Below are 57,671 nucleotides of genomic sequence, written 5' to 3'. Positions count from 1 at the left end.
TGTCTGCGCAATGCGACTGCGAAGATCATCGAGCGGCGCTTGCGGCACATAGACTTTGAAGGGCCGGATCGAGCGATCCTCAACCGGGTTGGCGGAGGCGGGCGCGGAAAGGACGCAAAGCCCGAATGCCAGCACGGCCGCCAGTTGGTCGAGCCTCATGGCTGCACCGTCTTGTCCGGAGTGTGGAACGTCACCGTTTGTTTGGTGAAGACTTTGCCTTCTGGATCCACCACCTCGATCAGCACCATGTGCTGGCCGCTTGGCATTCCCACCAAGATGATGGTGTTGCTCTGACCGTAGTCCGCCCACGCCCAAGGCAGGTCGTCGACGGTGACGTGCAGATGCCCGATCCGCGGAGACACGTTGCGCGCGGCCGCCCCGCCCACAGGCAGGATGCGCAAGTTCTCCACCCGGTACGGGATGAACACGACGCCGCCGGCCAGCGGACCCGGAAGCGGCGGCTCCACGATCAGCTTGGGTGCGGGCTCGTTGTCGATGGGAACGACTGTACTCTGGGCAAACGCGCCCGTGGCGAGCACGGTGCAAGCCGCGAGTGCGGCGAGCGTCTTGATGAGAGGGTTCATTGCAGTCGCTCCCTTCGGAGGTTCGCTACGCAGCTATCGCTGGGCGGAAGATGACGCGCGTCCGGCGCGCCATCCCCCGCCAACACGTCATGTCTGCAACGTCTTGAATGTTGCGCGCACCTCATCGGTGAAACTCTTCGGCTGCTCCCAGGCGGCGAAATGGCAGCCCTTGTCCGTGCGGCCATAGTGCAGAAGCTTCGGGAACGCGCGTTCGGTCCAACTCTTCGGTGCGGTGTAGATTTCGCTGGGGTTCGCAGTCGCACCGACGCGAATTGTGATGCCCTTGGCGTCGAAGAAGCCGGCCTTCGCCGTTTGCGTATGTTCCCAATAGAGACGCGCCGACGAGATCGCCGTGTTCGTCAGCCAGTAGAACGTGATGTTGTCGAGGATGTCGTCGCGGGTAAGGCCCTCCGGCTCTCCATCGAAGGAACGGGCGATCAGCGCATAACTATCCGCATCGTGATCGAGGATCCACGCCGCCAGGCCGGCCGGTGAATCGACGATCCCGTAGAGAGTTTGCGGACGAAGAGCCATCTCGTTGGCGTAGCCCAGGCCGTTTTTGTAGAAGAACGCTACCTGCTCGTAGGCACGCTTCTCGTCGGGGCCAAGATCAGCGGGGGGCGGACCGCCGGAGGCTAGCGCCTTCACGATCTCCGGCGGAATGGTCCCCGGCATATTCGTGTGGATGGCGACCAGCTCGGGAGGTGCGATCAGGGCCATCTGTTCCGTGATGAGTGCTCCCCAATCGCCGCCCTGCGCGACGTAGCGGTCGTAGCCGAGGCGTCTCATCAGCACGATCCACGCCCGCGCGATGCGCCCCGGATCCCAACCGGTTTCGGTGGGCTTGCCGGAAAAGCCGTAGCCCGGCATCGACGGGATCACCACGTCGAACGCGTCGGCCGCGGTACCGCCGTGCGCAGTGGGATTGGTGAACGGATCGATGATCTTTAGGAGTTCGATGACCGAACCGGGCCAGCCATGCGTGATGATGACAGGCAGTGCGCCCCGATGTTTGGATTTCACGTGGATGAAGTGGATGTCCAGGCCGTCGATCTCGGTGACGAAATTCGGCAGCGCCTTCAACCGCGCCTCGCATTTGCTCCAATCATATTCCGTTCCCCAATACTGCATGAGCTTCTGCATCGTGGCGAGTTGCACGCCCTGCGTTGGCCCTACCGTCGCAGGGGTCGACCAGATCCGCCGGGAGGCCTCGTCGGATACGAGCTCGCGCTCGGGCCAGCGCGTAGCGACGATGCGCCGGCGAAGCTCGGTGAGCTCCTCCTGCGGGAAGCTAACGGTGAAGGGGCGGATGCCATCGCTGGTTGATGCGGCGGCCTTTTGTGACGGGAGCAGGCTCGCGGCGCCTGCGGCGGCGATGCCGACCGCGGCAGTGCCCAAGAGTCGCCGGCGATCCTGGTCGATTGTTTCGGAGGTTCTGGTCGTGTCCATGGGACTCTCCTGGGGTTGATGGATGCGATCTGCACTGCTTGACGTACCCCCGGGAGATGGGATTAGCCCGTTATGCGTCGTGAGCTCTTGTTAGTCGCTGCCCGCCAGCCGCTTTTTTGAGCAGATAGGAGGGGCCAGACAGTGGAGACTCCCTATGGTGCGGGAGCGTTCCTTGACTTAAACTGAGGCGCTGGGTGCAGGCGGCTCCCAAAAGAAGAGACGCCATGACGATAACGGCAAGTCAGGCCAAAGACAGATTGTCGTTTGGCCCTTTCTGCTTGGCTGCGGGTGAAAGGCTCCTGACAAGAGAGGGCGCTCCCGTAGAGCTGGGCTCGCGCGCCCTTGAAATTCTCATCGTCCTGACTTCCGCGCCGAATGAAGTCGTCAGCAAGAAGGATCTGATGTCGCGGGTCTGGCCCGATGTGGTTGTCGAGGAAGGCAGCCTGCGGTTCCATATGACCGGGCTGCGCAAGGCGCTGGGCGATGGAAAGGATGGCGCGCGTTACATCGCGACGCTTCCGGGGCGCGGCTATTGCTTCGTTGCACCGGTCTCGCGATCAAGCACACACGACGAAGCCCCATTGATCGCCGCTGGGTTTCCGCATGCGAATCTTCCAAACCGCTTGGGCAGAATGGTCGGGCGGGATGAGGACGTTCTCAAGCTTTCGGCGCAGCTGAATGCTTCGCGGTTCGTCACCATCGTTGGCGCCGGCGGTGTCGGTAAAACCACCGTCGCGATCGCAGTCGGGCATCATCTGATCGACGCATTTTATGGGGCAGTTCTGTTCGTCGATCTGGGAATGATCGGTGATCCCGGTCTGGTGACGACAGCCGTCGCCTCGATGCTTGGGCTGTCCGTTCAAACAGAAGATGCCACGCCAAACCTAATCGCTTACTTGCGCAACAAGCGGATTCTCTTGATCCTCGATACCTGTGAGCATCTCTTGGATGCGGTGGCGCCTTTGGCAGCAAGCATCGTCGATGCGACGTCACAGGTCCACATTCTGGCAACGAGCCGCGAGGTGCTTCGGGTTGAGGGCGAGCATATCTATCGATTGGATGCGCTTGCCTATCCGCCCGACGAACCTGGACTAACGGCGGCCATTGTCCAGACCTTCCCGGCCACCCAACTGTTCCTCGAACGAGCGGTGGCAGGCGGCGCTCGTTTGGACGTCAGCGATGCGGAAGCCCTGCTCATCGCAAGCATCTGTCGAAAGCTTGACGGCGTGGCGCTCTCCATCGAACTGGCGGCCAGGCGCGTCGAATCCTATGGGCTGCAACAGACCGCCGCGCTTCTTGATCAACGCCTGACACTGCTGTGGCTCGGTTCGCGGACCGCGCCGCCGCGTCAGCAAACCCTGCAGGCGACACTAGACTGGAGCTTGGGCCTCCTGACCGACCTTGAGCGCGTGGTGCTTCGCAGGCTCGCTGTATTCGTCGGTCATTTCACGCTCGATGCCGCACTGGAGGTGGTGACGAGCGCGACCCTCGACCGATCGACCGTCCTTGGCGCCATGGACAGTCTTGTCGCCAAATCGATCGTGGCGACGCGTCCGGTCGGAGCAATGATGCGCTACAGGCTCCTCGATACGACGCGCGCCTACGTTCTCGACATCCCGATCGATGACGCCGAGGCTGCCGATCTGGCAGTGCGCCACGCCGCCTACTATCGGAGATGGCTGGAGCAGACCGGGATCGAGTGGCCAAGCCTGGCGACCGGTGAGGAGCGGGCGCCTCACTTCGCCGCCATCAATAATGTCCGGGCTGCCTTGGAATGGTGCTTCGGCGACAGCGGAAACGCCGACATCGGCGTCGGACTCGCCACCGCTGTCGCGCCGGTTTTCCTGGCAATGTCCTTGTTGCCGGAGTGTCATCGCTGGTCTGAAAGAGCAATATTCGCTTTCGACGATGCCGCCCGCGGCGGACTTGACGAGATGCATCTTCAGGCAGCCCTCGGCGTGTCCTTCATGTTCATGCGGGGAGGACGCGACAGGGCGCGCGTAGCTCTGGAGAGGAGCCTGGCGATCGCCGAGGAGCGCGGCGATCCGCTGGACCGGGTGCGTCTGCTGGGTCCGCTCAACATGTTCCATCTGCGGACGGGCAATTTCGCAACCGCCCTTGAGTTTGCAAGGCGTTGTTCGGCCACAGCCGCGACCTTGGACGACTCGGTCGCCAGCGCGCTGGCACACTCGATCCTGGGCATCTCGCTCCACCTGCGAGGCGACCTTGCGCAGGCCCGCGCAGAGCTGGAGGCGGCGCTCGACCGTGGGCCGCGCTCCCAGCGGACCACGACGATCTATCTGGGCTTCGAAGGCAAAATCCTGGCCAGGGCCATCCTGGCGAGGAACCTTTGGCTACAAGGCCATCCGGATCAAGCCATGGCACACGCCCGACAGGCCGTCGAAGAGGCTGCCGCCATGGATCATTCTCTAACGTTGGCGATCGCGTTGATCTGGGCGATATCGGTCTTCCTTTGGACCGGCGACCTGAATAGCGCCGAGGCGTACATAGATATGCTCATCGCCCGCGCGGAATCCCATTCCATGACTCCTTACCTGCTGGTCGGTCGGGGTTTCAAAAGCGAAGTCGCGATCCGTCACGGCGATGCAAAAAGCGGCGTCGAGGGCCTGCAGACATCTCTTCAGAAGCTCCACGCGGCGCCTTATGAATTGCTCACGGACGCCGCTCAATCTCTCGCTAGTTAGGGGACTGTCCGCGATTGGTCAGGTTGATGAAGCCATTGCGTTGATCGACGAGTCGCTTGGTCAAGTCGAAAAGAACGGCGATCAATTGTACCTCCCGGAGTTGCTGCGGATGAAGGGAAGCCTCCTTCTCCAGTCGGAGCGCAACCGTGATGAAGCTGCCGCCTACCTCATGCAGGCACTGGAGTTGAGCCGAAGTCAGCGCGCACGGGCATGGGAGTTGCGAACCGCAATCGACATGGCGACGCTGATGGCCGGGCGAAGGGAGGCGGATAGCGCTCGCGAGCTCTTGCAACCAGTCGTGGAGCATTTCGTTGAGGGCCAGGAGACTGCGGATGTTATGGCTGCCGAGCACCTTCTGGCTACGCTGAGGTAGCAATCGTCAACGAAACTTCTTTCACTGATGATGACCTCTGCTTTGGGAGTAAAGTTGCTTGGCCTGTGAATTTCGTGATGGCCGCTTTTGGCGAAGGAACGGCGCTGTCGTAGTGACTGGTATTGGGCGCAAAGCGGCCGGTCATGCCAGCCTGAACTGCACTGCAGGCACACGCGATTTCCGACGCCGAACCTCACATACCGAAGGGCTACCCAGCCCCCCTACGCCCCAGCGTCGGCTCCGTATTCACCTCCAGCGCCTCTTCCGCCTCATCGTCCTCGCCGAGAACCTCGCCGTTCACCCCGGCGGCCGGCCCGATCCAGATCGGGTCGACCAGACGGTCGCGCTTGGGGTTGGTGGTGTTGAGGTGGATGAGAATGTTTCGGCCCGCTGCTTGTTCAAGTCACTCACAGCTATTCACCGCCTTCAGTGCTTCGGCACGGGACGGTTTGTCCGCGATGCGTCGAACAGACGCGTAGAACCTTGGATAGTCCCCGCCACACAGGTCGAACAAGTGGAGAAATGCCGGAACCTGTTCGCCGTAGACGGACGTCGCGGCGAGCTTTGCGTTGTTGATCGGCGTATCGAACCAGCGGTCGTATCCCCGGTATCCGGCCCAGCGCCTGTCGCGCATGTGCCGGTAGCGCGTCCGCAGCGTGTCGATCGCCGTTGCCTTGGCGGCCGCCATCTGCTGCGGCGTACGGGGACTTCCATAGATCTGGGCCAGCTCGTCGCGCGTTTTCGCCACCAGTTTGAGAAAATCGGCGTTGCGCTTGCGAGCGACTTCGTAGCGGCGCAATCCGGCCCGATCGCCGGCGGCGCGGAGCCATTTCCTTGTGCCGGTGGTTTCGACGGCAACCGCGAAAGCCTCGTTGAACGCGGAATCGCCCTCCACATAGAGGCGCTGATGGGCCAGTTCATGAAAGACAAGGCTTGCAAGATAGGTGTCATCCTGACGAAGCATGGTGCTGAGCAGCGGGTCGCTGGACCAGCCCAGCGTGGAATAGGCGGTGATGCCTGTGACGTAGACGTCCAGTCCCTGTCTCTGAAGCGCGACAGCGCTGTCCGTCGCGGATTTCCGGGAGAAGTAACCCCGGTAGGGAACGCAGCCGAAAACCGGAAAGCACCATGTTTTCGGCGCGAGCGAGAATTGCGGCGCTGCAAAAACGGCCCAGGTCACAGCGTCCCGGTGGATGTCGACGTAGCTGCGGTAGCTGCTGTTGTCAGGCAGGGCCAGTTCATCTGTCGCGAATTGTCTTATGGCGCTCGCCGACGTCAGCTTGCTGCGCAATGCCTCAGGTGTCGAAGGATCGCGGATCAGTCTTCCAACATTCTTGCGCGCCGCCATGATCCGAACATGACCCTCCAGCGACTGCGCGTAGTAGGAAATGCTTGTGCAGCCGGCCACCCCGAACGCCATGGTCAGCGCGGCCAGTATTCGAAGAACGCGCCTCACAATTTGCCCACCGCTTGCTTGTCTCCCCATGCAGCTCCCGTTCTCAAACAGAGCACCGATCTTCGTCAAGCAGACACCGGCCCAAAGTTACCGCACTCTTCGCCCGCCCCGACAACCGCATATGAGATTCTTGCGAGGAGGACCCCACCCTAACCCTCCCCACAAGGGGGAGGGAACGCTGCCGCGCACCTTTACGTCCTCCTTGGCATTGAAAGGGCATGCAATTTGCCGAGGTCAGCGCCAACAGAAGTTTCCCTCCCCCTTGTGGGGAGGGGTTAGGGGTGGGGGTACTCGTAGAGCGAAGACCTTGGTTGCCCTATGCGATTGCCCTGCTACACCCCCACCGTCGGCTGCGTATTCACCTCCAGCGCCTCCTCCGCCTCATCCTCCTCGCCAAGCACCTCGCCCTTCACCCCCAACGGCCGCCCTATCCAGATCGGGTCGACCAGATGGTCGCGCTTGGGGTTGGTGGTGTTGGGGTGGATGAGGATGCTCAAGCCGCCATGGTTCAGCATCAGCCATGGAACCAGCGTAGCGAAAATCCCGGTGGCGAAGGAGACCTGGTACATGGCCTGCTGATGCGGGCCGACCGGCTCGTCGCGCCAGTTGCCCAGGCGCACGCGGAAACGCTCGCCGATGCGCAGGCGCAGCCATTCGGCATGCTGCCGCTCGGCCTGCCCGTCATAGTAGATGTGCGCGTGATAGCTGACAATTTCCGAAAGCGGCCTTGGACTGACGGCGTCTTCGTTCACCTTGATGCTCTCCTTCGATGATAACCGGCAGACCCGAAGCATGGAAGGTCGACCTTGTCGAGGCTGCGTTGATGCCGCCTCTTACAGGGGGATAACCGGGACATCCGTCTCACTACCATCGATGACCAAGACTTGGCCTGTCACGTTCGCTACCCCTCGCCCGACAGATCGCGCCGCGCCTTGTCGAGTTCCTCGGCATAGCGCCGCATCAGATGGCCTTCGGTCAGCAGCCCGACCACCTTGCGGTCGGTGAAATCCTCGACCACCGCCAATTCCTCGGCGCCGGCGCGCTGAAAAGTCTCGGCGGCCGATTGCACGTTCATGCTCGGCACCAGCACCGCGTCCTTGAACTTGACGAAGGACAGCACCGGCATCTCGTCGTCCGACAAATGGCTGTGCAATTCGGCGACGATCAGCACACCGACATAATGCAGGTCGGCGTCGACCGCGATGACGCGCTGCGAGGCACCGAGCGGCACCTGCTTGCGGAATTCCGCAAGCGTCGTCGAGGCGTCGATGGTGCGGACATCCTTTCGCATCATCGAGCCGACAGTCAGGCTGCGCATCCAGCCGACATCATGCGCGCTGCGGATGGTTTCGCCGCGCAGATGAAAACGCCATGTCGAGAAGGAATAGCCGAAAGTTTCGCGCACCAGGATCGCCGCCATGAGCGAGGACGCCAGCACCACGCCGGTCAGCGTCAGGTCACGGGTCGATTCCAGCGCCAGGAAGGTCATCGTCAACGGGCCGCCGACGACGCCTACGGCGAGCGAGGTCATGCCGACGACGGCGGCGACGGCCGGGTCGATGCCGGTCGCCGGCGAGACGAATGCCATAGCGCCGGCAAACATCTTGCCGAGCAGCGCGCCGAGGAACAGCGAGGCAAAGAACAGGCCGCCGCGGAAGCCGGAGCCGAGCGAGATCGCCGACGCCGCCAGCTTCAGCACGAAGACGCTGGCCACCACGGCCAGCCCGTAATTCATCGCGAATTCGCGGTGCAGCGCGCCATGGCCGCTGGACAGGACCTGTGGCGTGACCAGCCCCAGCAGCCCGACCATCACGCCGCCGATGGCTGGGCGCAGCGAGGCGTCGATCGACAGCCGCGCAAAGACGCGCTCGATCATGCTCACCAGATGCATGATGGCGATGGAAGCGCCGCCGCCCAGAAGCCCGAGCAGCATGAACGGCAAATACTGGCTGACGGTGAGCGCCGGCAGACCGGCGAGTTCCAGCGGAAATGGCACGCCGCCGAACACCTCGGCGGTCAGCGAGGCTGAGATCGCGGCGGCCATTACCGGTGCGACATTGGCGACCGAGTAGATGCCGATGACCAGCTCGAACCCGTAGAAGGCGCCGGTCAGCGGCGCGTCGAAAGCGGCGGCGATCGCGCCGGCGGCACCGCAGCCGACCAGGATGCGAACATCGTTGCGGCGCAGCCTGAACAAGCGCGCCAGCCGCGACGCCAGGCCCGAACCCACCTGCGTATAGCCGGCCTCGAGCCCGACCGAAGCGCCGAAGCCGCTCGAGATCATCGTCTGCCCGGCGATGATGAAAGTGTCGGTCAGCGACATGCGGCCGCCGTAAATTGCATTGGCTTCGATCGGATCGACCGGCGTGCGGAACTTCCGCTTTCTCAGCCAGATCACCGTCAGCCCGAGCAGGATGCCGCCGATCGCCGGTATCAGCGCCTGCTCCGGCCTTTGCAGCGAAAACATCGCCGAAAGCCGACCGCCGGGCTGAACGCCGAACATGAGCCCATGCAGGACCTGCACCAGTCCGCTCATGCCGGTGACCAGCGCACCCGCCATCATCCCGACCAGGGCCGCCAGAATGACCACGGCAATGCCACGTGCCTCGAGCAGCGGGATAGATCTGATCAGCACCGCGCGCAACCGGCGGGCATAGACTTGCGGTTCGTTTCTGGGCGGTTCGTTTCTGGAAAGCACCGGGCGGCTCGCCGATATCCAAGGGGGAGTGGTGCCTGATACGCCCGGCGGCATCGCATGACAACATGAGCGCCCCCAAGGTGTCATGCCCGCGTGATGCTGCGGCGATAAACCCCATCTTCATCTCGGGGAGCCGCGTTGACGTAAACGTCAACCCGAAGCTATATGCGCCGGCGACCGTGATCGCGAAATGCGCAAGACGGCGACTTCGGCCAGATCGAAGTGTCCCGGATCGAAGTGCCAATGTGCGACAAACGCAACGAGACGAGGAGAACCGCCATGGGCGTTCAGGAGATTGCCGACAAGATCAGCGCGCGCGTGGCGAGCGCCGGGTTCGACCGTTCCGTGAAATTCGACACCGGCAGCGACGGCGTCATCGTCATCGACGGCGCCGATGTCTCGACCACCGATGCGCCGGCCGATTGCACGATAAAGCTGTCGCTCGACGATTTGGACTCGCTGATCTCAGGCGATCTCAACCCGACCATGGCTTTCATGTCCGGTAAGATAAAGGTCGAAGGCGACATGAGCGTCGCCATGGCGCTCAGCCAGCTGATCGGCTGATCCACTCCGGTCCGGAATGAAAACAAGCCGCCGTGCAATGGGCGGCTTGTTTCTGATCCGTCACGCAGCGAGCGGCAGCCGCTGTGCCTTCAGCTTGCGCCCGGCCGCCTTCAGCGTGCCTTGCGCGCCGTCGAGCGCGCCTTCCACCAGTTCCAGCGCCAGCAAGCGGTGCCGTTCGTAAGGTCCAGGCATGGCCAGCGAACCGGTCTTTTCGGCCGAGAACCCGAAGCGCTCGTAGTAGGGCGCGTCGCCGACCAACAGGATCGCCGCATGGCCAAGGCGCGCGGCCTCAGCGACCGCGTGGTGCATCAGCGCCGAGCCAATGCCGGCATTTTTCAGCGCCGGGTCGACCGCAAGCGGGCCGAGCAGCAACGCTGCCTTGCCGCCTTCGCCCAGCACCACGTCCCACAGCCGTACCGTGCCGGCAACAGTGCCCGACGCGTCGCGCGCGACAAAGGCCAGGCCCTCCGACGGCCGGCGGCCGCGCCGCAGCTTTTCCGACGACTTCTTCCGGCGCTTCGGCCCCATGGCGCGATCGAGCAAAGCCTCGCGCGATGCAATATCTGCCGCAGTTTCGGCGACGATCGCAAAAGCGCCGGTTATCTCCCCCCTTGAGGGGGAGATGTCGCCGCAAGCGACAGAGGGGGTCGGCACGTCCTGACGCGACACCCTATCGTGGACGAAGAACGTCGGCGCTTCACGCGCGGCGACCCCCTCTGGCCACTTCGTGGCCATCTCCCGCTCAAGGGGGGAGATTCCCGCGGCGCCTTCAACAATGAAATCTACAATGTCCATTTCCGCGATCCTTCACGAGCGGAGATCTGTTCCACAGGCGAACCCGGGGCGGGCGACAGGCGCCCACCTCGGGGTGATCTGAGGGCCGAAGCCTTCAGATCACGTAGGATCGGAGAGGCTCGAAGCCGTTGAAGGCGACCGAGGCGTAGGTCGTCGTGTAGGCGCCGGTGCCCTCGATCAGCACCTCGTCGCCGATGGTCAGCGACAAGGGCAGCGGATACGGCGTCTTTTCATACATCACGTCGGCCGAATCGCAGGTCGGGCCGGCGAGCACGCAAGGCGCGGTCTCGCTGCCGTCATGCGCGGTGACGATCGGATAGCGGATCGCCTCGTCCATCGTCTCGGCGAGACCGCCGAACTTGCCGATGTCGAGGAACACCCAGCGCACATTGTCGTTGTCGGCCTTCTTCGAGATCAGCACTACCTCCGATTTGATCACTCCGGCATTGCCGACCATGCCGCGGCCCGGCTCGATGATCGTCTCGGGGATGGCGTTGCCGAAATGCTTCCTGAGCGCCGAGAAGATCGCCTGGCCATAGGCCTGCGCCACCGGCACATCCCTGAGATAGCGGGTCGGGAAGCCGCCGCCCATATTGACCATCTTCAGCACGATGCCTTCGTCGGCCAGCGTCGCGAACACCTTCTTGGCATCGGCCAGCGCGCGATCCCAGGCAGTCAGGTCGGTCTGCTGCGAGCCGACATGGAACGACACGCCATGGGCGTCGAGGCCGAGCGCCTTGGCATGGCGCAGCACGTGGACCGCCATCGCCGGCACACAGCCGAACTTGCGCGACAGCGGCCATTCGGCGCCCTCGCCGTCGGTCAGGACGCGGCAGAACACACGGGCGCCGGGAGCAGCACGTGCGATCTTCTCGACTTCCTCGACGCAGTCCACCGCAAACAGCCGGATGCCGAGCTGGTAGGCGCGCTGGATATCGCGCTCCTTCTTGATGGTGTTGCCGAAGGAGATGCGGTCCGCCGGCGCACCGGCGTCCATCGCCATCTCGACTTCGGCAACGGAAGCGGTGTCGAAGGACGAGCCCATCGCAGCAAGCAGGCGCAGGATTTCCGGCGCCGGATTTGCTTTCACCGCATAGTAGATTTTGGAATCGGGAAGCGCCTTCTCGAAGGCGCGGAAATTGTCGCGCACGACATCGAGGTCGACGACGAGGCACGGGCCGTTCGGACGTCGGGTGGCGAGAAAGTCAAGGATGCGCTGGGTAGCCATCGGGTCTCTCCATCAGCGCCTTTCGGCGCGCACAAAGGCTTGCGGACGCGGGCCCTCGGCCTCGCGAACACGCGGTGGACAAAGGCGGGACGTCAAATCCATGGAACCAGCCGGTGGAGACCCCGGAACCATGAAGCGCCGTCTCGCGGCGGTGAACCTTGGCCTTGCCCGGCCTCGGTTCGCTTTGTCTGCCTTGGCTTGGATGGGAGACCCGTCCGCACTGCCGGCAATGAAGGTGTGCCTCTTCAGTAACCCCGGTCTTTGGACGACCGGCAGAACACCAGAAAGGCCCGCACCGTCGTTGCTTCAAGGTGTCCTCGGTTGGCGGTTGGCCGCTAAACCGACTGGAGGGGTTGGCTCCAGTTACCTTACCGATTGCCCTCACCATTCGAGGATCGGCGGACACCCACAGGCACGTGCGACTTTGGGCAAGCGCGATATAAGATCGAAAGATTTCACAATCAATAAAAATCGTATGGCAGGTTGTAAAATTTGTGGCATCGAACAATGCTGCGGCAACCAGAAGAAAAATGCTGCGGCAAGCACATTCCGGATATCGAACGCATGACAGGCACTCGCGGCCCGCTGAACGCTTTTCTCGACCTTGATCCAATCCCTGTAGCCAATGCGCAATCCGGCCCGCTTGCCGGCTTGCGGCTGGCCGTCAAGGACATCTTCGACGTCGCCGGCTACCGCACCGGCTGCGGCAACCCGCAGAAGTACCGGGACGCTTCACCGGCCATGGCGACCGCGCCGGCCGTCCAGGCGCTGCTTGATTCGGGCGCGCGCTTCGTCGGCAAGACGCAGACCGACGAACTCGCATTTTCCCTGCTTGGGCTGAACGCGCATTTCCCGTCGCCGGTCAACCCGGCAGCACCCGACCGCGTCACCGGCGGCTCGTCCTCCGGTTCTGCCGCGGCAGTTGCCGGCAGGCTTGCCGACATTGCAACCGGATCGGACACCGGCGGCTCGATCCGTGCGCCGGCAAGCTTCTGCGGCCTGATCGGCCTCAGGACGACGCATGGCCGCATCTCGCTCGACGGCGCCATGCCGCTGGCGCCTTCGCTGGACACGTTCGGCTGGTTCGCAAGCGACATCGTCATCTACGAAAAAGTCGGCACGCTGCTGCTCGGCGACGATCCGCATCGCCACGAACTGAGGCGCCCCATCGCTCTCGATGCACTAGACGGCCTCGTGCTCGGCACGCTGGAGGCCGCGGAATATCGCTCGATGATCCGCAGTGTCGCGTCCGTACTGGGCGCACCGCGCACCGTCGGCCCGCTGTCGCATTCCACCGACGATCTCTATTGGTGCTTCCGCAAGCTGCAAGGCTATGAAGCCTGGCAAAGTCACGGCGCCTGGATCGCCGGCGGCGACCGCATGCTGGGACCCGGTGTCAAGGAGCGTTTCGAGCACGGCGCGACCATCGACGCGGCAACCGCACAACGTGAAACGGAACGTCGCGTTTCGTTTCGCCTCACGCTTGCCGGCCTGCTTGGCGATGACGGCGTTCTTGTGCTGCCGACCGCGCCGGGTGCCGCGCCGCTCAAGGCCGCGTCATTCGACGATTTGCAGGCCTATCGCGAGCGCGCGCTGAGATTGCTGTGTCTTTCCGGCCTGTCCGGCTTTCCGCAGATCACGCTGCCGCTCGGCAAGGTCGGCGGGGCGCCGTTCGGGCTTTCGCTGCTCGGTCCGAAGAACAGCGACCGGCAGTTGATTGCGCTGGCCGCCCGCATCCTTTCAGCCCACCAAGGAGGCGCATGACATGGATACGCTGACCCGCATGCGCGCCTTCATCGACGTGGTCGAGGCCGAAGGCTTTTCGGCGGCGGCGCGCAAGATCGGCCGCTCGAAGGCGCTGCTGTCGAAATATGTGCGCGAACTGGAGGACGAACTCGGCGCGCTGCTGCTCAACCGGACCACCAGGCAGTTCTCCCTGACCGAGGCGGGCCACACCTATTACCGGCGCGCCTCGGAGATCGTGCGCGAGGTCGACAGCCTTGCCGATGCGGTGCGCGAATCCTCCGGCGACGTGCGCGGCAGGATCAAGCTATCGGCGCCGCGCACTTTCGCCGACGCGCCGATCGGCCAGTCGCTGATCGACTTCGCCAAGCAGCATCCCGATATCGTACTCGACGTTCAACTCGACGACCGTTTCGTCGATCTGGTCGAGGAGGGCTTCGATCTGGCGGTGCGCATTTCGCGGCTGGAAAATTCCTCGTTGATCGCCAGGCGCCTGGCGCCGTTTTCGGTGCGGCTTTGCGCGTCTCCCGAGCTGATCGCCAAGCACGGCATGCCGGTCAGGCCGCAGGATCTTGCGCGTGTGCCTTGCATTATCGACACCAATGGCCGCTGGCTGACCAACTGGCCTTTCAAGGGCGACAGTGGCGATACGGTGAGCGTTTCGGTCTCCGGCCCGATGGAGGTCAACAGCCCGATGACGGCAAGGGCGGCGGCCGTGGCGGGCTTGGGGTTTTCCATCCTGCCGGATTTCATCGCCGCGCCCGACATCGAAAGCGGCAAGCTGGTGACTGCGCTGGATGACCGCATCCTGCCTGGTGGCGGCATTTTCGCCGTCTATCCGCACCGGCGCTATCTGCCTGCGAAAGTTCGCGTTTTCGTCGACTTCCTGGTGCAGTGGTTCAAGGCGCTGGACAACGCATGAGCTTTCAGCCGCCTTGCGGTCCCATTTTCGCCCCCTTTCTGGTAACTGTCGGCAATTCACCGAAGCCGATTGAATCGCGACCGAGAATGCACCTGAAACAGCAAGCCATCATGCTGGCTTCGGCCTTGACCGCGACGTTTGCCGCCGTCGGACCGGCTGAGGTGCATCCCCACGTCTTCGCCGAAGCCCGCCTCGAAGTGGTCCTGGGCCCGGATCACCAAACTGTGAAGGCATTGCGCCATGTCTGGCGGTTCGACGATTTGTTTTCGAGCACGGTGATGATGGAGTTCGACAAGAATTCCGACCTGAAGCTCGACGACAAGGAGCTGAAGGATGTTGCCGACACCGTCCATGCCTCGCTTGCCGAATTCAACTACTTCCAGCTCGTCACCGTCGACGGCAAGGACGTGGCAATGACCCCGCCGCCGCATCTGATGGCCAATTTCGATAATGACCAGCTGATCATCCTGTTTGAATCCGAACCGAAGGTGCCGATCAAACTTAGCGGCAAGATCGATATCGGCGTCTACGATCCGACCTTCTACACCGCGATCGATTTCACCGAGGATGCCAATCTGCAGGTCGATGGCTTGCCGCCGGCCTGCACCAGCAAGGTTGTCCGCCCCAACCCGGACGAGGCGATCGCCGAAAACCAGAAGACCCTGACCGAGGCCTTCTTCAACGATCCGACAGGTACCGACATGAGCAAGATCTTTGCCACCAAGCTCGAACTGACCTGTCAGCCGGAAGGATAGATCCAGTGGCGAAACCGTCCCTGCGTTTGGCATTCGGTCTTCTGGCCGCCGCCTTTGTGATGACGCACTTTCTCGGCTCCGCCCACGCCCAGAGTTCGCTGGGCATCGGCACCAATGACGGCATGGCTCCAACCGCCACCGGCCCGTTCGCCCACATCCTGATGTGGATCAATCTGCGCCAGCAGGAATTCTATCATGCGCTTGCCGGCGCGATGAAGGCGATGCGCCAGGATGGCAGCAGGCTGTGGCTGCTCATCGGCCTGTCCTTTGCCTATGGCATTTTCCACGCCGCCGGCCCCGGTCACGGCAAGGCGGTGATCTCGTCCTACATGGTGGCCAATGAGGTGGCGCTCAAGCGCGGCATCATGCTGTCCTTCGTCTCGGCCCTGCTGCAGGCGCTGACCGCGATCGTGGTGATGCTGCTCGCCTATTTCGTGTTGCGCGGCACCGCGATATCGATGACCGACGCCGCATGGTTCCTCGAAATCATGAGCTATGTCTTCGTCACCCTGTTCGGCGCCTGGCTGCTTTGGCGCAAGGCCGGCCCGGCCATCCTTCGCCTGTTCGGCGCAAGCCCCGGCTACAGCCTCTCGGCTGCCCATGCCGGCCATTCACATGCCGGCCATTCACATTCCGCGCATGCCCATGCGGCACATTCCCACGCGCTTCATGCGCATGACGATCACGACCATGCGCACGACCATCATGACCACGGCGCACACGACCACGCCCATGCTGCGCACGATCACCACAGCCATGCGGCGGGCGAGGTCTGCGAGACCTGCGGCCACTCGCATGCGCCCGACCCGGCGCTGCTTTCCGGCGATCGCTTCGATTGGCGCACGGCCTGGTCGGCTGTCGCTGCCGTCGGCATCCGCCCCTGCTCCGGCGCGCTGATCGTGCTGAGCTTCGCCTTGCTGAACGGGCTATGGTTCGGCGGCATCCTGTCGGTGCTGGCCATGGCCCTCGGCACCGCAATCACCGTCTCGGCCCTGGCAACGCTTGCGGTGACCGCCAAGAACTGGGCGGTGTATTTCGCCGGCGACGGCCGCATGGGCAACCGCATCCATTCCTTCGTCGAGATCGGCGGCGCCGCCTTCGTCTTCCTGTTCGGCCTGCTGCTGCTCTCGGCCAGCCTGACCGGCGCCTGACCTCGTTGCGTCCGATCGGAGCGCTTTAACTAGGGATATTGCCGCCCAACTCGTCCTCGATATGGACGCGTATGATCTCGTCGAAGCTCGTCTCGGCGGCAAAGCCAAGGTCCCTCGAGCGCTGCGCCTCGAAGCGTGTCGGCCAGCCCTTGACGATAGCCCAGATCGTCTCGTCGGGCTCCTCGCGGATCAGTTTCACCGCCTTGGCGCCGGCGACACGCTCCAGCGCTTCGATCTGCTCGCCGACGCTGACGGCGACGCCCGGCATCGTCAGGTTGCGGCGCGGTCCGACGGCGGCACCGTCGATCTGAGCCGCATGGATCAGGAAATTCACCGCCGAACGCGGGCTGGCGTGTGTATGGATGACCGAGCGCGGCACCGGCAGGATCGCTTCATGGCCGCTCAGCGGCTCGCGGATGATGCCGGAGAAGAAGCCCGAGGCCGCCTTGTTCGGCTTTCCCGGCCTGACGCAGATGGTCGGCAGCCTGATGCCGATGCCGTCGAAGAAACCGCGGCGCGTATAGTCGGCAAGCAGCGCCTCGCCGATCAGCTTCTGCGTGCCGTAGGAGGTCAGCGGCGTCGGGTGGAACTCGTCCGGAATGACGTCGGGAAACGGTGCGCCGAACACGGCGATCGACGAGGTGAAGACGACGCGCGGCGCAAACCCCGCCAGCCTTATGGCATCGAACAGCGCCCTTGTGCCGTCGAGATTGACGCGGTAGCCGAGATCGAAATTGGCCTCCGCCTCGCCCGACACCACGCCGGCGAGATGAAAGATCACGTCGGGGCGCAGCGCGACCAGATTTGTCGTCGCGCCCGGCGCGGCAAGGTCGCCGGTGTGGGGGGTAATGCTGACACCTTCGAGCACCGGTGCTTGCGGCGGCACGATATCGTGAAGATCGAGCGCGGCGATCTTGCGGCCGCCGAGCGCCCCGTCCTTGGCCAACCTGGCGATGAGTTTGCGGCCGACCATGCCTGCCGCGCCGGTAATCAGAATGCGCATGTCACTTTCCCTTTTTGCGCTGGCTGCGGCTACGCAGCCAGAACACGACGAAGATTGCCACCATGAAGATCGCCGCGACGACGCCGGCAAGAACCGTCGAGATCTTGCCGACCGCCAGCATCACTGTTGGAAGATTATAGGCTGCGATGCCGAACAGCAGCAAAACCCAGGCGGCGCCGATCGCCGCATTGCGAGTGTCGCGGTCCATCACGCGGCACCAGGGCGGCGAGAGTTCATGTCGATCGTTGCCAATGCCCAGAACTCCCGAAGTCAGTGATAATGGCCGCGGTGCGCTGCCGTGTCATGCGCATGCTCGTGCTCGTCATCATACTCATGTCTGTCTGCACATTGACCGAATTCCGGTTCGACCGTGGCATGGGCTATGCCATGTTCCGCCGCAAGCCGCTTCTTGATCGCGCTTACCGCCATATGCGCGTCGACGCCGTCATTGAGGCAGGCATGCAACGTCGCCATGTTGCTGGAGCCGTCGAGCGACCAGACATGCATGTGATGTACCTCGCGCACGCCCTTGATCGAACCTTCGATGTCCCTCGCGATCAGGTCGCGGTCGAGGCTTGCAGGCACGCCTTCGAGCAGGACGTGGGCAGCCTCGCGCATCAGCGACCAGGCCGTGGACAGGATCAGCAGCGAGACCAGGACCGACAGGATCGGATCGATAGGTGTCCAGCCCGTCGCCAGGATCACCAGCGCCGCGACGATCGCCGCCGCCGAGCCGAGCAGATCGCCCAGCACATGCAAAATGGCGCCGCGCATATTCAGGCTGCCGCGGTCGCCGCCGTGCAGCACGTAGAACGAGCCGAGATTGACCAGCAGGCCGGCGATCGCGACGACCAGCATCGGCCCGCCGAGCACCGGAGCCGGCGCTAGCAAGCGGCCCCAAGCCTCGTAGACGATCCACAGCGCAATGGCGAAGATGGCGATGCCGTTGGTGTAGGCGACCAGCGTCTTGACCCGGCCGAAACCGTAGGTGAGGCGCACGGTCGCCGGCCGGCTCGCAAGATGAAAGGCATACCAGGCAAGGCCGAGCGCGACGCAATCGGCAAGCATATGGCCGGCATCCGCCAGCAGCGCCAATGAGCCGGTGAAGATGGCGCCCAGCGTCTCCGCAACCATGAAGCCGGCGGTCAAGCAAGCAGCGATCAGCACGCGCTTCTTGTCGGTCGAGCCGTGCACATGACCTGCGCCATGGCTGTGGTCGTGGCCCTGCGCAGCATGGTCGTGGGTATGGGCCATCTTTGAGCTCCCGCTAGAGCCTGATCCATCCCGGCAGACTCGGGAAGGCTCTGTCTTCATGTTTGACCATGATCTTATCCGAAAACCGGCGTCCACTTTTCGGGGTCATGGTCAGGCGCCGAACTCAGCGCGAAAATCCTCGAGCCGCCGCTTCTGCTGGCCGTCGCCCTCGAAATTGGCCGGATCGAGCCATGCCTCATAGGCTCTGCGCAATGCCGGCCACTCCTTGTCGATGATCGAGTACCACGCGGTATCGCGGTTTTCGCCCTTGACCACAAGATGCTGACGGAAAATGCCCTCGAACTTGAAGCCGAAACGTTCCGCCGCGCGCTTCGACGGCTCGTTGCGATTGTTGCATTTCCATTCGTAGCGGCGATAGCCAAGCTCGTCGAAGACATACTTCATGAACAGGAACTGCGCTTCCGTCGCCGCCGGCTTTCGCGAGATCAACGGGCCCCAATAGATGTTGCCGATCTCGATGACGCCGTAGGCGGCGTCGATGCGCATCAGCGTCTGGCGCCCGGCAACCTTGCCGCTGGCCTTGTCGATGACTGTGAAGAACAGCGGGTCCTCGCTGGCTTCGGCTTTGTCCAGCCAGGGCTGGAAGGCGGCACGGGTCTGCGGCGGGTAGTCGGGCAGCCAGGCGAAGCGGCCATCTATGTCGGGCACCGAAGATGCTTCAAACAAGCCGTCGCCGTGCTTTTCAGCGTTAAGCGGCTCAAGCCTGACAGTTCGTCCCTCCAGCACCTTGCGTTCCGGCCGCGGGCGCGGTTGCCAATTCTTGAGATTTTCCGACACGCGAAGCTCCGATCCGTTGACTTTTTCGGGCGGACGCTCACAAAAACGCACGCTCGCTGAAAGAACCACACGGACGGGAAAAATGCTCCACACGATTTCGGCCTTCGACCGCCTCGGCGAGGAAAATGCGTTCGCGGTGCTCGCGCGGGCGACATTATTGGCCCATCAAGGCCGCGACATCGTCAATCTCGGCATCGGCCAGCCCGACTTCAAGACGCCGCAGCATATCGTCGAGGCGGCGATCAAGGCGCTGCGCGACGGCCATCACGGCTATACGCCGGCCAACGGCCTGCTGGCGACGCGCGAAGCGGTGGTACGCCGCACACTGGCCACCACCGGCGTCGAAGTCTCGCCGGAAGCGGTGATGATCCTGCCCGGCGGCAAGCCGACCATGTTCGCGGCGATCCTGATGTTCGGCGAGCCGGGCGCCGAAATTCTCTATCCCGATCCCGGCTTTCCGATCTACCGCTCGATGATCGAGTTCACTGGCGCTGCCCCCATCCCGGTGCCGATGCGCGAGGAGAACGGCTTTGCCTTTTCGGCTGCGGAGACACTGGCGCTGATCACCCCGAAGACCAGGCTGCTGATCCTCAACTCGCCCGCCAACCCGACCGGCGGCGTCACCCCCCGAGCCGAGATCGAGAAGCTGGTCAGGGGCCTGGAAGCACACCCGGACGTCGCCATCCTCTCCGACGAGATCTACGACGTGATGACCTATGACCGCGAGACGCACTGTTCGCTGCTCACCTTCCCCGAAATCCGTAATCGGCTGATCGTCCTCAACGGCTGGTCGAAGACCTGGGCGATGACCGGCTGGCGCATGGGCTGGTCGATCTGGCCGAACGGCGACAAGGGCGCGCATCTCTATGACAAGGTGCGCAAGTTGGCGGTCAATTGCTGGTCCTGCGTCAACGCGCCGAGCCAGTATGCCGGCATAGCCGCCATCGACGGCCCGCAGGACGACGTCGACAAGATGATGCGCGCCTTCGACCGCCGCAGGAAGGTCGTGGTTGAGGGGTTGAATGCCTTGCCGGGCGTTTCATGCATCACGCCGAAAGGCGCCTTCTATGCCTTCCCCAATGTTTCCAAGACCGGCTGGAAGGCCAAGAAGCTCGCCTCGGCGCTGCTCGATGATGCCGGCGTGGCGCTGATCGGCGGCCCCGACTTCGGCATTCTCGGCGAAGGCTATGTCAGGCTGTCCTACGCGAATTCCGAAGAGAACATCCTGCGCGCGCTGGAGCGGATCGAGGCGTTCCTGGCGAAGTGAGGACGACGAAAGGAGACGCCAGATGTTCTATGCCATTCTTGCCTATCACGAGGAAGAAGCGATCACGGCGCTGACGGCTGAGCAGGATGCGGCGCTGATGACCGATCTTCTCCAGATCAACGATCGGCTCTACCGTCAAGGCACCCTTGGGCCTGCGGCCCGGCTCGGCGCGACACAAGACGCCTGCACCTTGCGCGGGCCAGGCCCCGGAATGGTTATCGACGGCCCCTTCGCCGAGACCAAGGAACAATTGCTGGGACTCTATGTTGTCGACTGTGCCAACCGTGACGCCGCTATCGACATTGCGCGCGACCTTCGCCGCGTCAATCCGACCGCCGTCTACGAAATCCGCCCGATTTCGCTATATTTACCCGGCGTGCCGCTTCCGGTCACCCGGCCCTGATTTAGGACCGGTTGAGACTAACTTAGCCTCGCCCGACAAATGGCATCTTCGTCGCCATCACGGTCATGAACAGCACGTTGGCGTCGAGCGGCAGGCTGGCCATATGGAGGACCGCATCGGCGACGCGCTCGACATCCATCACCGCTTCGGCGGCAATGGTGCCGTTGGCTTGCGGCACGCCGACCGTCATCGCTTGCGCCATGTCGGTCAGCGCGTTGCCGATGTCGATCTGACCGCAAGCAATGTCGAAGGGCCTGCCGTCCAGCGCCAGCGTCTTGGTCAGCCCGGTGATGGCGTGCTTGGTCGCCGTATAGGGCACCGAGCCCGGCCGTGGCGCATAGGCCGATACCGAGCCGTTGTTGATGATGCGGCCGCCCATCGGCTGCTGCCTGCGCATGGCGCCGAACGCGGCGCGAGCACACAGGAACGAGCCGGTGAGATTGACCCCGACGATGTCGTTCCACACTTCGACCGGGATGTCGTCGATCAATGTCGATTTGTAGCTCGTGCCGGCATTGTTGAAGAGCAGGTCGACGCGCCCGAAAGCCGCTGCCACCGTCTCGAACAGATCGTCGACCTGATCGGCCTTGCTGATGTCGCAGGCGAAGGCCAATGCCTTGGCCCGCGTCGGCCCGGCCGCGGCGATCGCATCCTCCAGCACCGGCTTGCGGCGACCGCAGAAGACCGTATTCCAGCCGGCCTTGAGCAGCGCTGTGGCGACGCTCTTGCCGATGCCCGTGCCGGCGCCGGTGACGATGGCGGTTTTATAGTCGGTCATGGCTGTACTCCCTGAAAGGGATGAGGCATCGCAAATGGCGAGAACCATGGCAAGCCGGCCCAAAGCCTGTGCTCACAAAAAGGGCGGCCGTTGGCGACCGCCCCTGATCCGAACCGGGCATGGGAGGAGGAAAGCCGATCCGACTGCCTGAAATCATGCGCTTCCGCGGTTAACGAGAAGCTAACGCCAACGGCGCCGAGTTCCCAGGCTTCCTCTTTCGAGCTACCAGCGCGAGCCTGCGACCGGCTTGGCTGTGCTGCCCGCTGCCGGCACCTTCGCCGCCGTCACCGTCGCCTCGACATGGTCGACCAGTGCATCCGGCAGGCCGAGACGGCCGGCAAGCAGGTCGAGATAGCCGCGTTCGGCCCGCGTGTCCGGATCGATGGCAAGACGCGAGGCGGTGTAGAGTTCCAGCTTTTGCGCATCGGTCTTGGCCCCTGCGATCAGCACATCCAGATCGAGCGGCGCCTCCAGTTCCGACATCAGGAATTTCTCCGCTTCGGCGCCGACGCCGGCGAGGCTGAGCTTGCCGGCGATCTTCTGCCGCTCTTCGTCATCGACGTGGCCGTCGGCCTTCGCCGCCGAGATCATCGCCCTGACCAGCGTCAGCGTGAATTCGTCTTCGCCCTGCGGCGCTTGCGACGGATGGAAGGCGGTATCGGCCGGCGGCGGCAGCAATTCCGGTTCGCCTGCAGCTTGCGTCTCGGCCGGCGCGTTGCCGTTCTTGTAGTTCTGGTAGGCCTTGTAGGCGAGGCCGCCGATCGCAGCCAACCCACCAAGCTTCACCGCCGCACCGGTGACCCGACGGCCTGGGCCGGTTCCGAGCAGCACCGCGGCCAGCGCACCGGCGGCAAGCGGATTGTCCTTGGCCATCTGCACCGCCTGCCCAGCCTTGTCGCGAACGGTCGATCCGGTGCCAGGAATTTGCGAGCCGAGCAGATCGTCGAGGAGCTTCTTGGGATCGAACATCTATGCCTCCAGAATTGGCCCGGCCGAAGGTGCGCGGGCAGGTTTGGACGTCGAAGACCTAGGTCCCGCAGTTTGACATTACAATGACGGGGTGCATCCTTTTGCCCGCTGCCACGCATGACCTCGCACCGACATCTGCTGGGATTACACGCAGAAATCAAAGAGCTGCAGCCTCCTTCCGCGCCCAAAAACACGTGGCGCTTTGGACATTGGACGTGTCGAAACCGCCCTCGACTTCGACTAATGTCGCGGCATGCCGCTTGAGAGGAGCCTGGCATGACCGATGAGACTGACCGCGAACCGGCACGCGACCCCCAGGAACTGGAGCGCCTGCTGATTTCACGGCAATGGATCGGGGATATTGACGGCATGGCCGCGCTTTTTGAGCCGCATGCAGTCATCGACAGCGGTGGCGGACAGCTGACGTTCGGCCGCGAAGCCATCCGGGCGCTGTTCGCGGAGATCACCGCAACCGGCCGAAAATTTCAATCCGGAGATCAGCGTCCCGGCTGTCGTCAATGGCGACCTGGCGCTCACCTCGACCCGGCTTCCCGACGGCACGATCACCACCGAGGTCGCGCGCCGGCAGAACGACGGGACATGGCTGTGGGTCATCGATCGATTCGCTGTTGCTTGACGTGAAGTTGCTTCACGTGAGCTAACTTCCGATGTGGCGGTCGCCGCGTGCTTGCGCCAACTCGACCTGGCGCTGGCGCTCGGCGTAACGGGCGCGATCTTCGTCCGAGCGGGCATCGAAGCAATGCGGGCATGAAACGCCGGTAGCATATCTCGGCGACAGCCGGTCTTCTGCGGCTAGCGGATGCCGACAGGCGCGGCAGAGTTCGGCCTCGCCTTCGACCAGCCCGTGCGATACCGAAACGCGCTCGTCGAAGACGAAGCATTCGCCTTGCCAGAGGCTCTGTTCGGCGGGCACGTCCTCGAGATATTTCAGAATGCCGCCCTTGAGGTGGAACACATGCTCCAAACCGAGCGACTTCACATAGGCCGTCGCCTTCTCGCAGCGTATGCCGCCGGTGCAGAACATGGCGACCTTGCGCCCGTCGAGCTCGTGCCGATGCTGCTCGACCCAGGCCGGGAATTCGCGGAAGCTGTTGGTGGCGGGATCGACGGCGCCCTTGAAGGTGCCGAGCGACACCTCGTAGGCGTTGCGCGTGTCGATGACGATGGTACCCGTATCCGAGATCAGTGCATTCCAGTCGGCCGGCGCGACATAGGTGCCTGCACCTGCCGCCGGATCGATTTTGTCCACGCCCATGGTGGCGATCTCGCGCTTCAACCGCACCTTCATGCGGTGGAACGGCATCGTTGCGGCGCTGCTGAATTTGATCTCGAGGCCGGCGAGACCGTCGATGGATTCGAGATGATCGATGAGCGCGGCGATTGCCGTTTCACTGCCGGCGACCGTGCCGTTGATGCCCTCACGCGCCAACAGCAGCGTGCCTTTGATGCCCCGCGCGCAGCAGAAGGCAGCAAGCGGCGCGCGCAGCGCCTCGAAGGTGTCGAGCCGGGCGAAGCGGTAAAGCGCGGCAACGCGGAAGGGTTGGCTGGGCAGTGTCATCACCAAGCCACTAAACGCTCACGACAGCCGGATCAAGGCAGAGCCTGGAGTGGTCTGACCGCGGAGGTTTCGAACACCACGCGTGACATCGCGACACGCCACGTTTCGTGGACAGAAAAATCGCCTTCTGCTAACCGGTCGACTTGATCAACAGAGGAGATGAAGACGAATGCCCAGCACGACCGAAAAGCTCCTGTCGCTCCTCAACGGCCAGCCGGTCATACCGGTGCTGAAGATCGCCAATCTTGCCGACGCGGTGCCGCTGGCCCGGGCGCTGGCCCGCGGCGGCCTGGCGGCGATCGAGATCACGCTGCGCACCGCCGACGCGCTGGAGGCGATCCGCCGGGTGGCGGGCGAGGTTGAAGACGCCGTCGTCGGCGCGGGCACCATCCTGGACGCCCGCCAGTTCGGCGAGGCGGCGGCCGCCGGTTCGAAATTCATCGTCAGCCCCGGCATCACCCGCGAGCTTCTCGCGGCAGCCAAGGACAGCGACGTGCCGTTGCTGCCCGGCGCCATCACGCCGGGAGAGGTCATGGCCGCGCGCGAAGCCGGCCTGCGCTTTCTGAAATTCTTCCCGGCCGAACAGTCGGGCGGCATTGCCTCGCTCAAGGCTTTCGCCTCGCCGCTTGCCGACGTGAAATTCTGCCCGACCGGCGGTATCACCGGCAAGAACGCCGCCGACTATCTCAGCCTGCCCAACGTCATCTGCGTCGGCGGTTCCTGGGTGGCGCCGGACGATCTGGTCAAGGCCGGCAAATGGGACGAGATCGAAGCCTTGGCACGCGCGGCAAGCAAGCTCGGGCGCTAGCATCTTCTGCATCAAAGTCGCCGCCGATCTCGTTCGCCGGCTGGTTCCCGCTCATGGACTCGAACCACGATTCACGCCTTCAAAGGGCGCTGTCCTACCATTAGACGAAGCGGGAGAATGCTGACCGCTGGTTAGCATCCCGGGATGAAGGAAGCCAGTGTCGGCGTGGAGGCAGCCGCGCGAGGTGCCGAGCGCGGCCTACTCGGTCTTGAAGCGTGCCACCGACATGAACTTGACGGCCTTGCCGGTGAACCGGTTGGCGTCGGCCATCTCGTTGCCCGGCTGGAAGCCCACCGTATAGACTTCGCTCGGCGCCGTACGGACAAAGTCGTAGGCGTAGCGCGGCGCCGTTGTCGCATCTGAAACGGTTGCTACATACTCACCGCTGTGCAGCGCCCATCGGGCGGCCTGCGGCGCGGCGGCGACCACCACCGGCTTGGGGCCGGGTTTCAGGTCGCGGGCGGTTGCCCTGGGTTCCTTGCGTGTGGTCTTCACGCCTGCACCGATGACGGCAGCCGGATCGGAGCCGGCCGGGCGGGCAACGATGGCCTCGCGCGGCGATGCCCCGTCGTTCGATGCCCGGTCGTTCGATGCCCGGTCGTCGCTAGCCGGTTCCTCGAACACCGATGCTTGCTCGGAAAGCGACGCGACCTTGTATTCGTCGGTCGCGCTGACCCTTTCCAGAACGGCCTTGACCTCGTCGGGCTGGGAAGTGTCGGGCCGCGCCGACGGCAATACCGAGAATGCGTCGGTGGCGGTGTTGCTCCGCTCTGTCGCACTCGCCAGCGCCAGCAACACTTGCTTGTCCTGCGGCGCAAGACCCGCCGGCGACAGGTCGGCCGGCAGCGAATGATCGGGCCGCCAGCTCGGCACGGGAATGTTGTTTGCCGCGACCTGCACCGGGCCGGCCGCAGCAGACGCGTCTGCCATGCCGAACGGAACATTTGCCGGCGCCACGCTTGCCGGCGTTTGCGCGGTCGCCACCGCCTGTTCAGTCGATCCAGCCGCATCCGCCACGCCGAACGGAACGTTTTCAGGCGGCTGAGCGCCGACGTCGGTCTTCGGACGCGGAGCAAAATCCGGCAGCGGAATGCTGCGCGCCGGCAATGCCGCGATGATCGTCTCCGGCGTGTCGTTCTCCGGTTCAGGCGCCGGAGCATCGGCGACTTCCGGAATCTCGGCGCGCTTGGCATCCTGAGGCGCCACGATGGCAATACCAGGCAGGTTGCTGCTCTTGGCGGACGGCGCCGGCTTCACGTTACGGGGCTTTGGCGCCGGCTCGGCCATCGCCACATCGGCGCTGTCGTCCGCCTCGTCCTCGCCACCGCCGAACAAGGCTGCCAGGAACCCGTGGGATTTTTTGCCGCCGCTTGCGCTGGCCAGTTCAATGGCCGGCGCGCCGGCGCCCTTGCGGGCTTTGTAGGAGGCGAGCGCCTGTTGATAACCAGGCAGCGGCTTGCCGTCGCTCGGCACATGCAGCGTCTTGCCGTTGGGGAACACGCGCGCCAGTTCCTGGCGACTGATGCCGGGCCAGTGGCGCACATTGCCGACATCCATATGCACGAAGGGCGAGCCGGAGCTGGGATAGTAGCCGACGCCGCCGCCCTGCATCCTGAGGCCGATATCACGCAGCTTCTTCAATGGGACGCCGGGAATGTAGAAATCCATCGCCCTGCCGAGCATGTGCTGGCTCTTCTCGGCGACGCCCCTGCTGCGGCTGCGCAGCATCGAATTCGTGGCCGGCGAACGATAGCCGCAGACGACCTGGATGTAATCGGTGGCGCCGCTCTCCCGGTACGCTTCCCAGACCAGGTCCAGCAGACGCGGATCCATCTTGGTCGGCTCGTTGCGACGCCAGTCGCGCAGGATGATGTTGATCTTTCGCAAGCCCGCCTGGTCGTAGCGGCCGTTGCGCTTGTAGACGATCTCCGCCTTTTCATGCGTGTGGAGATGATAGAGCTTCAGCGAACGTGTCTCGGCGCTGGCGCCGGTTGCCGCCGCTGCAAGGAACCCGACGGCAACAATCACCGCTGCCAGCCATCTCGGCCAGACGCTCATGTGATAATGCCGCCCGTTTTCGTGTCGTTCGATTCTGTTCAAATCAAAAGGCCTTGCAGGCTGCCGTTTTGTCCCCGGATTTGACCAAACGGATGCGTGGTGTGTGCATCCGAATATCGATCCTAATGGTTAATCATCGCTTATTGAAGCCGAAATGCGGTAACACGGTGGCGATATCCCGCCAAAAATATTGCGCCGGATATCTTGGTAAACCGCTGGTTTAGATCATGTTTTGGCGCCAGCTCGAAACACGATCTGTTACCGTTCGCCTTAATACGTGAACACTGCGGCGAACACATCATTTCGAGGCGCAGTTGCGTGGAATGATGTCCGGATGAGAACCGGCTTGGCTCGGCGACTCAGGAAGCGAGCCGTTCGACGCGGCCGGTTTCCGGGTCGATGCCGTATTCCTTGAGCTTGCGGTAGAGCGTCGACCGACCGATGCCGAGGCGGCGGGCGACTTCGCTCATCTGGCCGTTGTAGTGATCGATGGCGAGCTTGATCATTTCGAGTTCGACCTCGGCCAGTGCACGCACATTGCCGCGCTCGTCGAGCGCCCGCAGCGTGCCGAAACGAGGCTTGGCCGGCGCGTCGGGCTCGGCCGCGGCGGCGCCGACGGCGGCCGGGACGTTATCACGCGGCAGGCTGCCCGAAGCCGATCCGGAAGCTGGCCACCCTGGAGCTGGCCCCACTGAATTGGGCAAGGCGATCCCCGAATCGAGATTGACGGTGCCCTCGACCTGCGCCCGGATCTGCGGGAATTCTTCTTCGGTCAGCATGTCGCCGTCGGCCAGCACCGAAGCCCGGAAGACGGCATTTTCGAGCTGCCTTATGTTGCCCGGCCAGTCATAGGCCTGCAGCATGGCAAGCGCCGCCACCGAGATGCCTCGCAGGCGGTGGCGCGGATCGGCGGGCGCCACCTTCTCCATGAAGTGCTCGACCAGATAGGGGATGTCGTCGCGACGGTCGCGCAATGGCGGCACGAAGATCGGATAGACGTTCAGCCGGTAGAACAGGTCCTCGCGGAACTTTCCGTCCTTGACCTGCTGCAGCAGGTTGCGATGGGTTGCCGAGATCAGCCTGATGTCGACCCTGACGGTCGAGCGCCCGCCAACCGGATCGACCTCGCCGTCCTGCACGGCGCGCAACAGCTTGACCTGCACGTCGAGCGGCAGGTCGCCGATTTCGTCAAGGAACAGCGTGCCGGTGTGCGCTTCGACGAACTTGCCGGTATGTTTTTCGGTGGCGCCGGTGAACGAACCCTTCTCGTGCCCGAACAGAATCGATTCGACCAGATTGTCGGGGATGGCGCCGCAATTGACGGTGACGAAAGGTTTCGAGCGGCGGTCGCCGCTGCCCTGGATGGCGCGCGCCACCAGTTCCTTGCCGACGCCGGATTCACCTTCGATCAGGATCGGAATGTTGGACGCCGCCGCCTTGCGGCCGAGCCGAATCACCCGATCCATCGCCGGACTGTGGGTGATCATGTCCTTGAACGTCAGATGGCCGCCGCGCTGCCGTGACGAGCGCTTCACTTCGCCTTCGAGCGCTTCGACCTTGAGGGCGTTGCCGATCGACGCCTGCAGCCTGTCGGGAGAGGCCGGCTTGACGACGAAGTCGAAGGCGCCGTGACGCATTGCCGAAACGACGGTTTCGATGCCGCCCTGCGCGGTCTGCACGATGACGGGAATGTGGATGCCACGCTCGCGCATCGCCTTCAGCACGCCGATGCCATCGAGCCCGGGCATCATAAGGTCGAGGATGACCACCGACACGTCGCGCGCATTGGGTCCGTCGACAAACTCGAGACCCGCCTCGCCGCCATCGGCGACGATCGCGGTGTGGCCGAATTTCGTCACCGCCGCCTCGAGCAGCCTGCGCTGCACGGGATCGTCATCGACTATGAGTATGGAAGCTGCCATGACTGATCCGACCGTGCCCGCCCGAGAATGCGCCCTATGGATCATCTTGGCACAGGGTTCTAAATAAGCTTTCAAAAAACCCGGTGAATGAATTCCTTAGGATTTGACCGGCTTCTCGTTTCCTCGAATTTTTGTGTCTGGAAGGATCGGCAATGCGCATGGTTTTTGCTCGAAAGCTGGCGGCGGCGCCCGGTCAGGGCGTGGCGGAGCTTGGCGACCTGCCGGAATGGAATCTGGCCGATCTCTATTCGGGCATGGAAGCGCCCGAGTTGAAGCGCGACATCGCCAAGGCCGCCGCCGATGCCATCGCCTTCGAGAGCCGTTGGAAAGGCACGCTCGCCGCCGAGGCCGGGCGTGGCAGCGCCGGCAGGCTTGGCGAGGCGCTTCAGGCCTATGAAGCGCTGGAGGAGTTGATCGGCCGCATCGTCTCCTATGCCGGCTTGTCTATGCCGGCAACACGTCGGATCCGCAGCGCGCCAAGCTCTATGGCGACATCCAGGAAAAGATGACCGATGCCAGCGCGCACCTGCTGTTTTTCGCGCTCGAGCTGAACCTCATCGACGATGGCGCGATCGAAACCGCACTCGCGGCCGATCCGGCCTTCGCCCATTACCGGCCCTGGGTGCTCGATCTGCGCAAAGACAAGCCCTATCAGCTCGAAGACCGCATCGAGCAGCTCTTCCATGAAAAATCGATCACCGGGCGCGGGGCCTGGAACCGCCTGTTCGACGAGACGATGACCGATTTGCGCTTCGACGTCGACGGCGAGGAGCTGACGCTGGAGCCGGCGCTCAATTGCCTGCAGGATGCAGACAGCGAGGTGCGCCGCCGGGCGTCCGAGGCGCTGGCCACGACCTTCCGCAAGAATTTGCGCGTCTTTACGCTGGTCACCAACACGCTGGCCAAGGACAAGGAGATTTCCGACCGTTGGCGCGGCTTCGAGGACATTGCCGATTCCCGCCATCTCGCCAACCGCGTCGAACGCAGCGTGGTGGATGCACTCGCCGCCGCGGTTCGCGACGCCTATCCACGCCTGTCGCATCGCTATTACGCGATGAAGGCGCGCTGGCTCGGCATGGAGGTGATGAACCACTGGGACCGCAATGCGCCATTGCCCGAGACCCCACAGGCGGTCATCGGCTGGGACGAGGCCAAGAACACCGTGCTTTCCGCCTACCAGCGCTTTTCGCCCGACATGGCGGAGATCGCCAGAACTTTCTTCGACCGCAACTGGATCGATGCACCGGTGAGACCCGGCAAGTCGCCTGGCGCCTTCGCGCATCCGACCGTGCCTTCGGCGCATCCCTATGTGCTGCTCAACTACATGGGCAAGCCGCGCGACGTGATGACGCTGGCGCACGAGCTCGGCCACGGCGTGCACCAGGTGCTGGCCGGCGGTCAGGGCGCCCTGATGGCATCGACGCCGCTGACGCTGGCCGAAACCGCATCGGTGTTCGGCGAAATGCTGACCTTCCGCTCGCTGCTCGAGCAGACCACCGACAAGCGCGAACGCAAGGCCATGCTCGCCCAGAAGGTCGAGGACATGATCAACACGGTCGTGCGCCAGATCGCCTTCTACGAGTTCGAGCGCAAAGTGCATGCCGAGCGCAGGAGCGGCGAACTGACCTCCGACAAGCTCGGCCAGTTCTGGTTGGAAGTGCAGGCGGAAAGCCTCGGGCCGGCGATCAAGCTGCGCGAAGGGTACGAGATTTTCTGGACCTATATCCCGCATTTCATCCACTCGCCTTTCTACGTCTATGCCTATGCATTCGGCGATTGCCTGGTGAACTCGCTCTACGCGGTCTACCAGAACGCCGAGCGCGGCTTTCAGGAGAAATATTTTGCCATGCTGCGCGCCGGCGGCACCAAGCATCATTCCGAGCTTCTGGCACCGTTCGGCCTCGACGCGGCCGACCCTGCCTTCTGGCAAATCGGGCTTAGCGTGATCAGCGGACTGATCGACGAGCTGGAAGCACTGGACAATTGATGCGCAACACTGGGTGATGCGCAACACCGGGTGACTGGGTTTTCCAGAACAGTTTAGCTGCAATGCATATTGGCGATGGTTCTATTCTTGTCTTGGATATTTGTTCTTAAATAACTTTCCATGGAAGTTTTCCGTTAGATTCCCGTAAGCTGTATGATAGCGTCCGCCCTCAAGCTCAGCCGGGCATGAATGGGTCCGGTCGGAAAATCCCGACCGGTCATGCGTGTCGGCGGATGCGACAACGGCTGTTGGCCAGGGGCAAACCGGTCGCCGACGGCTCGATCGAAGCCGGCTGTTCTGCAAATTGCGGAACCACCATCGAATGGTCCTTCGCCGAAGTCATGGCTCTACAGGCCAGGGCGGACGGATCGGACTGGAGAGAGAAAGATAATGGGCACTTTTTTCTACATGCTCCTGGCGTTCCTGGTAGGTGTGTTGGTTGGCTGGTTCATTTGGGGACGCCTGCGTGGCGAACTCGACAGTTTGCGCGGCGATCTAGACCGCACGCGCAGCGAACGCGACAGATTGCGGGCCGATAGCGACCGTCTGACCGGTGAGTTGGATGCATGCGGCCGTGCCCGCGCCGATCTCGAACGCCGGCTGGGCGAGGCGAAAACCACCCAGGCGCCAACCGCGAAGGCGGCAACAGCCAAGGCGCCAGCCGCCAAGACCGGCGCGACCAAAGCCGCGATGCAGGCGCCGTCAACGCTGATTTCGACATCCGCACCAGCCAAACCGGCGCCGAAGAAATCTGCAACGGCGAAGGCCGCGACCGCGCCACGCGCAAGTGCCGCGAAAACGGCAACACCGAAACCGCCTGCATCGAAAGCGAGCGCCGCGCCGACGACCGCGCCAGCGGCAAGCAAGGCTGCGCCAGCGGCAAGCAAGGCCGCGCCAGCTGCAAAGAAAGCCGCGACCGGCAAGGCAACAGCCACCGCGGCAGGCAAAGCCAACGATCTGCGTCGCCTGATCGGCATCGGCCCGACCAACGAGCGGCTGCTCAAAGGGCTTGGGGTCACGACCTATGCCCAGATCGCCGCCTGGACGCCCGACGATGTCAAGCGGATCGAGGCGACGTTGAATTTCGACGGCCGCATCGAACGTGAACGCTGGATCGAGCAGGCGAAACTGCTTGCCGCTGGTGACGAGAAGGAATTTGCGCGCCGCTTCCCGACCGCGGGGGAAGCCAGCAACACCTGATCCATCGCAAGGTGGCATTTTGGAACAAGGCGGCGCCCACTGGCGCCGCATTTGTTTTTGCCGCCGCGCCTTTGCGTCTTGAGACGCCGCTCCCTCGATTGCACACGGTCGAGCCCCCATATAGATCGATCGCTGGTGACCGCAGCATTCGAGCCTTATGTCCCTGCCCCTGCCCTTTGCAATTTTCAGGAACGACGAGACCGCGCGGCAGCTCGTTTTCGACCGGCCGGCCGAGATAATCGCAGCGCATGGCGAGGCGGACTTTTTGCCTGCCCTGGAAGCCGCGCAGGTAGCACATGACGGCGGCAAATGGCTGGCCGGTTATTTCTCCTACGAGGCCGGTTACCTGCTCGAACCCAAGCTCGTTCCGCTGCTGCCGGCCGGCCGCCGCGCCCCGCTTTTTTGCCTCGGCGTGTTCGATGCGCCGGTCGAGGAGACGGTCGCGCCAGGCGATCTGCCGGCTAGCAACGGCCCAATCTTCGACGCCAAGGCAGCCTGGTCTTCGGACGACTACGCCAAACGCTTTGCCAGGCTGCATGACCACATCCGCAAGGGCGACTGCTACCAGGGCAATCTGACCTTTCCGGTCCATGCGCAATGGTCGGGCGATCCGCTGGCCGCCTTCAACGCGCTGACCGAACGCCAGCCGGTGAAGTATGGCGCGCTGGTCGCGTTCGGCGATCCGATCGTCTTGTCGCGTTCGCCCGAACTGTTCTTCGAGGTCGACGCGGAAGACATGATCGAGACGCATCCGATGAAAGGCACTGCGCCGCGCGGCGCCACCAAGGCCGAGGACGATCGCCTGAAAGCGTTCTTGCGCAACGACGAGAAGAACCAGGCCGAGAACCGGATGATCGTCGATCTCCTGCGCAACGACATCTCACTGATCAGCGAGGTTGGAACGCTCGATGTGCCGGAGCTTTTTCGCATCGAGAGCTACCCGACGGTCCACCAGATGGTGAGCCGCGTGCGGGCAAAACTTTTGCCCGGCCTCGCCATCCGCCAGATTTTCGCCGCGCTGTTCCCCTGCGGCTCGATTACCGGCGCACCGAAGATCCGCGCTATGGAGATTCTGCGCGAGCTGGAAAGTGGGCCGCGCGATGTCTATTGCGGCGCCATAGGCTGGATCGCGCCCGGCGGCCGGATGCGTTTTTCCGTGGCGATCCGCACCATCTCGCTCTTTGCCAATGGCGAGGCGGTCTACAATGTCGGCGGCGGCGTCGTCTTCGATTCGACAGCCGAAGAGGAGTACCAGGAGTGTCTGCTGAAAGCCCGTTTCGCGACGGGAACACTGCCGATTTCGAACTGATCGAAACAATGCGCTGGGAACCCGGCTCCGGTTTCCTCCGTTTCGACCGCCATCTCGCGCGGCTCTACGGCTCGGCAAGCGAACTCGGTTTCGCCTGCGATCCGCAAAGGGTCGGCGAAGCGCTGATGAATGCGGTCGGCCGCCAACAGATCGTGTTGCGCACCCGCCTCGTCCTGTCGCGCAATGGCGAAGCAGCGGTTTCGGTGCAGCCCTACGAGCCGCTCGCCGCAGACAAGGTCTGGACACTTCAACTGGCACGGGTGCGGCTTGATCCGAGCGACACGCTGCTGCGTCACAAGACCAGCCGCCGACAACCCTATACGCGCGCCCGCGCCGAATATCTCGCCAGCCGCGCCGACGAGGTGCTGCTCGCCAATGAGCGCGGCGAAATCTGCGAGGGCACGATCACCAACGTCTTTGCCGATTTCGGCGACGGCGTGCTGGCCACGCCGCGGCTCGATTGCGGCCTGCTGCCTGGCGTCCTGCGCGGCGAACTGCTGGATCAAGGCCGCGCCGGTGAAGCGGTCTACACGTGGAACGAACTGCAATCGGCCAAGGCGCTGTTCGTCGGCAACTCGCTGCGCGGATTGATCCCGGCGCGGCTGGGCTGAAGCATCTGGAGACAACAATGTTCGTGGTTTCGCTGAACTACAAGGTGCCGCTGACCGAGATCGACCGCCTGCAGCAAGCGCATGTCGAGTGGCTGAAGGCCTGCTATGCGCAAGGTATCTTTGTCGCCTCCGGGCCAAAGCGGCCAAGGACCGGCGGCATCATCATCGCGCGCGGTCCACGCGAGGAGCTCGATGCCAGACTGGCGGACGATCCCTTCGCCAAGGCAGGTGCCGCCGATTACGAAATCACCGAATTCACGCCGAGAATGGCCGCTGCCGCACTGGAAGCCTACAAAGAAGCATGAGTTTCCGCACACCGACCCACACACCCTATGACGGCTCGTCGAAACTGTTCACCATCGGGCTGAAGCCGCTCAATCTCGATAGCTGGATCGAGGTCGACGAATATCTGCTGCCCTATCTTGCCGAGAAACGCCGGCTTTATGCGGAAATTCCCGGCAAGGTTTTTGTCGAGGAGCAAACAACGCGCGACGCTCAGCGCGAAGTGCTCGATCTGCTCGGTGCGCATCTGGCGGCGAACTTTCCTGAGACCCACAGGCGTACCGACAATGCGATCGAGGTGATCGGCGGCATCGACAATCTCGAGGGCTCAGGCACCTCAGCTTCTTTCAGCGATGCGCCGCTTGTCGCGGCCTCGTTGCTCGTGCAGGAGGATTTGATCCTGATGCGCCGCGACGACAGCGGCTGGCGTCTGGCCGCCGGCTCGCTCTGCTTCCCGTCGTCATGGTCGCTGACCGAAAAATTCGGCAAGCCGCTGCAGCAGATCCACGCGCCGGTACCGGGTTTCGGCCCAGGCACACGCCCCGCCGATCTCATCAACCGCATGTTCGACGGCCTCCAGGGCCAAGCCGTCGAGCGCTACAACTGGTCGATCCAGGCGGGCGACGCGCTCTACCATCCGCTCTCCAACCTCGAGCGCATCGATCGCGCCAGCAATCGCCCGTCGCGATTCCCGGACGGCGACATCGACGCCCATGCCTTTATCCGCGTCGAGCGGCAGACGTTGAGAAAACTCCCCGTCTCGGGCGACATACTCTTCACCATCCGCATTCATCTCGACCCGCTCGCCGTGCTGGAGCGCCACCCCGACCACACGCCGCTCGCAGCATCCTTGGCCGAACAACTTCTGGCGCTGGACGAGGCACAGCTCGACTACAAGGGGATGACCGCCGACCGTGACCGGCTGGTCGCGTGGCTCAGGGCGCTGGCGCTGTCCTAGTACTACAGTTGCTAGAGCAGTTCGTCGTTTCACGGAAGCGCCGAACCGCTCTATCTCTTTGTCCTTGCTTGTTCTTGCGCAATTCCGGACGGAAAACTGTTTCACACTTTTCCTCGGATTCCCTAAATCGCAGCCACGCCCAGCAGCAGGATCGCGGACATCGCGGTAAAGACGGTGACGTTGACATCCCCCCGCCAGCCCGCCGGTCCAAACGGCGGCCGGAACGGCAGATAGCCGTTCTCATCATACAGCACGCCGCCATATATCGGCCGCGAGAGCATGGCCGCGAAGAACGCCCCATACATGGCCGCGGCCAATCCCCCGGCGAGATAGAGCCGCTCGGCTTCGAGTTGCCCCTTGATCCAGACAAGTCCGAGCGCAATCAGCGCCACTCCGGTGTAGCTCAACACCTGCCAGACGACGTGAAACCGGGCGTGGGGAGTCCAGAGCGGATTGGTGGCGTGGGTGGCGTTCAAGTCGGCTTTGATCGTCACCACACCGTAGCCCACGGTCGCGACGCTCAGCAGAATTCGAGCAAGCAGATGACTGTCGTAAGCGAGTTCCATCGCATTTTCCTCCCTTATGCAGGAACGACTTGAATGGCGCCCTGGGCACAGAAGAGCTGCCCATCGGCCAGCCGGCGCATAATTATGAACGATCCCCTCCTCGTGGTCCTGCAACTGCACAATGAAGTTGCCGCTCTGCTCCGTCCAGCTCGCGAGCACGAGATTCGGGCGCACGCTGATCAGGCCGACGTTGACCACCTCATCGATTTCGGTGGTCCCGATCGACGCCTGGATATGCAATTCCTGAGGCGAGAGAAACGTCAACCGCGGTACGAAGGGGCCGAAAACGCAGTCGAAAGTCTTGCCGACGAGCGAGGCTGGAAAAACATCGGTTTCTGCCATCATCCTCTCCTTGGGCATGGCCGCTGCGGCCACGCCATTTGACGATCTTCAATGTCTAGTCGCAAAAATCCTCAGAATAAATGTTCTTGGAGCGCTCCAAGAGACACGATCCGCCAATTTCGATCTTGAGTCAATAAAATTCTTGGAGCGCTCCAAAAAATGGTCTACCTCAGGGAAAACGAGTGAATCGCCAATGCCCACCCTAGCCGATGTCGGCAAGGCTGCCGGAGTTTCCCGGGGGACTGTCTCCAACGTCTTCAACCGGCCGGAGCTGGTCAGGCCTGAATTGCGCGAGCGCGTCGAAGCGGCCGCGCGAGCGCTCGGGTTTGGCGGCCCCGATCCGAAAGGACGATTGCTGCGGGACGGCAAGTTCAATGCCATCGGGTTCATGCCGCCTGGCGCCTATGCCATCTCCGAAGTGATGAGAAGCCCATACGGCCGCGAGCTGGTGCTCGGCGTTTCGCTCGCCTGCGACGAGGCTGGAACGACGCTCAGCCTTGTAAACGGCACCGACAACACGCGCTTCGCCAGCATCCGCGATGCCCTGGTTGACGGCTTTATCCTTGGTCACAGCGCCGACATTGGTCTCATAGTTTCGGTCCAGAGACGCCGTCTGCCCTTCGTCATTCTCGAAAGCGACGCAGGTCCCGACATCAATTCGATAAAGATCGACGGCCGGAGCGGCGCGGTTGCTGCAGTCCGGCATTTGACCGGGCTGGGGCACCGGCACTTTGCCATCCTTTCGGTGCGCCGGACTCCCGGCCCGCCGATTGTCCACATGCCCGGACACGCAACGCGCCCGCTTCTGGCCGGCTTCCCGCTGGATGACGAAAGGCTCGACGGTTTCAAACAGGGTTTGGCGGAGGCGAATTTATCGATCGACGATGTCCCGATCATCGAGACGATACCAGGCGAGCCGTCTGCCGGAGCAGTAGTGTTCGACAGGGCGCCTGAAGCAACCGCGATCCTGACCATGTCGGATTGGCAGGCAATCACGATATTGGACGAGGCGGTTCGCCGCGGCATAGACGTGCCGGGCCACGTATCGGTCGTCGGCTTCGATGGCACCGCTGAATCTGCACGCACCACGCCTCCGATGACCACTGTCGCGCAAGACGTGATCGGAAAAGGCAGGCTTGCCGCCCGAATGGTTCTTGACAATGAAGCCCCCCGCCAGGTCGTTCTGCCGGTAGAACTGGTGGTTCGAGCCTCCACAGCCGCGCCGAGGGCAAAAATCCGCTGAAACGGGCGGACGTGCCATCCGCACCAAGGGGCGGCGCTCGCAGCGTCTTTTCGCTGAGCAGCGTCTGGCACTGAACGAGGCACAACTTGACTATAAGTGCCTGACAGCCGACCGTGACTGCCGGCGGTAGACAACTGTAACTTGTGGCTTGGGGAACAATGATCCAGCATCTTGGCAGGCCGGTCACGTTCGTGGCCGCGATCCTGGTACTGTCGACAGCAGCCGAGGCGGAGCCGGTGACTTATGCCGGCAAGCTTGGAAAAAGCGATATCGTCGTCGAATTCACCGGCGACCCCGCGGCCGGCGACGGCCCGCTGGCCGGCCGCTACTTCTACCGCTCGAAGGGCGTCGACATCCCGCTGCAAGCCAGGTCGCAGAAGGGCAGCAAGTTCGAACTGGCCGAGGAGGAGGCATGCGGCGCCGACAATTGCGATGGCGGAAAGGCCGCGCCGATCGCCGCCGTGTGGCGCCTGGCCTCATCCAGTAACGGCAAGACACTTGAAGGCAGCTGGAACGGAAAGAGGGCGCTGCCGCTCAGATTGGAACGGGTCGCAAGTCGGCAGGTGACCGGGAACGAGCCCGGCAGCCCTCTCGATCTCTACGATTTCAGCTTCATGAAGTTCTTCGGCAATGACACGCCGATCACCATGGAAACGTCCCCCTATGACTATCTGCGGATGGACACTCGGCTCGATAACGGCAAGGCGACTGGCTGGCCGGACGCAACCTACCGCTATGTCGTCGACCCCCGCACCAAATTCGCCACGCCGCGCATCGTCGAACTGTCCGGCAACGTTTCGGTCGAGGCCGCGAATGCTCTGCTGCAAGACAGGCACTGGCGCGCAAACATCGGCGCACTGGGCTGCGTGGCGGCGCAATATGCCGGTTTCAACGAAGGCGGGCCGATTGACGGTGTGAACGACGGCACGCTCGGCGGCTATGCGGACAGCACATTCGAAGTGAGCTCGCTGACGCCGCGGCTGATAAGCTGGCGGGAATCCGGCAGCATCTTCTGCGGCGGAGCGCATCCGACCAACTATTCGGACGCCTACATCATGGATGTGCGGCGCGGCGTCCTGCTTGGCCTCCAGGACATTTTCTCGGATACGGTGGATGGCAAGCCAGGTCCTTCCCTCGCCTCCTTGGTCAAGCAGCGGCGCAAGAAACCGACCGATCAGACCGACATCGATCACGAAGCCGAATGCGGCATGGACGATCTCATCGGCGAATATCTGGCGGTCAGCCTCTGGCGTGAGGGCGACAAGCAGGTTCTGGTGTTCGGGCTCCAGACCCTACCGCATGCCATCCAGGCCTGCGCCGACGATCTGCTGGAACTGCCGGTCTCCGAGGCACGTGCCCTCTTCAAGCCTGAATTCGCAAGACTGGTCGAGCCGTAGCCGGGATGGCGCGGCGTAAAGCCGGTCGTCCGCTTTTCGCTTTATTGTGACAATGATCTATGGTTTGTCGCGCCGCGGCCAAGCCGCTGTTCCGAAGCGTTTTTTGAGGGAGTAATCGATAAATGGCGAATGAAAACTGGCCCGTTTACGGTGAGATCACCGGCCCTGTGGTGATGATCGGCTTCGGCTCGATCGGACGGGGAACGCTGCCGCTGATCGAGCGCCATTTCAAATTCGACAAGTCGCGCATGACGGTCATCGACCCGCGCGACGCCGACCGCAAATTGCTCGACGAGCGCGGCATCACTTTCATGCAGGATGCAGTGACCAAGAAGAACTACAAGAAGCTGCTGACGCCGCTTTTGACCAATGGCGGCGGCCAGGGCTTCTGTGTCAACCTGTCGGTCGACACTTCCTCGCTCGAGTTGATGAAGCTCTGCCGCAAGCTTGGCGTCCTCTATATCGACACGGTGGTCGAGCCCTGGCTCGGCTTTTATTTCGACGAAAAGGCCGACAACGCCTCACGCACCAATTATGCGCTGCGCGAAACGGTGCGTACCGAAATCGCGAAGAACCCGGGCGGGACCACGGCGATCTCATGCTGCGGCGCCAATCCCGGCATGGTCTCGTGGTTCGTCAAGCAGGCACTGGTCAACCTCGCCACAGATCTTGGCCTCGACTTCGCGGAACCCGCGCAGCACGATCGCGAAGGCTGGGCCAAGCTGATGAAGAAGGCCGGCGTCAAGGGCATCCATATCGCCGAGCGCGACACCCAGCGCACCAAGAAACCCAAGCCGATGAACGTGTTCTGGAACACCTGGTCGGTCGAAGGCTTCATTTCGGAAGGCCTGCAGCCGGCCGAGCTCGGTTGGGGCACGCACGAGGCGTGGATGCCGAAGAACGCCAATAAGCACAAGAACGGCTCGAAGGCCGCTATCTTTCTGGAGCAGCCCGGCGCCAACACGCGCGTGCGCACATGGTGCCCGACGGCCGGTCCGCAATACGGCTTCCTGGTGACGCATAATGAGGCGATTTCGATTGCCGATTTCTTCACCTTGCATGGCAAGAAGGGCAAGGTGCAGTACCGGCCGACCTGCCATTACGCCTATCATCCCTGCAACGACGCCGTGCTGTCGCTGCACGAGATGTTCGGTGCCGCCGGCAAGGCTCAGCCCGTGCATCACGTGCTCGACGAAAACGAATTGGTCGATGGCATCGACGAACTCGGCGTGCTGCTCTACGGCCACGCCAAGAACGCCTACTGGTACGGCTCGCAGCTGTCGCTGGCCGAGGCGCGCAAGCTGGCGCCCTATCAGAACGCCACCGGCATGCAGGTCACGTCGGCGGTGCTGGCGGGCATGGTCTGGGCGCTGGAAAATCCGGAGGCCGGCATCGTCGAAGCCGACGAGATGGATTACAAGCGCTGCCTCGACGTGCAGAACCCCTATCTGGGGCCGGTCAGGAGCTATTATACGGACTGGACACCGCTCGACAATCGGCCTGGTCTGTTTCCCGAGGACCTCGACACCAAAGACCCGTGGCAATTCCGCAACATCCTCGTTCGATAGCAGCGTTGCCTCGACACTCCGCCAGCTTGCAATCGCCCGGAAATCGGGCGATTGAAGAGGGGCGGCCTAGAGCGACGTGCGTCCATTTGGACGCACAAAGTACGCTCCAGCACTTTGAATGTGCGCATCGTGCTTTCCGAAAATCGGATCGATTTTCGAGCCGATGCGAGAGGAGAGGATCTTGATGATGACGATTGCGCAAAGACTGCTTTCGGCTGGCATTGCCGCGGCCGCTGCCGTCACGTTGGCGGCCTGCACCACCACCGGCCCGGGCGAGCCACCGGTGATCACCGCCAAAGGGGTCGAAGGCTCCTGGATCGACGCGCAGGGCACCGGCTTATCCACCTTCAAGGGCGGCAGCTTCGCGACCGTCGCCACCGATACCGGTCAGAAGCTTGCCGATGGCAGCTACACCATGACCGGCGGCACCTCGGTCGAGATCCATGGCACTTCGCTGATCCGCCAGACGCCGATCAGCTTCAACTGCTTGATGGTCTCGACCAGCCAGCTCAATTGCACCAGCGCGAGCGGACAGAATTTTGTGCTGACCAGGCGCACCTGAAGTTCGATTCCGAATTGACTTTGCACAAGGCGGCGGCTTCAAGCCGCCGTTTTCTTGCGCCGGCAAAGCTGATGCCGATTTCCGCTTGCATCGACTGAAACGCGATGTGAACATGGCCCGAGAGGCTGTTACATCCAGGTCAAACAAGAGCGTTAAACGCGTCTGCGCATGACCCCGAAAATCGGAGTCGATTTTCGGAAAGGATCATGCGCAAAATAAAAATGGTACAGCGTCCTTTGCGCGTCCCAAACGACGCGCGGCGCTGTACTCGAGTCATCCGGGAGACGAGAATGAAGAAGATCGCTGCCATCGCCGCGCTGTCGGCATCGGCGCTTGGCCTGTCGGCAGGGGCATCCTTTGCCGACTACACGCTGAACATCCTGCACATCAACGACTGGCACAGCCGCATCGAGAGCAACAACAAGTACGAATCGACCTGCTCGGCCGAGGAGGAGACCAAGGGTGAATGCGTCGGCGGCGCCGCCCGCCTCGTCACAGCGATCGCGCAGGAGCGCAAGAAGCTGGAAGGCCAGAACGTGCTGCTGCTCAGCGCCGGCGACAATTTCCAGGGCTCACTCTTCTACACGACCTACAAGGGCAAGACAGAAGGCGAATTCCTCAACCAGATGAAGTTCGATGCCGAGGCTCTCGGCAACCATGAGTTCGACGATGGCGAGTCGGCGCTGGCGCCGTTTCTCGACATGATCCAGTTTCCGGTGCTCGGCGCCAACGTGAAGGCCAATGCGCAATCCAAGCTCGGCGACCGCGTCAAGCCATCGATCGTGGTCGAGGTCGGCGGCCAGAAGATCGGCATCGTCGGTGCGGTCACCAACGACACGCCGGAGCTTGCCTCGCCTGGCCCGAACATCGCCATCGAAGACGACGTCAAGTCGATCACCGCCGAGGTCGAGAAACTGAAGGGAGAGGGCGTCAACAAAATCATCGCGGTCACCCATATCGGCTACAAGCGCGAGCGCGACGTGATCGCCAAGATCCCGGGCGTCGACGTGGTGGTCGGCGGCCACAGCCATTCGCTGCTTTCCAACACCGACCCCAAGGCGGAAGGCCCTTATCCGACGATGGTCGACAATCCGGACGGCTACAAAGTGCCGGTCGTCCAGGCGGCGTCCTATTCGAAATATCTCGGCGAGCTCAAGGTCGTGTTCGACGACAACGGCGTTGTCAAAGAGGCGAGCGGCGATCCCATCCATCTCGACAAATCGATCACGCCCGACCCCGCCGTGCTTGCCCGCATCAAGGAACTCGGCGCGCCGATCGAGGCTTTGAAGAACAAGGAAGTCGCCGAGACCACCAAGGCGATCGACGGCAGTCGGGAAAACTGCCGCGCCCGCGAATGCGAGATGGGCAATCTGGTCTCCGACGCCGTCCTCGACCGGGTCAGGGGCCAGGGTGTCGAGATCGTCATCTCGAATGGCGGCGGCTTGCGCGCCTCGATCGACCAGGGCACCGTCACTATGGGTGAGATTCTCACCGTTCTGCCGTTTCAGAACACGCTGGCGACCTTCCATATCTCCGGCAAGGATCTGGTTGCCGGCCTCGAAAGCGGCCTCAGCCAGGTCGAGGACGGCGCCGGGCGCTTCCCGCAGGTTGCCGGCCTGAAATATGCGTTCGACAGATCGGCACCGCCTAACGGACGCGTCAAATCGGTCGAGGTCATGGAAGGCGGCGTCTGGACGCCGATCAAGCCGGACAAGGATTACCTTGTCGCCACCAACAACTATGTCCGCCAGGGCGGCGACGGCTATAAGGTGTTCGCCGAGAAGGCCAAGAACGCCTATGATTACGGCCCCGGGCTGGAACAGGTCGTCGCCGACTACCTCGGCGCGCACCGGCCCTATACGCCCAAGCTCGACGGCCGCATCACCGAGATCGCCGCGACCGTGACCCCGGCCGCGGAACCGGCCAAGCCTGCCGAACCGCCAAAACCTGCTGAGGCTGCGCCGGTAAAGCCTGCTGAACCGGCAATGCCCGAAATGCCGGCCGGCTCAGGCGACATTTCCAAGACACCGCCGGCCGTCCCGGCGGAAACCGCGCCGGCGGCACCCGCACCCGCCGAGCCGGCCCAGCCGGCGGCACCTGCGGCTCCGGTCACACCGGCTCCGGCGACCCCTGCTCCGGCCGAGCCCGCCGAGACAGCGCCGGCCCCGAGTCAGCCGGCCCCAAGTGAACCGGCGCCAACCGAGCCGGCAAAACCTGCCGAGCCCGCCAAGCCGGCTGAGCCGGCACCGGCCGAAGGCAGCCATGTAATCGTCGCCGGCGATACCTACTGGGATCTCGCGGTGAAGGCCTATGGCGACGGCACCAAATGGAAAATGATTTCCGATGCCAACAAAGCCTACGAGCCACGCCGGCTGCCGGTCGGCGCAACTTTGACGATCCCGGCGGCGTCGAAGTAATCCGGCCGCAGGAACGCAATGCACCCGCCCGGCAGACCGGGCGGGTGTTGCATTTCTGGGATAAGGTGCGGCCAGACGCAGCATTTGAAAACCGGCGCGGCATCGCTAATTTCGCCGCGGCACCGTTGGTTCGCGGTGTTGGAGAACCTCATGACGCTTGCCAACCCTGCTGAAATCAAAGCCGAGAAGACCGCCGCCTCGCCGTCGGCAGGGCGCGCTCCGGTCAGGACCGGCACGGTCGGTGTCATGCTGATCAATCTCGGCACCCCCGACGGCACCGGCTTCAAGCCGATGTGGCGCTACCTCCGGGAGTTCCTGTCCGATCCACGCGTCATCGAGCTAAACAAGGCGATCTGGTATCCGATCCTCTACGGCCTGGTCCTCACCACCCGGCCGAGGAAGTCGGGCGCCAACTATGCCAGGATATGGAACCGGGAGCGCAACGAGTCGCCGCTGCGCACCTACACCCGCGCCCAGGCCGAGAAGCTCGGGCTCGCGCTCGGCGACCTCCCCAATGTCGTTGTCGACTGGGCGATGCGCTACGGCAACCCTTCGACCGCGAGCGTGGCCGAGAGACTGGTCGAGCAAGGCTGCGACCGCATCCTGTCTTTCCCGCTCTATCCGCAATATTCGGCGACGACGACTGCGACTGCCAACGACCAGCTGTTTCGCGCGCTGATGAAGATGCGCCGCGCCCCGGCCATTCGCAGCGTGCCGCCCTATTACAGCGAGCCGGCCTATATTGAGGCGCTCGCCCGTTCGATCGAAAAGCATCTGGCGAACCTCGACTTCGAACCGGAAATTGTCATCGCTTCCTATCACGGCATTCCGAAACCCTATTCCGACAAGGGCGATCCCTACCAAGCCCATTGCCTCGAGACGACGCGGCTGCTGCGCGAAAAGCTCGGCTGGGATGAAAACAAGCTGATCACCACCTTTCAGTCGCGCTTCGGCGCGCAGGAATGGCTGCAACCCTACACCGACAAGACGGTCGAAAGACTAGGGCGCGAAGGCGTGAAATCGATCGCCATCGTCAACCCCGGCTTTTCCGTCGACTGCATCGAGACGCTGGACGAGATCGGCAGGGAAGCGGCCGAGACCTTCCATCATGCCGGCGGCGAAAAGTTCGCACACATCCCTTGCCTCAACGACAGTACCGAGGGCATGGCGGTGATCGAGGCAATGGTGCGGCGCGAGCTGTCCGGCTGGGCCTGAACAGATCACCCGTCTATTCACCGGCAATCCATGATCACCTGATTGTAACGTTGCTGAAACACACTTAAGTGTTTGATCAAGCCGGCCGCGTGGAACTGTCCGGCGTGGCCGGCCTTTGAGGGGAGAGCCAAATGGGTTTCAGTGGTTTCGATATCGCGCTTCTTGTTCTTGTCGCCCTTGTCGTGCTGGTGCTTTTCAAAGGCATCCGGACAATTCCGCAAGGCTATAATTATACCGTCGAACGCTTCGGCCGTTACACCAGGACATTGAGCCCGGGCCTCAACCTCATCATGCCCTTCGTCGACCGTATCGGCGCCAAGATGAACATGATGGAGCAGGTGCTCGACGTCCCGACGCAGGAGATCATCACGCGCGACAACGCCACCGTTGCCGTCGACGGCGTCGCCTTCTATCAGGTGCTCAACGCGGCGCAGGCCGCCTACCAGGTCGCCGGCCTGCAGAACGCTATCCTCAATTTGACGATGACCAACATCCGCACCGTCATGGGCTCGATGGACCTCGACGAGCTGTTGTCGAACCGCGACGCCATCAACGAGCGCCTGCTGCGCGTCGTCGACGAGGCCGCGCATCCCTGGGGCATCAAGATCACCCGTGTCGAGATCAAGGACATCAACCCGCCGGCCAATCTCGTCGAATCGATGGGCCGCCAGATGATGGCCGAGCGCAATAAGCGCGCCCAGATCCTCGCCGCCGAGGGCCTCAAGCAGTCGCAGATTCTGGAGGCCGAGGGGCGCAAGGAAGCCGCCTTCCGCGACGCCGAGGCGCGCGAGCGATCGGCCGAGGCTGAAGCACGCGCCACGCAGGTGGTGTCGGAGGCGATTTCCAAGGGTGACGTGCAGGCGCTCAACTACTTCGTCGCGCTGAAATACACGGAAGCGCTGACCAGGATCGGCTCCGCGACAAACAGTAAACTCGTGCTGATGCCGATAGAGGCTTCCTCACTGATCGGCACGCTTGGCGGCATTGGCGAAATCGCCAGGGAAGTTTTCAAGGGCGAAGGCACCGCCGGTCCAGCACGACAGGCCCGCCCGCCCGTGGTTCGTCCCAGCGAGACCTGAGGCCATGTTCGACCGCATTGTTTCCGAACTCGGCCCGTGGAGCTGGATGGTCCTCGGCCTCATCCTGCTGGTGATGGAGGTCATCGCGCCCGGCATTTTCATGCTGTGGATCGGCATTGCCGCGCTGTTGATCGGCGTCGTCTCGCTGCTCATCTGGGACGCCGGTTTCTGGACCTGGCAGGTCCAGGTCGTCGCCTTCCTCGTGCTGTCGCTGGTCTCCGGCTTATGTCGGCAAGCGGCTGGTGGGCGGACGCCACGATGAGACCGACCAGCCTCTGCTCAACCGCCGCGGCGCACAGATGGTCGGCCGGACGGCGACCCTTGCCGAGCCGATCAAGAATGGGCGCGGCCGCATCAAGCTGGGCGACACGTTGTGGCGTGTCTCCGGCCCCGACCTCCCGGCCGGCACGCAGGTGCGCGTGACGGGTGCCGCTGATACCGATCTGGAACTGACGGTCGAGGCGGTCTAGAAAACTCGCCAGACTAGGCAGCACCGATACGCAGCAGGTCGTGCAGATGGACGAGCCCGATCGGCCGCCTGCCTTCGACCACCATCAGGCTGGTAATGGCCGAGTCGTTGATCGTCTGCAGCGCCGTCGCCACCAGCGTGTCGGGCGCGGCCATTTTTGGCTCTCTGGTCATCACCTGATCGACGCTCATGGCCAAGAGATCGCTGCCGATATGGCGCCTGATGTCGCCATCGGTGATGATGCCGATCAGCTTGCCGTCCGCCGCAGTCACCGCCACGCAGCCAAACCCCTTGCGCGACAATTCGAGGATTGCCTCGCGCATGCCGGTGCCGGACGACACCAGCGGCAGCCTGTCACCGACATGCATGATCTCGCGGATCTGAGTCAGGTTGGCTCCGAGCTGGCCGCCGGGATGGAACGTGCGGAAATGGTCCGGGGTGAAGCCGCGTGCCTCGAGCAGCGCGATGGCCAGCGCATCGCCCATCACCATTTGCAGCAGCGTCGAGGTCGTCGGCGCAAGGCCGTGCGGGCAGGCTTCCGGTGCTCGCGGCAGCAGAAGCACCACGTCGGCCGCACGCGCCAGCGCCGATTTTTCGCCCGCGGTGACCGCGACCAGCGGGATCGAGAAGCGCCTCGAATAGGCGATGATGCCCTTGAGCTCGAGGCTTTCCCCCGACCACGACAGGGCGATGATGGCGTCGTTCCTGGCGATCATGCCGAGGTCGCCGTGATTGGCTTCGGCAGGGTGAACGAAGAAGGCCGGCGTGCCGGTCGAGGCGAGCGTTGCGGCAATCTTCGAGCCGATATGGCCGCTTTTGCCGACCCCGGTGACGATGACGCGGCCATCGATCTGCGACACCATGTCGACGGCCCGTGCGAACGGCTCGGCCAGCCCGTTTTCGAGCGCGTCGGCCAATGCCGCGACGCCGGCCTGCTCTGTCGCCACCGTTCTCAGCGCCGAGGCAATCGCGGCCTGCCCGTCGTGCCGCTTCCTGTCTGGGGATTTCACGTCCATGGACGATGCGATTAGCGCTTCGGCACGCGCCTGTCCAACGGAATTGCCGCTCCGAACACCCTGACGGGCCATCCCTCAACGCTCCGTTAACCATCCCCATTTACGGTTTCGTAAGTATGGCGCGCGTGCGCCGCGCAAGCAGTGGTGCCGATGTCCGGGTTTCAGCCTCAAAACAAAATGGGACGAAAGGGCAAGGCGGTCTGCGCATTGCTGCTGGCAACCAATGTCTTTGCGTTGTCGCGCCCGACACTGCTTTGCGCCCAGGAAACCGAGCTGCGCGGCGAGGTTTCGGAATCGACAATCCTGGACGACCAGCAGTACAAGATCAGGCAAACGAGCATGGCTGGAACCCAAGCCGCCCAGGCTGCTGCAACCCCCAACGACAATACGCCGCTGCCTACCTATCGCCCGGCCAGCCAGGGGGCGTTGCCTGACGACGGCACGGGCGAAGCGGCCGCAACCGGCGGCACTTTCGATCCGCCGGCGGCCAGCGGCGACCCATTTCCCGACAACCCCGCTCCGCCGCCGCGACGGCGGCCAAGCGCAACGCGCGCCGCCAATGCGGCCAACGTCGAAGCCGAGACCGCGGACAGCCATACGAGCAAGAGAACAGCGACTGCAGCGACGACCAAGGACACCGATACCGCCGCCATAGACGAGCAGGATACGGCTAACCGCCGTGCGGTGACCATCGATTCCGCCGAAAGGCTCAGGCTCGACCCCGGCGCCGAGCGCACCGAAGCCATCGAAGGCCAGAACAAAAAGAACGAGGACGACCCGTTCGCCGCCACCGGCATCAAGCTCGGCTCGTTCGTGATCCGGCCGACGCTCGAGCAAGGCCTGACGTCTTCGACAAACGCCGATTCGAGCAGCCTCGGCAAGCCGGCCCTGCTGTCGGAAACGACGCTGCGCTTCAACGCCGTCTCCGATTGGCAGGAGAATTCAGCGACGGTTGAGGGCTATGGCATCTTCCGCGAAACCTTGTCCGGCTATGACATTCACGAGGCGCAAGGCCACGTCGACGGCACACTCAACATCGATCTCGACAATGATCTGCGCGCCATCGCCAAGCTGGGCTATGAGGCCGTGCCCGAATCGGCCTCGGCGCCGGACGCAGTCGTCGGCGCCGTTGGCCAGCCGGTGCGCCAGACAGTGAACGGCAGTCTCGCCGTCGAGAAGGATGCCGGCAAGATGCGCTTCGCGCTGACCGGCGCGGTCGAGCACGACATCTTTGGCGACGCTAAGCTTTCGTCGGGCGGATCACTGTCGCAGAAGGGCCGCGACTCGACGCTCTACACGGCCATTTTGCGCACTGGTTACGAGATCTCGCCTGCCATCACGCCGTTCACCGAAATCGAGATCGGCCGGCGCGCTTATGATTTGCGCGTCGATCCAAACGGCTTCCAGCGCTCCTCGACCAGGCTTGGCGCACGGGCCGGCGTCGAGCTCGATCTCCGCGAGAAGCTTACCGGCGAGTTCTCGGTCGGATGGCTGCGCGAAGCCATCGACGACGACGCCCTGCCGGCGATTTCGGGCGCGACGGTCAATGCCGATCTCAAATGGTCGCCGGAACGCGGCACCACGATCGGGCTCACCGCACAGACGACCGCCGAGAACACGACGAATGCGGGCGAAAGCGGCTCCATGCTCTATTCCGGCAGCCTCACGGGCGAGCGGCAGATCCGCGCCAACCTGACCGGAAATGCCGCTCTCGGCCTTGAATGGCGCGACTATACCGGCTCCGACGATCATGATTTGACGCTGAGCGCCGAGGCAGGGCTGACGTGGTGGCTGAACCGCTACACCGGGCTAACCACCCGCGCCAGGACTGAAAAACTGACCAGCAACCTGGTTGGGCGCGACTACACGGCCAATAGCATTTTCGTTGGCGTGAAGTTGCAGCGCTAAATGCATGTCGCGCAAAGGTGTGCAGCGGTTTTGCGATAACGACTGGCATAAAACAAGAGCCTAAGCGCGTCGCATGAGGCCGATCGAACGCGGCGCGCTTTCGCCGACCAGCGCGGCAACCGGTGCTGACACTATAAGGCTAGGCCGCGGCGCTCTGACGGCGCGAGTTCGTCGAGAAGTGTGCGAATGACACCGGCCATGCTTGCATTCATGTCGCTGCGCCACAGCGCGAAGGCAACGTTGGCCTCGACGAAGCCTTCGGGCGAGCCGCAGTCGAACGTGCGCCCGCGATAATGATAGCCGTAGAAGGGCTGTTGTTTCTGCAGTTTCAGCATTGCATCGGTGAGCTGGATCTCGTTGCCGGCGCCTTTTTCCTGGCCTTCGAGTATCTTGAATATCTCAGGCTGCAGGATGTAGCGTCCGTTGATGTAGAGGTTCGACGGCGCCGTGCCGGTCTTCGGCTTTTCCACCATGCCGGTGATGCGGAAACCGTGATGTGCGTCATCGCCGCGGCCGACAATGCCGTATTTGTGCGCCTCGGCCGGATCGCATTCCTGCACGGCGACGATGTTGTTGCCGGTCTCGGCGTAAAGCTCGACCATATCCTTCATGCAGCTTTTTTCCGACTGCATGATCATGTCGGGTAACAGCAGCGCAAAGGGCTCGTCGCCGACAAGCTCGCGCGCGCACCAGACGGCGTGACCAAGGCCGAGTGGTACCTGCTGGCGGGTGAAGCTGGTCTGCCCCGGCGCCGGCTGCAGCCGCTGCAGGCGGGCGAGCTGGTCGTCCTTGCCGCGCTGCGCAAGCGTGTCGTAGAGCTCGAACTGGACATCGAAGTGATCCTCGATGACCGCCTTGTTGCGGCCGGTCACGAAGATGAAATGCTCGATCCCGGCATCGCGCGCCTCATCGACCACATACTGGATGACCGGCCTGTCGACGACCGTCAGCATTTCCTTGGGAATGGCCTTGGTAGCAGGGAGAAAGCGCGTGCCGAGACCGGCAACCGGGAACACTGCCTTGCGAACTCTCTTCATGTGCCAATTATCCATTTGCATGCCTGTTCGGCAATCCCGATTCGAGACATTTTCATGCCGAAATCGAGGATTACTGAACGGTGGGTCATAAATCTCAGCTGGTAAAGCATTGACGCATCTTTTCACCCCGCACGGCACCTATGGTAAACCAAATGCTAACCGGGTTCGGCGATGAATAGTCTTCCTGAGATGAAGAAGGAGGAAAAGATGTCCGTTCGCAACGCCGCAAGGCGCTTCACCAGCGTCCTGACGGCCGCCAGCCTCTCGCTTGCTTTGCTCATGCCCAGCGGGCCGGCTTTTGCCGATGCCGGCTTCCGCCAATGGGTCGCCAGCTTCCGTGCTACCGCCGTGGCGAGCGGCGTTTCCGGCTCCGTCTACGACCAGGCATTCAAGGGCATCAACGATGCTGACCCGGTGGTGCTGGAAAAGGCTCGTACTCAGCCCGAATTCACCGCACCCGCCTGGGATTATTTCGACAACCGCGTCCATGACCAGTCGGTCGCCGTCGGCCAGCAAATGGCAAGGAAATGGAAGCCTTGGCTGGACAGGATCGAGGCAAGATACGGCGTCGACCGCTACATCCTGCTGGCCATCTGGTCGATGGAATCGAACTACGGCGAAACCCTCAAGCGCGATGATATCATGCGCAATGTCGTGCGCTCGCTGGCGACGCTTGGTTATGCGGACCCCAAGCGAGCGAAATTTGCCCGCACCCAGCTGATCGCGGCGCTGAAGATCCTGCAAACCGGCGACATCGACGAAAGCCATCTCAGCGGCTCATGGGCCGGCGCGATGGGCCATACCCAGTTCATCCCTACCAGCTACCTGTCCTATGCGGTCGATATGGACGGCAACGGCAAGCGCGACATCTGGAATTCTATTCCCGACGCACTGGCGACAGCCGCCAATTTGCTGCGGAAGAACGGCTGGCAGGCAGGCAAGACCTGGGGCTATGAAGTCAGCCTTCCGGACGGCAAGAAGCTGCCCGGAGGCTCGAAGTCGCTGTCGCAATGGCAGGCGCTGGGCGTCACCCGTGCCAACGGCAAGCCGTTCAAGAACGGTGCCGACAAGGCGACGTTGAAGCTGCCCGGCGGCCGCGGCGGGCCGGCTTTCCTGATGATCACGAATTTCTCGGTCATCAAGCGTTACAACAATGCTGACAAATATGCGCTCGCCGTGGGCCTTCTTGCCGACGAAATCGCCGGCTATGGCGGGCTTGTGCAGGACTGGAAGCGACCGTTTACCAAGCTCTCCTTCGAGGAAAGGCAGGAGCTTCAGAAGCGACTTTCCGAGCACGGCTTTTACGACGGCAAGTTCGACGGCAAGATCGGTGACGGATCGAAAACCGCCATCATGGCCTTCCAGGCAAAGGCCGGCTTGACCCAGGACGGGTATCCTAGCAAGGAAGTGCTCAAATGGCTCAGGCAGAACTAGAGCCGGTTACGGGATGGAGAGGGTGATTGGTTTCGGCTGCGCGCATCCGGTTAATTGTTCGTCGCGTGCCGATTCTGGTTCTGGCGATCGCCGTTCTGGCAGTCGGCGCCGCCAGTGCCTTTCATACCTCGGCCATGGCGCAGGAGCCGGAAAGTCGTGGCTGGTCGCTGCGCGACCTGTTGTTTCCGCGCAGAAGCGAGCGGTTTGAGCAGCCGCCGCCCGAATTCCAGAGAGAATTCCAGAGAACAAAGCCTAGGCCCAAGCTGAGAAAGCCCCGGTCAGTTCGCCGGCCGCCGCCGGCCGAGCCGACAACCCCAGTGGCCGAGAAGGCGCCGGATGCACGCGTCGTTCTGGTGGTCGGCGATTTCATGGCGTCTGGGCTGGCTGAGGGGCTCGACGCCGCCTTTGCCGAAAACACCGGCGTCAGGATCGTCGTCCGTGCCAACGGATCGTCCGGCTTCGTGCGTGACGATGTCTACAACTGGCCAGAACAGGTCAAGTCGCTGATCGCTGCCGAAAAACCGGCAGCCGTCGTCGTCATGCTCGGATCCAACGACCGGCAGCAGATGCGCGTCGGCGATGTGCGCGAGCAGCCGCGATCCGAGAACTGGACCAAGGAATACGAGCGCCGGACCGATGCGTTCGGCAAGGCCATCGCCGCAACCAAGGTGCCGTATTTGTGGGTTGGCATGCCGGCCTTCCGGGTCTCGAAAATGACCTCCGACATGCTGGCCTTCAACGATATCTTCCGCTCGTCCGCCGAAAGCCACGGCGGCGAATTCGTCGACGTCTGGGACGGGTTTGTCGACGAGAACGGCGCCTTCATCACCAGCGGACCGGACATCAACGGCCAATCGGTGCGCCTGCGCTCCGACGACGGCATCAACATGTCGAAGGCCGGCAAGCGCAAGCTCGCCTTCTATACCGAAAAGCCGCTGATGAAGATCCTGGGGCTGGCCGCGCCGGGAAGCGTGGTGACGGCTTCTGCCCCGGCCGGCGCTCCCGTCGAGGCGCCGGCACCTGCTGCCGCGCCGATAGCTGTCGATCGCACCGTGCCGATGCTGCTCAGCGATCCGGCGCTGGACGGCGGTTCGGAACTTCTCGGCGCCGCCCCGCCGGCAAAAGCTGACAAGAATTTGCCGGGGGAAAGGCTGATCGTCGAGGGCAAGGCGCCCGACGCCTCACCGGGCCGCGCTGACGATTTCTCCTGGCCGCCCAAGACACAGCCTGCGACGGCGGCCGCATCCGATACGACGACGGCGATCCGGCAGTAAAGCTGGCGCCTCTTTCTGTAGAGTTTCGGAACGGGCTCAGCGCGGCAGCACGCTCGATCCCATCAGCGCCTCGTCGATTGCACGCGCCGCCTGGCGGCCCTCGCGGATCGCCCAGACGACCAGCGACTGGCCGCGCCGCACGTCGCCCGCCGCATAGAGCTTTTCGACGCTGGTCCTGTAGTCCCGGTCATTGGCCTCGACATTCTTCGAGCGGCGGCTGTCGGTGACGATCTTCATCTGCCCGTCGAGTTCCGAGACCGGCCCGCGAGCGGCTGGCCCGGCAAAGCCGATGGCGATGAAAGCGAGATCGGCGCGGATGACGAATTCCGTGCCCGCGATCGGCTTGCGCTTTTCGTCGACTTCGCAGCATTTTACCCCGGTCAGCTGGCCGTCTTCGCCAATGAATTCAAGCGTCGCCACCTGGAATTCGCGCTCGGCGCCTTCGGCCTGCGAGGACGACGTGCGCATCTTGGTCGCCCAGTAGGGCCAGACCGACAGCTTGTCCTCCTTTTCCGGCGGCTGCGGCCGGATGTCGAGCTGGGTGACGCGCACCGCGCCCTGGCGGAAGGCGGTACCGACGCAGTCGGAGGCAGTGTCGCCGCCGCCGACGACGACGACGTGCTGGCCGCCGGCGACGATCGGGCGCGACGGCCATGCCACCGACTGGATCGGCTCGCCGCCGATACGCTTGTTCTGCTGAACCAGATACGGCATCGCGTCGTGCACGCCGTCGAGATCGTCGCCAGGGATGTTGGCCGGACGCGGTGTTTCGGAACCGCCGCAATAGAGGACCGCGTCATATTCGGCGAGCAGTTCGGCTACCGGCTTGTCGACGCCGACATTGACGCCACAATGGAAGCTGACACCTTCGCCCTGCATCTGCTCGATGCGCCGGTCGATATAATGCTTCTCGATCTTGAAGTCGGGGATACCGTAGCGCATCAGCCCGCCCGGCCGGCTCTCGCGCTCATAGACGTGAACGTCATGGCCGGCGCGGCCGAGTTGCTGGGCAGCCGCCATTCCCGCCGGCCCCGAGCCGATGATCGCGACGCGCTTGCCGGTCTTCCGTTCCGGCGGATAGGGCCGGATATGGCCGGTTTCATAGGCTTTGTCGGCAATCGCCTGCTCGATCGTCTTTATGGCGACCGGAATATCCTCGAGGTTCAGCGTGCAGGCTTCCTCGCAAGGTGCGGGGCAGATGCGGCCGGTAAACTCCGGAAAATTGTTGGTCGAATGCAGGTTGCGGATCGCGTTTTCCCAGTCGCCATTGTAGACGAGGTCGTTCCAGTCGGGGATCTGGTTGTGGATCGGGCAGCCGGTCGGTCCATGGCAATACGGAATGCCGCAATCCATGCAGCGCGCAGCCTGTTTCTCGACCTCCTTGTCCGACATCGGCAGCGTGAACTCACGGAAATGCCGGATGCGGTCGGAAGCCGGCTGGTACTTGTGCACCTGCCGGTCGATCTCGAGAAACCCTGTTACCTTGCCCATAGTCCAGTCCCTGCTGTCCGGAAGGTACGCCTGGCGACGCACCCGTTAACCTCATAAGGCAGCCGTGGCAACCTTCAGTCCGAGGTCAGGATTGTTGATGAAGATGGTTGCCAGGACGCATGGGCCCCCGGCAATTTCCAAATCTATTCCGCCGCCACGTTCATGCGCATCCGCTCCATCTCGATCAGCGCGCGGCGGTATTCGACCGGCATGATCTTCCGGAATTTCGGCCGGAAAGTCGCCCAATCGTCGAGGATTTCGCGACCTCGTACCGAGCCCGTGTAGTGGACGTGGTTGGAGATCAGCTGGTAGAGCCGCTCCTCGTCGTGGCTGGTCATATCGCCCGATACGTCGACACGGCCCTTATGGTCGAGATCGCCGCCATGGTGGAGCAGCTTTTCCATCAGGTCGTCCTCTTCCGGAACCGGCTCCAGCTCGACCATCGCCATGTTGCAGCGTTCGGCGAAATCGCCCGCCTCGTCGAGCACATAGGCGACGCCGCCCGACATGCCGGCGGCGAAGTTGCGGCCGGTCTGGCCGATGACGACGACGATACCGCCGGTCATGTATTCGCAACCGTGGTCGCCGACGCCTTCAACGACCGCGGCGACACCCGAATTGCGCACAGCAAAACGCTCTCCGGCAACGCCGCAGAAATAGGCCTGGCCCTCGGTTGCGCCGTAGAGCACGGTATTGCCGACAATAATGGACTCGGCAGCAACGATTTTCGTGTTCTCCGGCGGGCGGATGACGATGCGGCCGCCCGACAGACCCTTGCCGACATAGTCATTGGCAGCGCCCACCAGTTCGAACGAAATCCCGCGCGCCAGAAAGGCCCCAAAGGATTGGCCGGCCGTGCCGGTGAGCTTCACCGAGATCGTGTCCTCGCGCAGGCCCTTGTGCTTGAAGCGCTTTGCCACCTCGCCCGACAGCATGGCGCCGGTCGAACGGTCGACGTTGCGGATCGGCAGTTCGATGCCGACCGGCTGCCTGGCTTCAAGCGCCGGCTTTGCCAGTTCGATCAGCTTGCGATCGAGCACGTCGTCGATCGGATGCTTCTGCCGCTCGGTCCAGTGCACCGCCTCGTGTGGCGCATCGGGCTTGTAGAACATCTTGCTGAAGTCGAGTCCGCGCGCCTTCCAGTGCTGGATCAGCTCGCGCTTTTCCAGAAGGTCGGTGTCGCCGATGATCTGGTCGAGATGGGTGTAGCCCATCTCGGCAAGCAGCGCCCGCACCTCTTCCGCCACATAGAAGAAGAAGTTGATGACGTGCTCGGGCGTGCCCTTGAAGCGCTTGCGCAGCACCGGGTCCTGCGTCGCGACGCCGACCGGGCAGGTGTTGAGATGGCACTTGCGCATCATGATGCAGCCGGCCGCGATCAGTGGCGCGGTCGAGAAGCCGAACTCGTCGGCGCCGAGCAGCGCGCCGATGATGACGTCACGCCCTGTGCGCAGGCCGCCATCGACCTGCAGCGCGACGCGCGACCTGAGGCCGTTGAGCACCAGCGTCTGGTGCGTCTCGGCAAGGCCCATCTCCCACGGGCTGCCGGCATGCTTGAGCGAGGTCAGCGGCGAAGCGCCGGTGCCGCCGTCATAGCCTGATATGGTGATGTGGTCGGCACGCGCCTTGGCGACGCCGGCCGCAACCGTGCCGACGCCGACTTCCGAGACCAGCTTGACCGATACGTCGGCCGCCGGATTGACGTTCTTCAGGTCGTAGATGAGCTGCGCCAGATCCTCGATCGAATAGATGTCATGATGCGGCGGCGGCGAGATCAGGCCGACGCCCGGCGTCGAATGCCTGACCTTGGCTATGGTTGCGTCGACCTTGTGGCCCGGCAGCTGGCCGCCCTCGCCGGGCTTTGCCCCTTGCGCGACCTTGATCTGCATCATGTCGGAATTGACCAGATATTCGGCAGTGACGCCAAAGCGTCCCGAAGCGACCTGCTTGATCGCCGAGCGTTCGGGGTTCTTGCCGCCGCCCGGCAGTGGCAGATAGCGGTCGGCCTCTTCGCCGCCCTCGCCGGTATTCGACTTGCCGCCGATGGCGTTCATGGCGCGCGCCAGCGTCGTGTGCGCTTCCCTGGAGATCGAGCCGAAGGACATCGCCCCGGTCGAGAAGCGCTTGACGATATCGGCCGCCGGCATCACCTCGTCGAGTTCGACCTTCTTGCGCCCGGTCTCTTGCGCAAGCTTGATCTTGAACATGCCGCGAATGGTCTGCGCCTGCGCCGTCTCGCTGTCGATCTGGGCGGAATAGTCCTTGAACGTCTCCCACGAGCCCTGGCGCACAGCGTGCTGCAAGGTCGCCACTGCGTCGGGCGACCAGATATGGGCCTCGCCGCGCATGCGGAACATGTATTCGCCGCCGACCTCGAGGCTGTTGCGCAGCACCGGGTCGTTGCCGAAGCCGTCGGTGTGACGGCTGACCGTTTCGGCGGCGATCTCGTCCAGCCCGACGCCTTCGATCAGCGTCGCCGTACCGGTGAAGTACTTGTGCACGAACTCCGACTTCAGCCCAATGGCATCGAAGATCTGCGCGCCGCAATAGGACTGATAAGTCGAGATGCCCATCTTGGACATCACCTTCAGGATGCCCTTGCCGATCGACTTGATGTAGCGGGAGACGACCTCGTAGGCATCGACCTCCGCTGGCAATTCGCCACGCTTGTGCATGTCGAGCAGCGTGTCGAAAGCGAGATAGGGATTGATCGCCTCGGCGCCGTAGCCGGCGAGACAGCAGAAATGATGCACCTCGCGCGGCTCGCCGGATTCCACGACGAGCCCGACCGAGGTGCGCAATCCCTTGCGGATCAAATGATGATGCACGGCCGCCGTTGCCAGCAGCGCCGGAATGGCGATGCGGTCCGGGCCGAGCTGACGGTCCGACAGTATGATGATGTTGTAGCCGCCGGCGACCGCCGCCTCGGCGCGCTCGCATAGCCGGTCTATAGCGCCCTGCATGCCGGCCGCGCCTTCATTCGAAGCATAGGTGATGTCGATCGTCTTGGTGTCGAAACGGTCCTCGGTGTGACCGATGGAGCG

The 57,671-nt window shown here is 63.2% G+C and carries 46 protein-coding genes, 1 tRNA gene and 3 pseudogenes (2 of these 50 running past the window's edge); 27 read left to right on the top strand and 23 right to left on the bottom strand.

What is annotated here, in order from left to right; translation table 11 throughout:
• From NKJ12_RS11990 to NKJ12_RS11980, 3 genes are all read right to left on the bottom strand, one after another.
• Positions 1–159 carry the 5' end (the start) of an epoxide hydrolase family protein gene (locus NKJ12_RS11990; RefSeq protein WP_352702830.1) on the bottom strand. It extends 1,176 nt beyond the left edge of the window, so only the first 159 of its 1,335 coding nucleotides appear in the window; it begins with the start codon at positions 157–159; its stop codon lies beyond the left edge, outside the window.
• Entirely contained in the window at positions 156–584 is a 429-nt protein-coding gene (locus NKJ12_RS11985) for a DUF6130 family protein (RefSeq protein WP_352702828.1), read from the bottom strand. The genes NKJ12_RS11990 and NKJ12_RS11985 overlap by 4 nt, the downstream gene beginning before the upstream one ends.
• 87 nt (positions 585–671) lie before the next feature.
• The gene (locus NKJ12_RS11980) at positions 672–2,033 is read right to left on the bottom strand and encodes an epoxide hydrolase family protein (protein WP_352702826.1); all 1,362 of its coding nucleotides are present in this window, start codon (positions 2,031–2,033) and stop codon (positions 672–674) included.
• A gap of 224 nt (positions 2,034–2,257) precedes the next feature.
• Between NKJ12_RS11980 and NKJ12_RS11975 the strand changes: the two are divergent.
• Positions 2,258–5,111 (top strand): annotated as a pseudogene (locus NKJ12_RS11975) (ATP-binding protein).
• Between the two features lie 403 nt (positions 5,112–5,514).
• Here NKJ12_RS11975 and NKJ12_RS11970 read toward each other — a convergent pair.
• The 3 genes from NKJ12_RS11970 to NKJ12_RS11960 all read right to left on the bottom strand — a co-directional run bounded on the left by NKJ12_RS11970 (position 5,515) and on the right by NKJ12_RS11960 (position 9,352).
• Positions 5,515–6,531, bottom strand: a complete 1,017-nt coding sequence (locus NKJ12_RS11970; protein WP_352702963.1) for an aminopeptidase — start codon at positions 6,529–6,531, stop codon at positions 5,515–5,517.
• A gap of 368 nt (positions 6,532–6,899) precedes the next feature.
• Positions 6,900–7,319, bottom strand: coding sequence for a DOPA 4,5-dioxygenase family protein (locus tag NKJ12_RS11965; protein WP_352702823.1), 420 nt, complete (start codon positions 7,317–7,319; stop codon positions 6,900–6,902).
• A 149-nt stretch (positions 7,320–7,468) separates the two neighbouring features.
• On the bottom strand, positions 7,469–9,352 hold the full coding sequence (locus NKJ12_RS11960) for a chloride channel protein (protein ID WP_502905706.1): 1,884 nt from the start codon (positions 9,350–9,352) through the stop codon (positions 7,469–7,471).
• Between the two features lie 192 nt (positions 9,353–9,544).
• Between NKJ12_RS11960 and NKJ12_RS11955 the strand changes: the two genes are divergently transcribed.
• Positions 9,545–9,829 carry an SCP2 sterol-binding domain-containing protein gene (locus NKJ12_RS11955; protein ID WP_352478267.1) on the top strand — a complete coding sequence of 95 codons (285 nt, stop codon included), beginning with the start codon at positions 9,545–9,547 and terminating at the stop codon, positions 9,827–9,829.
• 60 nt (positions 9,830–9,889) lie between these two features.
• Here the strand turns inward: NKJ12_RS11955 and NKJ12_RS11950 are convergent, their stop codons facing one another.
• Positions 9,890–10,453: a GNAT family N-acetyltransferase gene (locus tag NKJ12_RS11950; RefSeq protein ID WP_352702960.1), complete on the bottom strand. Its 564-nt coding sequence runs from the start codon at positions 10,451–10,453 to the stop codon at positions 9,890–9,892.
• 265 nt (positions 10,454–10,718) lie between these two features.
• Positions 10,719–11,852 carry an ornithine/lysine decarboxylase gene (gene odc2, locus NKJ12_RS11945; RefSeq protein WP_352702819.1) on the bottom strand — a complete coding sequence of 378 codons (1,134 nt, stop codon included), beginning with the start codon at positions 11,850–11,852 and terminating at the stop codon, positions 10,719–10,721.
• Positions 11,853–12,416: 564 nt separating this feature from the next.
• On the opposite strand from odc2, the gene NKJ12_RS11940 reads away from it, so the two are divergent.
• The 4 genes from NKJ12_RS11940 (at position 12,417) to NKJ12_RS11925 (ending at position 16,423) form a co-directional block, all read left to right on the top strand.
• Positions 12,417–13,616, top strand: coding sequence for an amidase (locus tag NKJ12_RS11940; RefSeq protein ID WP_352702817.1), 1,200 nt, complete (start codon positions 12,417–12,419; stop codon positions 13,614–13,616).
• A 1-nt stretch (position 13,617) separates the two neighbouring features.
• Complete coding sequence (locus tag NKJ12_RS11935; RefSeq protein WP_352688077.1) at positions 13,618–14,517, top strand: LysR family transcriptional regulator; 900 nt, start codon at positions 13,618–13,620, stop codon at positions 14,515–14,517.
• Between the two features lie 86 nt (positions 14,518–14,603).
• On the top strand, positions 14,604–15,272 hold the full coding sequence (locus tag NKJ12_RS11930) for a DUF1007 family protein (protein ID WP_254816980.1): 669 nt from the start codon (positions 14,604–14,606) through the stop codon (positions 15,270–15,272).
• Entirely contained in the window at positions 15,269–16,423 is a 1,155-nt protein-coding gene (locus NKJ12_RS11925) for a nickel/cobalt transporter (protein WP_352506400.1), read from the top strand. The genes NKJ12_RS11930 and NKJ12_RS11925 overlap by 4 nt, the downstream gene beginning before the upstream one ends.
• 25 nt (positions 16,424–16,448) lie before the next feature.
• On the opposite strand, the gene denD is transcribed toward NKJ12_RS11925, so the two are convergent.
• The 4 genes from denD to NKJ12_RS11905 all read right to left on the bottom strand — a co-directional run bounded on the left by denD (position 16,449) and on the right by NKJ12_RS11905 (position 19,478).
• A complete protein-coding gene (gene denD, locus NKJ12_RS11920) occupies positions 16,449–17,426 on the bottom strand; it encodes a D-erythronate dehydrogenase (protein WP_352702815.1) in 978 nt (325 codons plus the stop codon).
• Position 17,427: 1 nt separating this feature from the next.
• Positions 17,428–17,634, bottom strand: coding sequence for a hypothetical protein (locus NKJ12_RS11915; protein WP_254816978.1), 207 nt, complete (start codon positions 17,632–17,634; stop codon positions 17,428–17,430).
• Between the two features lie 62 nt (positions 17,635–17,696).
• The gene (locus tag NKJ12_RS11910) at positions 17,697–18,680 is read right to left on the bottom strand and encodes a cation diffusion facilitator family transporter (protein WP_352702813.1); all 984 of its coding nucleotides are present in this window, start codon (positions 18,678–18,680) and stop codon (positions 17,697–17,699) included.
• A gap of 111 nt (positions 18,681–18,791) precedes the next feature.
• Positions 18,792–19,478, bottom strand: coding sequence for a GNAT family N-acetyltransferase (locus tag NKJ12_RS11905; RefSeq protein ID WP_352702812.1), 687 nt, complete (start codon positions 19,476–19,478; stop codon positions 18,792–18,794).
• Positions 19,479–19,560: 82 nt separating this feature from the next.
• Between NKJ12_RS11905 and NKJ12_RS11900 the strand changes: the two genes are divergently transcribed.
• Positions 19,561–20,745 (top strand): pyridoxal phosphate-dependent aminotransferase, encoded by a 1,185-nt coding sequence (locus NKJ12_RS11900; protein WP_352702810.1) that lies wholly within the window; start codon positions 19,561–19,563, stop codon positions 20,743–20,745.
• A gap of 22 nt (positions 20,746–20,767) precedes the next feature.
• Positions 20,768–21,148 (top strand): YciI family protein, encoded by a 381-nt coding sequence (locus NKJ12_RS11895; RefSeq protein ID WP_352702808.1) that lies wholly within the window; start codon positions 20,768–20,770, stop codon positions 21,146–21,148.
• 22 nt (positions 21,149–21,170) lie between these two features.
• Here NKJ12_RS11895 and NKJ12_RS11890 read toward each other — a convergent pair whose 3' ends face one another.
• Both NKJ12_RS11890 and NKJ12_RS11885 read right to left on the bottom strand, forming a co-directional pair.
• The gene (locus tag NKJ12_RS11890; RefSeq protein WP_352688061.1) at positions 21,171–21,926 is read right to left on the bottom strand and encodes an SDR family oxidoreductase; all 756 of its coding nucleotides are present in this window, start codon (positions 21,924–21,926) and stop codon (positions 21,171–21,173) included.
• A 222-nt stretch (positions 21,927–22,148) separates the two neighbouring features.
• Positions 22,149–22,895, bottom strand: a complete 747-nt coding sequence (locus NKJ12_RS11885; protein WP_352702806.1) for a tellurite resistance TerB family protein — start codon at positions 22,893–22,895, stop codon at positions 22,149–22,151.
• Positions 22,896–23,171: 276 nt separating this feature from the next.
• Between NKJ12_RS11885 and NKJ12_RS11880 the strand changes: the two genes are divergently transcribed.
• A complete protein-coding gene (locus tag NKJ12_RS11880) occupies positions 23,172–23,537 on the top strand; it encodes a Cif family virulence factor (protein WP_352702804.1) in 366 nt (121 codons plus the stop codon).
• Between the two features lie 16 nt (positions 23,538–23,553).
• Here NKJ12_RS11880 and trhO read toward each other — a convergent pair whose 3' ends face one another.
• On the bottom strand, positions 23,554–24,474 hold the full coding sequence (gene trhO / locus NKJ12_RS11875; protein ID WP_502905705.1) for an oxygen-dependent tRNA uridine(34) hydroxylase TrhO: 921 nt from the start codon (positions 24,472–24,474) through the stop codon (positions 23,554–23,556).
• Between the two features lie 169 nt (positions 24,475–24,643).
• On the opposite strand from trhO, the gene NKJ12_RS11870 reads away from it, so the two are divergent.
• Positions 24,644–25,282, top strand: a complete 639-nt coding sequence (locus NKJ12_RS11870; protein ID WP_352702801.1) for a 2-dehydro-3-deoxy-phosphogluconate aldolase — start codon at positions 24,644–24,646, stop codon at positions 25,280–25,282.
• 41 nt (positions 25,283–25,323) lie between these two features.
• Here the strand turns inward: NKJ12_RS11870 and NKJ12_RS11865 are convergent.
• From NKJ12_RS11865 to NKJ12_RS11855, 3 genes are all read right to left on the bottom strand, one after another.
• Positions 25,324–25,397: transfer RNA gene (locus NKJ12_RS11865), tRNA-Gln, on the bottom strand.
• Between the two features lie 83 nt (positions 25,398–25,480).
• Entirely contained in the window at positions 25,481–27,340 is a 1,860-nt protein-coding gene (mepK, locus tag NKJ12_RS11860; RefSeq protein WP_352702799.1) for a peptidoglycan L,D-endopeptidase MepK, read from the bottom strand.
• Positions 27,341–27,699: 359 nt separating this feature from the next.
• Positions 27,700–29,262, bottom strand: coding sequence for a sigma-54-dependent transcriptional regulator (locus tag NKJ12_RS11855; RefSeq protein ID WP_352702796.1), 1,563 nt, complete (start codon positions 29,260–29,262; stop codon positions 27,700–27,702).
• Positions 29,263–29,414: 152 nt separating this feature from the next.
• On the opposite strand from NKJ12_RS11855, the pseudogene NKJ12_RS11850 reads away from it, so the two are divergent.
• The 6 genes and pseudogenes from NKJ12_RS11850 (at position 29,415) to NKJ12_RS11825 (ending at position 35,609) form a co-directional block, all read left to right on the top strand.
• Positions 29,415–31,249 (top strand): annotated as a pseudogene (locus NKJ12_RS11850) (M3 family oligoendopeptidase).
• Positions 31,250–31,639: 390 nt separating this feature from the next.
• Positions 31,640–32,449: a helix-hairpin-helix domain-containing protein gene (locus tag NKJ12_RS11845; protein WP_352702794.1), complete on the top strand. Its 810-nt coding sequence runs from the start codon at positions 31,640–31,642 to the stop codon at positions 32,447–32,449.
• Between the two features lie 157 nt (positions 32,450–32,606).
• Positions 32,607–33,758: an aminodeoxychorismate synthase component I gene (locus NKJ12_RS11840; protein WP_352702793.1), complete on the top strand. Its 1,152-nt coding sequence runs from the start codon at positions 32,607–32,609 to the stop codon at positions 33,756–33,758.
• Complete coding sequence (locus tag NKJ12_RS11835) at positions 33,707–34,369, top strand: aminotransferase class IV family protein (protein WP_352702791.1); 663 nt, start codon at positions 33,707–33,709, stop codon at positions 34,367–34,369. The genes NKJ12_RS11840 and NKJ12_RS11835 overlap by 52 nt, the downstream gene beginning before the upstream one ends.
• Before the next feature lie 17 nt (positions 34,370–34,386).
• Positions 34,387–34,674: a YciI family protein gene (locus NKJ12_RS11830; RefSeq protein WP_352702789.1), complete on the top strand. Its 288-nt coding sequence runs from the start codon at positions 34,387–34,389 to the stop codon at positions 34,672–34,674.
• Positions 34,671–35,609, top strand: coding sequence for a heme-dependent oxidative N-demethylase family protein (locus tag NKJ12_RS11825; protein ID WP_352702788.1), 939 nt, complete (start codon positions 34,671–34,673; stop codon positions 35,607–35,609). Before NKJ12_RS11830 ends, NKJ12_RS11825 begins: the two co-directional genes overlap by 4 nt.
• 122 nt (positions 35,610–35,731) lie before the next feature.
• Here the strand turns inward: NKJ12_RS11825 and NKJ12_RS11820 are convergent, their stop codons facing one another.
• Positions 35,732–36,517 carry a MoaF-related domain-containing protein gene (locus NKJ12_RS11820; protein ID WP_352702786.1) on the bottom strand — a complete coding sequence of 262 codons (786 nt, stop codon included), beginning with the start codon at positions 36,515–36,517 and terminating at the stop codon, positions 35,732–35,734.
• 193 nt (positions 36,518–36,710) lie between these two features.
• On the opposite strand from NKJ12_RS11820, the gene NKJ12_RS11815 reads away from it, so the two are divergent.
• The 8 genes and pseudogenes from NKJ12_RS11815 (at position 36,711) to NKJ12_RS11780 (ending at position 46,468) form a co-directional block, all read left to right on the top strand.
• Complete coding sequence (locus NKJ12_RS11815; RefSeq protein ID WP_352506333.1) at positions 36,711–37,760, top strand: LacI family DNA-binding transcriptional regulator; 1,050 nt, start codon at positions 36,711–36,713, stop codon at positions 37,758–37,760.
• 158 nt (positions 37,761–37,918) lie between these two features.
• Complete coding sequence (locus tag NKJ12_RS11810) at positions 37,919–39,157, top strand: hypothetical protein (RefSeq protein ID WP_352702784.1); 1,239 nt, start codon at positions 37,919–37,921, stop codon at positions 39,155–39,157.
• Positions 39,158–39,279: 122 nt separating this feature from the next.
• Positions 39,280–40,725: a homospermidine synthase gene (locus NKJ12_RS11805; protein ID WP_352506335.1), complete on the top strand. Its 1,446-nt coding sequence runs from the start codon at positions 39,280–39,282 to the stop codon at positions 40,723–40,725.
• 187 nt (positions 40,726–40,912) lie between these two features.
• Positions 40,913–41,287, top strand: coding sequence for an outer membrane lipoprotein Omp10 (gene omp10 / locus NKJ12_RS11800; RefSeq protein WP_254817073.1), 375 nt, complete (start codon positions 40,913–40,915; stop codon positions 41,285–41,287).
• Between the two features lie 290 nt (positions 41,288–41,577).
• The gene (locus NKJ12_RS11795) at positions 41,578–43,704 is read left to right on the top strand and encodes a 5'-nucleotidase C-terminal domain-containing protein (RefSeq protein WP_352688035.1); all 2,127 of its coding nucleotides are present in this window, start codon (positions 41,578–41,580) and stop codon (positions 43,702–43,704) included.
• Between the two features lie 150 nt (positions 43,705–43,854).
• Complete coding sequence (gene hemH / locus NKJ12_RS11790; protein WP_352702781.1) at positions 43,855–44,919, top strand: ferrochelatase; 1,065 nt, start codon at positions 43,855–43,857, stop codon at positions 44,917–44,919.
• Positions 44,920–45,050: 131 nt separating this feature from the next.
• Positions 45,051–45,998, top strand: coding sequence for an SPFH domain-containing protein (locus tag NKJ12_RS11785; protein ID WP_352702779.1), 948 nt, complete (start codon positions 45,051–45,053; stop codon positions 45,996–45,998).
• A gap of 4 nt (positions 45,999–46,002) precedes the next feature.
• Positions 46,003–46,468, top strand: a pseudogene (locus tag NKJ12_RS11780) (NfeD family protein).
• Positions 46,469–46,481: 13 nt separating this feature from the next.
• Here the strand turns inward: NKJ12_RS11780 and NKJ12_RS11775 are convergent.
• Positions 46,482–47,483: a KpsF/GutQ family sugar-phosphate isomerase gene (locus tag NKJ12_RS11775; protein WP_254817072.1), complete on the bottom strand. Its 1,002-nt coding sequence runs from the start codon at positions 47,481–47,483 to the stop codon at positions 46,482–46,484.
• A 150-nt stretch (positions 47,484–47,633) separates the two neighbouring features.
• On the opposite strand from NKJ12_RS11775, the gene NKJ12_RS11770 reads away from it, so the two are divergent.
• Positions 47,634–49,391, top strand: a complete 1,758-nt coding sequence (locus NKJ12_RS11770) for an outer membrane beta-barrel protein (RefSeq protein ID WP_352702776.1) — start codon at positions 47,634–47,636, stop codon at positions 49,389–49,391.
• A 131-nt stretch (positions 49,392–49,522) separates the two neighbouring features.
• On the opposite strand, the gene galU is transcribed toward NKJ12_RS11770, so the two are convergent.
• Positions 49,523–50,428, bottom strand: coding sequence for a UTP--glucose-1-phosphate uridylyltransferase GalU (gene galU, locus NKJ12_RS11765; protein ID WP_352506340.1), 906 nt, complete (start codon positions 50,426–50,428; stop codon positions 49,523–49,525).
• 207 nt (positions 50,429–50,635) lie between these two features.
• Here galU and NKJ12_RS11760 point away from each other — a divergent pair, with 207 nt between their 5' ends.
• Entirely contained in the window at positions 50,636–51,862 is a 1,227-nt protein-coding gene (locus NKJ12_RS11760; RefSeq protein WP_254816924.1) for a lytic murein transglycosylase, read from the top strand.
• 26 nt (positions 51,863–51,888) lie between these two features.
• Entirely contained in the window at positions 51,889–53,136 is a 1,248-nt protein-coding gene (locus NKJ12_RS11755) for an SGNH/GDSL hydrolase family protein (RefSeq protein WP_352688030.1), read from the top strand.
• Between the two features lie 36 nt (positions 53,137–53,172).
• Here NKJ12_RS11755 and NKJ12_RS11750 read toward each other — a convergent pair whose 3' ends face one another.
• On the bottom strand, positions 53,173–54,627 hold the full coding sequence (locus NKJ12_RS11750) for a glutamate synthase subunit beta (protein ID WP_254816922.1): 1,455 nt from the start codon (positions 54,625–54,627) through the stop codon (positions 53,173–53,175).
• 143 nt (positions 54,628–54,770) lie between these two features.
• Positions 54,771–57,671: the 3' portion of a glutamate synthase large subunit gene (gene gltB / locus NKJ12_RS11745; protein WP_352688028.1), read on the bottom strand. It continues 1,830 nt past the right edge of the window; 2,901 of the gene's 4,731 nt are visible here — the last part of the coding sequence; its start codon lies off the right edge, out of view; it ends in the stop codon at positions 54,771–54,773.

The organism is Mesorhizobium sp. M0195, assembly GCF_040322115.1.
Classification (GTDB): Bacteria; Pseudomonadota; Alphaproteobacteria; order Rhizobiales; family Rhizobiaceae; genus Mesorhizobium.
This window is presented reverse-complemented; position numbering and strand designations above follow the sequence as displayed.

Excerpts from the sequence above, each read along its gene's own strand:
- NKJ12_RS11985 (WP_352702828.1), bottom strand. The coding sequence starts at position 584 with ATGAACCCTCTCATCAAGACGCTCGCCGCACTCGCGGCTTGCACCGTG.
- NKJ12_RS11980 (WP_352702826.1), bottom strand. The coding sequence starts at position 2,033 with ATGGACACGACCAGAACCTCCGAAACAATCGACCAGGATCGCCGGCGA.
- NKJ12_RS11970 (WP_352702963.1), bottom strand. The coding sequence starts at position 6,531 with ATGGCGTTCGGGGTGGCCGGCTGCACAAGCATTTCCTACTACGCGCAG.
- NKJ12_RS11960 (WP_502905706.1), bottom strand. The coding sequence starts at position 9,352 with ATGACACCTTGGGGGCGCTCATGTTGTCATGCGATGCCGCCGGGCGTA.
- NKJ12_RS11955 (WP_352478267.1), top strand. The coding sequence starts at position 9,545 with ATGGGCGTTCAGGAGATTGCCGACAAGATCAGCGCGCGCGTGGCGAGC.
- odc2 (WP_352702819.1), bottom strand. The coding sequence starts at position 11,852 with ATGGCTACCCAGCGCATCCTTGACTTTCTCGCCACCCGACGTCCGAAC.
- NKJ12_RS11940 (WP_352702817.1), top strand. The coding sequence starts at position 12,417 with ATGACAGGCACTCGCGGCCCGCTGAACGCTTTTCTCGACCTTGATCCA.
- NKJ12_RS11935 (WP_352688077.1), top strand. The coding sequence starts at position 13,618 with ATGGATACGCTGACCCGCATGCGCGCCTTCATCGACGTGGTCGAGGCC.
- NKJ12_RS11930 (WP_254816980.1), top strand. The coding sequence starts at position 14,604 with ATGCACCTGAAACAGCAAGCCATCATGCTGGCTTCGGCCTTGACCGCG.
- denD (WP_352702815.1), bottom strand. The coding sequence starts at position 17,426 with ATGCGCATTCTGATTACCGGCGCGGCAGGCATGGTCGGCCGCAAACTC.
- NKJ12_RS11915 (WP_254816978.1), bottom strand. The coding sequence starts at position 17,634 with ATGGACCGCGACACTCGCAATGCGGCGATCGGCGCCGCCTGGGTTTTG.
- NKJ12_RS11910 (WP_352702813.1), bottom strand. The coding sequence starts at position 18,680 with ATGGCCCATACCCACGACCATGCTGCGCAGGGCCACGACCACAGCCAT.
- NKJ12_RS11900 (WP_352702810.1), top strand. The coding sequence starts at position 19,561 with ATGCTCCACACGATTTCGGCCTTCGACCGCCTCGGCGAGGAAAATGCG.
- NKJ12_RS11895 (WP_352702808.1), top strand. The coding sequence starts at position 20,768 with ATGTTCTATGCCATTCTTGCCTATCACGAGGAAGAAGCGATCACGGCG.
- NKJ12_RS11890 (WP_352688061.1), bottom strand. The coding sequence starts at position 21,926 with ATGACCGACTATAAAACCGCCATCGTCACCGGCGCCGGCACGGGCATC.
- NKJ12_RS11885 (WP_352702806.1), bottom strand. The coding sequence starts at position 22,895 with ATGTTCGATCCCAAGAAGCTCCTCGACGATCTGCTCGGCTCGCAAATT.
- NKJ12_RS11880 (WP_352702804.1), top strand. The coding sequence starts at position 23,172 with ATGACCGATGAGACTGACCGCGAACCGGCACGCGACCCCCAGGAACTG.
- trhO (WP_502905705.1), bottom strand. The coding sequence starts at position 24,474 with ATGACACTGCCCAGCCAACCCTTCCGCGTTGCCGCGCTTTACCGCTTC.
- NKJ12_RS11870 (WP_352702801.1), top strand. The coding sequence starts at position 24,644 with ATGCCCAGCACGACCGAAAAGCTCCTGTCGCTCCTCAACGGCCAGCCG.
- mepK (WP_352702799.1), bottom strand. The coding sequence starts at position 27,340 with ATGAGCGTCTGGCCGAGATGGCTGGCAGCGGTGATTGTTGCCGTCGGG.
- NKJ12_RS11855 (WP_352702796.1), bottom strand. The coding sequence starts at position 29,262 with ATGGCAGCTTCCATACTCATAGTCGATGACGATCCCGTGCAGCGCAGG.
- NKJ12_RS11845 (WP_352702794.1), top strand. The coding sequence starts at position 31,640 with ATGGGCACTTTTTTCTACATGCTCCTGGCGTTCCTGGTAGGTGTGTTG.
- NKJ12_RS11840 (WP_352702793.1), top strand. The coding sequence starts at position 32,607 with ATGTCCCTGCCCCTGCCCTTTGCAATTTTCAGGAACGACGAGACCGCG.
- NKJ12_RS11830 (WP_352702789.1), top strand. The coding sequence starts at position 34,387 with ATGTTCGTGGTTTCGCTGAACTACAAGGTGCCGCTGACCGAGATCGAC.
- NKJ12_RS11825 (WP_352702788.1), top strand. The coding sequence starts at position 34,671 with ATGAGTTTCCGCACACCGACCCACACACCCTATGACGGCTCGTCGAAA.
- NKJ12_RS11820 (WP_352702786.1), bottom strand. The coding sequence starts at position 36,517 with ATGGCAGAAACCGATGTTTTTCCAGCCTCGCTCGTCGGCAAGACTTTC.
- NKJ12_RS11815 (WP_352506333.1), top strand. The coding sequence starts at position 36,711 with ATGCCCACCCTAGCCGATGTCGGCAAGGCTGCCGGAGTTTCCCGGGGG.
- NKJ12_RS11810 (WP_352702784.1), top strand. The coding sequence starts at position 37,919 with ATGATCCAGCATCTTGGCAGGCCGGTCACGTTCGTGGCCGCGATCCTG.
- NKJ12_RS11805 (WP_352506335.1), top strand. The coding sequence starts at position 39,280 with ATGGCGAATGAAAACTGGCCCGTTTACGGTGAGATCACCGGCCCTGTG.
- omp10 (WP_254817073.1), top strand. The coding sequence starts at position 40,913 with ATGACGATTGCGCAAAGACTGCTTTCGGCTGGCATTGCCGCGGCCGCT.
- NKJ12_RS11795 (WP_352688035.1), top strand. The coding sequence starts at position 41,578 with ATGAAGAAGATCGCTGCCATCGCCGCGCTGTCGGCATCGGCGCTTGGC.
- hemH (WP_352702781.1), top strand. The coding sequence starts at position 43,855 with ATGACGCTTGCCAACCCTGCTGAAATCAAAGCCGAGAAGACCGCCGCC.
- NKJ12_RS11785 (WP_352702779.1), top strand. The coding sequence starts at position 45,051 with ATGGGTTTCAGTGGTTTCGATATCGCGCTTCTTGTTCTTGTCGCCCTT.
- NKJ12_RS11775 (WP_254817072.1), bottom strand. The coding sequence starts at position 47,483 with ATGGACGTGAAATCCCCAGACAGGAAGCGGCACGACGGGCAGGCCGCG.
- NKJ12_RS11770 (WP_352702776.1), top strand. The coding sequence starts at position 47,634 with ATGTCCGGGTTTCAGCCTCAAAACAAAATGGGACGAAAGGGCAAGGCG.
- galU (WP_352506340.1), bottom strand. The coding sequence starts at position 50,428 with ATGAAGAGAGTTCGCAAGGCAGTGTTCCCGGTTGCCGGTCTCGGCACG.
- NKJ12_RS11760 (WP_254816924.1), top strand. The coding sequence starts at position 50,636 with ATGTCCGTTCGCAACGCCGCAAGGCGCTTCACCAGCGTCCTGACGGCC.
- NKJ12_RS11750 (WP_254816922.1), bottom strand. The coding sequence starts at position 54,627 with ATGGGCAAGGTAACAGGGTTTCTCGAGATCGACCGGCAGGTGCACAAG.